The organism is Flagellimonas meishanensis, assembly GCF_019880545.1.
In the GTDB taxonomy this organism is placed as follows: domain Bacteria; phylum Bacteroidota; class Bacteroidia; order Flavobacteriales; family Flavobacteriaceae; genus Flagellimonas; species Flagellimonas meishanensis.
Genome location: NZ_JAINVW010000002.1, coordinates 57,672 through 115,342 on the forward strand (window position 1 = coordinate 57,672; position 57,671 = coordinate 115,342).

Here is a 57,671-nt window from a genome sequence, read left to right on the forward strand (position 1 = left end):
TTGTGCTCATGGGGAGGCGACATCGGCCTGGTATTCCCAGTCTTTATTTCTTTTGATCCAATATAGAGAGGGACCTCAACGTTTCCATTGTAGTAGGTATTATATTGATTGAGGACTTCTTCCCGCTCTGGAGAGCCGGGAGCATAACTCTTTACGGGTTCGTTATATGCTGTTGGAACTTGAAAAAAACCGTTTCCCATGATGCTTTTTTTAGGGTGTTAAAAATTCCATCAAAGGTAATGAATCGCAAAAGGAATAGAAAAAGATCTTTGATCAGTTTATTGCAAAAGGTGCGGCAAACTTAAAAGTGGGTATGTCCACTTCAAACTCTTCGGATGTTGTGAAGTTTACCATATGGTAATGGCCCTGCATGGCCCCAATTGGTGACGCCAACAGGCAACCCGAACTATAGGTGTGCGACTTACCTGGTTTGATCACGGGTTTTTTACCGATGACACCCTCGCCGTCTATGGTCTCCATTTCCTTGAGGGCATCAAAAATATCCCAATGTCTGGCAATCAACTGAACGGTATCCTTGCTCAGGTTTTCTATGGTGATGTTGTACCCAAAGGCATAGTGCATCTTATAGTTTTTGAAAAAAGTGCCTTCAAAAGTGGTTTGGACCGATACTTTGATTCCTTTGGTGACTTGTGTGAACATAGATCAATAGGTAAAAATGCTCCCAGTGAACAAAGCGATTACGGCAAACAGTGCCAAAACGCTGAACATTGTGTTCAAAAAGAGGTATTTCAAAATTGTTTTAAATCTTCCCTGTCCATAAAATTTCCGCATGGCCTTATACAGATATATCCCAAAAATAATTAAAAAAATACCTGCACTTGACTTATCGAAAATAGTGTCTATGATTAGGCTAAGGATGAGCAAGATAAATAATAATGACTGGTTGTGGAAACTAAATATAAGATGATCGGTGTAGGTATATTTTTTTCTGATGTAGACCAGCCAAATGAACACCGCAAAGACCGGTAAAAAGAAAAATATAACAAAAGGCAGCTTGGAAATTGTTGAATTGATGAATGAACCGGGCTCCCGGACCACCTTGACTATACTGCTGGCCAAATTGAAGGCCATTTTGTCGTTCTGGTTATCGGGAACGCCATATTTTGTATTGGCCTGCCCAAAGTCTTCAAGGTTGTCGTGCCTGATCATGTTGGTGAAGAATTCAATCTTATTGCCAAGGCCCGCAAATCCTTTTTCGTCCTTTATGGACTCATAATAGGACTTGGGCTCGGCAAGCATAATGGAATCCTTGTTGGGATCATCGCTTCCAAAATTCAGCAGGCCCAAAGAATCCAGTTCATGAATTCCTTCGTTTATTTCCGCGGTGTTCACATGGGCTGAATCCAATTTGGCCAAAACCTTATCGGTTCCTTGCTTTATCTTGGCACTGTCCGCAAGTATTTTGTTGTTCCAAAGATCGACGCGGATACGATCATTCCCTGTTTTTTGGTCATATTCCTTGGCCAATCGGTCCAGATTATCAAATTGGTTGTTATAAGTGACCATCAAAAAATATAGAAAGGCCAGACTCAACAGGAATCGGAAAGGGTTGGTATAGGAAATACGCTTTCCCTCAATATAGTCCTTGGTTATCCTGCCCGGCCTCAGAAGGAGGGCGTACAGAGTTTTCAAAAGCTTGGAGTCGTAATTGATCAAGCTGGATAGGAATTCATCAAAAAAAACCTTAAGTGTAAGTTTTTTGGTGCTATTGGCTTGTGAACAATTGGGACAATACTTGTCGCTCATATCCAAAATATGCCCACAATTGAGGCATTCGGTCCCCCGGAACTTGAGTTCATACCTTCCTTTGGATATCAAACCAGTTTTTTTGGCCACCGGGATAAGATTTTCCTTAAATATAGTTAATTGCTGATGTTTCTGGAATTCACCGATCCAATTCCGATGATACTGTCGTACAATTCACCAAAATCCCGATAATAGACCAAAATCAGGTAATTGTTTTCGGTGAAATGGAAATTCCCGCTCACATAATTCATGTCCACAGTGCCATCGGAACGCTCCACTACGTACTTATAATTGTAAAAACCTTGCTTTATGGGAAGGCTGAGTTCAAAGTTTCCGCTTTCGGGATTAAATGCCATTTTGTTTTCCTCGCCCAAATCATAGTTGTTGAATTTTCCGATGACGTACACATTGTCCAGACCAATTTCGTTGGAATAAGGTAGGCCAAAATGCACCTGGGAATATTCGGCCTCCCGCGAAACATCCTCTCCTTGCAAGGTCCGCACTACAAAATCGCCATTTATATCGGGAAAATAGGTATAGGGCTGGTCGTATCGGTATTGGTTTGGAAACAGATAATGATGGTACAAGTCCTTGAACTCAATTTTGGAAATTGCGAATGTAGGGGACCGCAGGTCCTTGGTGTCAAAGTTCAAAAATTCGTTCCCGCCATAAAAACTTGTCTCCTGGTCGTAGCGGTAAACCAATTCTGTGCCAATGGTAAACTGTGGCTGAATGTCGTAAAGGGCGGTGGGCCAAAAATGGTTTTGTAAGATGGCCACCTTGATTTCCTTTTTTGGATTTATGACCGGAAATGCTGCAGTATTTATATTGAACTGTACCACCTGTTTCTCATTCAAGAAATCAAAATCACGTGATCTTCTGACCGCACCACCGACCGTGACCAAATTTCGATAGACCACAAAACGCCGTGAGAACTGAAGTTCTCCGTAATAATTGTAAATCTCCAGCACATAGTTCCCGCTCACTTTCAACCTGATATTTTCATTGGGGATGGTCAACCTATAATTGGAATAGGGCTGTAGGGTATTGTAACTGTTTTCGTAGTTGATGATCCGTTGGTTGTCCATGCCAACCAAATATTGCGACTTCAAAAGCTGAGATGGCGTCCAATCATAATCGCAATGAACAATTTTGTAGTAGTAGTCCTGTTCACTGGCGGTCAGGTCATCGAACTCTAGGGTAATGGCCTCCCTCAACTCTACGACCGGGAACTGGTCCTCCGTCGGTCCTTTAAAGATAACCGTCTTTATGTGGGTAGGGGGATTGACCTCTTCCTGTACCTGGGCAAAAATGCCGGAAACAAAAAAGAACAACCACATTTGTTTGATCAAAAAACGCATTTAGGGCCAAATTTGGAGGTAAAGGTAAACAAAAAGTGTGCCCTTAAAATTTGACTCGATGTAATTCCAATTTTAATGGACAATAATTATGAAAACAATCCTTTAAGTGCTAAATTTGCGGCAATTTCGATAACAAAAGGTCTACAACAATATGTCCAAAGACATCCGGATTAAAAAGGGGTTGAACATCAATCTCGTAGGGGCAGCAGAACAGACTACTTCCAAAGCCGTTTCTAGCAACACATACGCCCTAAACCTAAACGATTTTCACGGGATTACACCTAAAATGTTGGTCAAGGAGGGAGAAGAGGTAAAAGCAGGGGAACCCTTGTTTTATGATAAGACAAAGCAGGATATGCATTTTGTTTCTCCCGTTAGTGGAGAGCTGGTTGAGATTGTACGTGGTGCCAGAAGGCGCATCCTTACATTGAAGATCTTGGCGGACAAAGAGCAGGATTACATGATCCACAAAGTGCCCGACCTGGATACCGCCGATGCAGAGGAGTTGAAGACCTATCTGTTGCAAACTGGTGGATGGCCCTTTATAAAGCAGCGTCCTTACGATGTTATTGCCGATCCCGATGCAACACCCAAAGCCATATTCATCTCCGGTTACACCACGGCTCCTTTGGCAGCGGAATTGGATTATGTATTGGATGGCAAACGACAGGAATTGCAGGCTGCTGTAACAGCTCTTTCTCGGTTCACACCGGGAAAAATTCACGTTTCGGTGGGCAAAAAGGGTGATTCTGTATTGGAACGAATGAAGGGCGTAGAGCTTCACAAAGTTTCTGGACCCCATCCGGCCGGATTGGTGGGCACCCAGATCAATAAAATAGATCCCATCAACAAAGGTGAGGTCGTTTGGACCATCACACCACAGGATTTGGTCATCTTGGGCGAGCTATTGTTGACAGGTAAATTCAATGCGGAGCGCATTGTGGCCTTGGCTGGATCTGTGATCAAGAATCCGAAATACTACATCACCAAAATTGGAGCTGAGATATCCACATTTCTTTATGCCAGTGGCGTAAAAGAAGAAAAATTCAGGTTGATAAACGGTGATGTGCTTACAGGTTCACGCACGAACACAGAAGGGTTCCTTGGATTTTACAACAACACGGTGACAGCAATCCCGGAAGGGGACGATTATGAGTTTTTCGGATGGAACAAACCTGTTTTTGACAAGATATCCCCGACAAGGGCATTGACCTTTTCATGGTTACAGCCCAAAAAGAAGTACGATTTGGATACCAATACCAATGGCGAGCATAGGGCATTTGTGGTCACTGGTCTATACGAAGAGGTGTTTCCAATGGATATTTATCCCTTACAATTGTTAAAGGCATGTATGGTAAAAGACTTGGATGAAATGGAACAATTGGGGCTGTACGAAGTGGCACCCGAGGATTTCTCGCTTACCGAGTTCGTCTGTATCTCAAAACAACCGCACCAACAGATAATCAGGGAAGGATTGGATCTAATGCAAAAAGAATTAGGATAATATGGGCATGAAAGACAAATTACATCAGCTTAAAGTAAAGTATCAGGGCAAAAAAATGGCCCCTGCATTCAATGCACTCCATACTTTTCTCTTTACACCCAACGAAACAACACATTCCGGGTCACATGTTAGGGCGGCGGACGATTTGAAAAGGACCATGAACACAGTGATCCTTGCCCTTGTTCCTTGCTTGTTGTTTGGTATGTTCAATACAGGATATCAGCATTATTCCGCCATAAACGGCTTTCCGGAGAGCTTTTCTGTGCTTGAGCACTTTTTGACCTGGGAAAACTTTTGGTTGGGCTTTATCACCGTGATTCCGTTGGTAGTGGTATCCTATGGAGTGGGTCTTGCCATTGAGTTTTTGTTCGCGGTCATCAAGGGCCACGAGGTGGAAGAAGGCTACTTGGTCACAGGAATGTTGGTCCCACTAATTGTTCCGGTGGACACGCCGCTTTGGATGTTGGCCGTAGCGGTCGCTTTCGGCGTTGTCATTGGCAAAGAAGTCTTTGGTGGAACTGGAATGAATATTTTAAATCCAGCCTTGACCATCCGCGCCTTTTTGTTCTTCGCCTATCCAACCTGGATGAGTGGGGACAAGGTATGGGTACACGGAGCTGTTGAAAGGGCAGGAACCGCGGATGCCATTTCTGGTGAGACCGTATTGGGGTATTTGGCCCAGGGGAACACAGGAGAACTTTACCAAAAATATGATTTGGCCGAAATGTTCTACGGATTCATTCCCGGCTCGGTAGGGGAAACATCTACATTCTTGATTCTCTTGGGAGGCCTGTTCTTGATTTTTTCCAAAATAGCCTCCTGGCGAATCATGGTCAGTGCCGTAATCGGTTCTTTGGTCATGGGATTGATTTTCAATGGCATAGTGGATGCCGGATGGATTCCAGAGTATAGCAAGTTTTACACCCTTATGAGCTTTGATTTCTGGCAACATTTGATAGTGGGAGGATTGGCTTTCGGTATCGTTTTCATGGCGACGGACCCGGTTACCGGTTCCCAGACCAATAGGGGAAAGTGGATCTACGGTTTCTTGATCGGATTCCTTTCTGTTATGATTCGTGTATTCAATCCAGGCTACCCAGAGGGTGTGTTCCTTGCCATCCTATTGATGAACGTTTTCGCACCTACCATTGACCACTACGTGGTTCGAGGAAATGTCAACAGAAGAATGAAACGATTGAAAACAGCGACCATCTATCCAAGTGCTTCGGATGAGGTTGATACATTAAAAACGGAAACAGCACAATAATGGCACTAAACACAGATAAAAATAGCTACACCGTAATCTTTGCAGCAATAATGGTAATTGTTGTAGGGTCACTTTTGGCCTATCTGGCTACCGGACTCAAGGCCCGCATCGACGAAAATGAACGTTTTGAAAAACAGCAGAACATTCTTTATGCCATGGGGATCAACCGCAATGAAGGCGATGGAGACGTGAGTTTTGTTCCCACCACGGAAGTGGAAAGTGTGTTCTCCGATTACATTACCAAACAATTATTGGTAGATCCCAGTGGAAATACTGCTGAGGACAACGAGGCATACCTTGTTGACATGAAAAAGCAGTTGAATGCACTGAAAAGTGGGCAAAATGCCAAACTACCCTTGTTCATAGGGGAGAAAGAAGGCGAAAAGTTCTATATCATACCCATGTACGGTAAGGGACTTTGGGATGCCATTTGGGGATTCATATCTGTGGATGACAATATGGTGGTGCAGGGCGTCTACTTTGACCACAAGAGTGAAACACCCGGATTGGGCGCCAACATCAAACAACGTTTTTTCATGGACGATTTTGTAGGGGAGTCGATTTTGGATGGTAACAGCTATGCTGGAGTGGATGTTGCAAAAGGAAACAACGACCCCCTCAACCAAAACAAAGAGGACAATGAAGTGGATGCCCTCGCAGGGGCCACCATTACAGGAAATGGAGTGTCCGCCATGATCAAGGAAAGCCTGAAGCTTTATAGACCTTATTTAGAAACCATTAGAACAAAATAATATGGCGCTGCTATCAAAAAAGGATGCAAATCTGATTTTAGACCCATTGGCGGACAATAACCCCATAACCATTCAAGTGTTGGGAATATGTTCTGCCCTGGCAATCACCGCGGAACTAAAAGCTTCCGTGGTCATGGCCATTTCCGTGATTTTTGTGTTGGGCGTAGGTAACGTTGTCATCTCCTTGATGCGAAACATCATCCCATCAAAAATTAGGATCATCGTACAATTGGTGGTCGTGGCGACCTTGGTGATTATTGTGGACCAAGTGCTGAAAGCCTTTGCCTATGAATTGAGCAAGACCCTTTCCGTTTTTGTGGGACTGATTATTACCAACTGTATCATCATGGGGCGTTTTGAGGCCTTTGCCCTTGGCAACGGGCCTTGGAAATCCTTTTTGGATGGTATCGGGAACGCACTGGGTTATGGTGTGATACTTATCATAGTAGGATTTTTCAGGGAACTATTGGGTTCCGGGACCCTTTTCGGTATTCAGGTGTTGGGCGACCCAGTGGCCAAGACCGGACTTTATGCCTTGGGCTATGAAAATAACGGATTCATGATCATTCCTCCTGCGGCCTTGATTGTAGTGGGAATTATTATTTGGGTACAACGGTCCAGGAACAGGGCCTTAATCGAAGAAGCATAAATAGGAAGCTATGTTAGAGCATTTAGAACTTTTTTTCAAGTCGATTTTTATAGACAACATGGTTTTTGCTGTCTTTTTGGGCATGTGTTCCTATTTGGCGGTTTCCAAGAAGGTCTCCACTGCGGTGGGTCTGGGTGCCGCGGTAATCTTTGTCCTGGGTGTTACGGTGCCATTGAACTGGTTGTTGGACCAATATCTTTTGCAAGACGGGGCACTGGCTTGGTTGGGACCGGAATATGCTGAGTATGACCTTGGTTTCCTTTCCTTCATCCTGTTCATTGCTACCATAGCGACCATGGTTCAATTGGTTGAAATCGTGGTGGAGAAGTTTTCACCCGCACTCTATAATTCACTGGGTATCTTTTTGCCGTTGATTGCGGTTAACTGTGCCATTTTAGGGGGATCCCTTTTCATGCAGACCCGTGAGATTCCTAACCTGGGATTGGCCTTCAACTACGGAATTAGCTCTGGGATTGGATGGTTCCTGGCCATTCTGGCAATAGCCGCCATCCGGGAAAAAATCAGGTATTCCAACGTACCCGCACCACTTAGGGGACTTGGAATCACTTTCATCATCACAGGGTTGATGGGGATTGGGTTCCAAAGCTTTGGGGGCATGTTGACCGGGGACAACGAACCACCGGAACCAACACAGACCACCACGGCCAAAACCGAAGAGGAAAAAGAAATCAAAAAAGAGATTGTTGAGGAAGAAAACACGGTCTCATATAACGAAGTTGTAAATAAGTAATGATGATATTAGCAAGTACTGGAGGTACCATTTTAATTACCATTGTAGCGTTTCTCATCTTGTTGCTGATGTTGGTGGCCTTGTTGTTGTTCACCAAGGAGAAATTGTCCCCATCGGGACCGGTTACCATCACCATAAATGGTGAAAAACAAGTGGAAGTGGCATCGGGCAGTTCACTTTTGTCCACTTTGGGGAACCAGAAAATATTTTTGCCATCAGCTTGTGGTGGTGGCGGAACCTGTATTCAGTGCGAGTGCCATGTACTTTCCGGTGGAGGGGAGGCCCTGCCGACGGAAACACCGCACTTTTCCAAAAAAGAGCTTCAAGAAGGGGCACGATTGGCTTGCCAGGTGAAGGTGAAACAGAACATGGAAATTACCATCCCTGAAGAGGTTTTCGGTATCAAGAAATGGGAAGGGACCGTGGTACGTAACTTCAATGTGGCCTCTTTCATTAAGGAATTTGTGGTGGAAATCCCAGAGGATATGAACTACAAGGCTGGGGGCTATATCCAGATTGAAATTCCACCCTGCGAGATAAAATACGCTGATATCGACATTACAGCGCACCCGGAAGAACATGAGACGCCGGATAAGTTCCAGGCCGAATGGGATAAGTTTAATCTGTGGCCGTTGGTCATGAAAAATCCTGAAACGGTGGAGCGCGCCTATTCTATGGCCTCATACCCGGCTGAGGGAAGGGAAATCATGTTGAATGTACGTATTGCCACACCACCATGGGATCGTTCCAAAAATGGATGGATGGATGTAAATCCCGGTATTGCTTCCTCGTACATTTTCTCCCTAAAACCTGGCGATAAGGTAACGATATCAGGACCTTTTGGTGAATTCTTCATCAATGAGTCCGATTCTGAAATGCTTTATGTAGGTGGGGGAGCTGGAATGGCACCAATGCGTTCGCACCTGTATCACTTGTTCAAGACCTTGAAAACGAACAGAAAAGTGACCTACTGGTACGGGGGACGTTCCAAGAGGGAATTGTTCTACATCGACCATTTTAAACAGTTGGAGAATGACTTTCCAAATTTCAAGTTCTATATGGCACTTTCAGAGCCTCTGGAAGAGGATAATTGGAAAGTAAAGAAAGATATAAATGATGAGGAAGGTGATGGCTTTGTTGGATTCATCCACAATTGTGTCATCGACAATTACCTTAATCACCATGAATCACCGGAGGACATCGAACTTTATTTCTGTGGCCCACCCTTGATGAACAAGGCAGTTCAGAAAATGGGTGAGGATTTTGGTATTCCCGATGAGAATATCAGATTCGATGATTTTGGAGGGTAATTAGTTTAAAAATTTATCACCTCGAGCGCCTGCCGTTGGACAGGAGGGCAGTCCAGAGGTCATTAAAAAACCAAACCGATGTAATAGCACTGCATCGGTTTTTTTATCATTGTGGTATGGGAAGGGAACTATCTGAACAGGAATTACATAATCTGGCCATGAATATCGTGGGGAGGGAACTGGAATCCGATGGTTTTGAATTTATGGCCATCAACAGCAAACTAAAAAAGAACCCGCAATACGTCTGCCTCAAGGAAAAAGTGCTCCACTTCATCGTTGTTCGGAATGTGGAATTTCCCAATGATCCCAGGGAGTACGACGAATCCTTGATGCAAAAGGTAAAGGACCATGCCCTGAAATTTGAGGCCAGGACCTACTTCGTAGGGGTTGGACTTTCCAATGCAGCCGACCAAAACCTGCCCGTCTACTTGAATGAAGAGTATATTGTTGACTATCAAGGACTAATTGAGATTTAGATGAAAACGAAGCTGGCCATTCTTGCTTGCACAATTTTGTTTTTGGGCTGTACTACCTCATGGGTTAAAAACCAAAATCGGGGCAATGCCCTGGGTACCACATATTCCATTATCTATATGGCTGACGGCCCTTTGGATTTTCAACGGGAGATTGACTCTGTACTCCAGGTGTTGAACCAATCCCTTTCCACGTACATCCCCACTTCCGATATTTCCCGGATAAATGATGGGGATTCAACAGTGGTCGTTGATCATATGTTCCAAGAGGTATTTGAGGTTTCCACCCAGGTGCATGGAGCTTCCAATGGCTATTTTGACCCTACAGTAGGTGTTTTGGCCAATGCTTGGGGCTTTGGACCAGGGGAACCAATGAATTTGGACAGCCTTAAAGTGGACAGTCTTTTAAAATATGTGGGTTGGGAGAAGGTTAGGTTGATGGGTGACAGAACCATCCAAAAGAACCATCCGGGCATCCGTTTTGACTTCAATGCAGTTGCCAAAGGCTATGCCATAGATCGTTTGGGCGCCCTGTTGGACACCAAAGGAATCAAAAACTATCTGGTGGAAGTTGGGGGGGAAATCCTGGCCAAGGGCACCAACGTGGTTTCGGATAAGAAATGGACCGTTGGCATAGATGATCCACAGGTGGAAACGGGTCGGCAGCTAAAATTGATTGTTTCCTTGGAGGATAGGGCCATGGCTTCTTCAGGGAACTACAGAAAATTTAGGATAGACACAGAAACGGGTGAAAAGTTTGTGCACACCATTGATCCCAAAACTGGGTACACAAAAAATTCCCATGTGCTGGCAACCAGTGTTGTAGCGCCAAATTGTGCACAGGCAGATGCATTTGCCACGGCATTCATGGCAATGGATTTGGAGGATTCCAAAATGGTTTTGAAGGAGCAGGGCCAACTGGAGGCCTACATTATTTATTTGGATGATGAGGGAAATACCCAAGAATTTATGACCCAGGGATTTGCCGAACTGATCGTGCAATGACTATTTTTTTACGAGCGGAATGATTTCTCTCTGCGCCAATCGGTACCTCTCGATATCATTTTGTGATAGTTTTTCTGTGTACAGCACCTCTTCTACCGTGAATCCGGCCGACCTCAATTTGTCAAAATAATCCCTCCCATAAATACGTACATGGTCGTATTGGCCAAAAATACGGGCACGTTCCTTTTTGTCGGTAATGGAATCATCCTCAAAGGTTTCTTTTCTATCCAAGTCTTGAGGAATCTGAAAAATACCCCATCCTGCAGGTTTCATGACCCGATATAGCTCCCGCATGGCACGACCATCATCAGGAATATGTTCCAGGACATGGTTGCACAGGATTACATCGAAGGTATCATCAGGGAAGGGAAGATTGCAGATATCCGCCTTCACGTCTGCCAAGGGCGAATTAAGATCTGTAGTGATATAGTCGATGTTCTTCAACTTTTTAAATCTGGAATAAAAGGCCTGCTCGGGTGCAAAATGAAGCACTTTCAGTTTCTTGTTGAAAAAATCCGTTTCATTTTTCAGATATAACCATAAAAGACGATGCCTTTCCAACGACAGGGTGGAGGGAGAAAGTACATTTTCCCGTGGGTTTTCATACCCGTAGGGCAAAAATTTTCTGAAGCTTTTTCCATCGATAGGATCCGTAAATCGATTCCCTTTTAACCAAAAAGCGATTATCGGTCGTACCCAATAGCTCAATCGAATGAGTAAGGGTCTTGGAATTAAATTCAGGAAGTACCTAAAAAGTTTTGACACGAATGGCTCTAATTATCACAAATTTTAAAGCAATACTCTTTTATAGCTAAGACTATCCTCCCCAAAATTAATTATTATACCTAGTTGTATTTTGGATGCTGCCAAATAGTTCAAGGTTTGTTTTACATGACTACTATTAAGTTTCTCTACGGCTTTAAGCTCCAGGATGATTTTGTTGTCCACCAAAAAATCAGCATAGTAATGATGCTTTAGCGTTTTTTCTTTGTAGACGATTTCGAACTTGACTTCCTTTTGGTATGGAACCCCATTCTCTTTTAACTCAATTTCCAACGCTTCGCTATAAACCGCCTCACTGAAACCTTTTCCTAACTCATTATGGATATCCATGCATAAACCTATAACAAAGTAGGACTCATTTTTAAAAATGATTTGGGACATTTATTAGTGTAATTAGTGAAATATGTGTCATAGAAGAATCTTATCATCTACAACACGAATTTTTTAATTCTAAACTCATCTTCTTCATGGCTTGTAATCCCAAGGGCATCATAGATATATTGGAACGTGGACAAAAGTTCAGGCTTTCCATCAATCAGGGCAACATCATGTTCGAAATGCGCACTGGGTTTACCGTCGGCAGTCAAAATGGTCCATCCGTCCTTGAGTTGTTTGATTCGCCGAGTTCCCATATTTATCATAGGTTCTATGGCCACTACCATTCCATTGACAAATTTCTTACCGCGCCCACGCTTTCCGTAGTTGGGCATTTGGGGATCTTCGTGCAATTCCCTTCCAAGGCCATGTCCCACTAACTCCCGCACCACACCATACCCATGGTCCTCACAATGTTTTTGGATGGCATAGCCTACATCGCCTACACGATTTCCTTCTTTAAACTGGCGAATTCCAACATAAAGCGATTCCTTGGTCACCCGAAGCAGTTTTTTAGTTTCTTCAGCTACTTCGCCCACTTCAAACGTATAGGCATGGTCCCCATAGAATCCATTTTTCACCGCTCCACAGTCCACAGAAACAATATCCCCTTCCTGCAACGGCTCATTGTTCGGTATACCATGCACCACTTGGGCATTTGGGCTCCAATTGAGTGTATTTGGAAAATCGTACATGCCCAAAAAGCCTGGTTCGGCGCCCTGTTCCCTAATGAACTCCTCGGCCATTTTATCCAGTTTCAATGGATTGGCTCCCGGTTTAATTTCAGTTGCCAACATACCCAAGGTACGGGAGACTACCAATGCACTCTCGCGCATCAGTTCAAGTTCTTCCGATGTCTTTATTTTTATCATGGACGCAAAGATACATTGATTTCATAAAAACAGAGGGCACTTCATGGTGTCGTCATAACCGCTTTAGGCCTTTTGCCCCTTTTTTGTCGGCTTCCATGATGCTGATAGCATATCCTCCACCCGGAGCACAATACTGGCTTAACTTTGATTTGTTGTTGACCCGGAATTTTTTGATTTGATATGCCTTGGGATTATTTTTATAATGTGCATCCTTGGCATCACCATACAAGGTCATCACGTATTCTTTCCCAGCATCCAGAAAATCAAAAGAAATGTTTGAGGTTCTAGGTTGCTCATCATTGGTCCTCCCCACAAACCAATTGCTGGTCCCTTTTTCCTTGCGGGCGTAGGTGACAAAATCCCCAGGTTCGGCTTCCAGTACCAAACTTTTTTCCCAGTCAATACCAACATCCTTAATGAATTGAAAAGCATCCATATGTTTTTCATAATGTTTAGGTAAATCTGCGGCCATTTGCAAGGGGCTGTACATGGTAACATATAGGGCCAATTGCCTTGCGATGGTGGTATTGACCCAAGATTTGTTATTTGAACTGAGTTTGCTCATATCCTGTTCAAAAATACCCGGCGTATAATCCATGGGGCCTCCAATAAGTCTGGTAAAAGGGAGAATCGTGGTATGGTCCGGATTGCTTCCACCAAAGGCTTCATATTCCGTTCCTCTTGCGGACTCATTTCCGATAAGGTTGGGATAAGTGCGGGACAGTCCTGTGGGTCTTACCGCCTCATGGGCGTTTACCATGATCTTATACTCTGCTGCTTTCTTAACGGCGTACAGATAGTGGTTTACCAGCCATTGCCCATAATGGTACTCACCTCGGGGAATAATATCCCCCACGTATCCACTCTTTACCGAATTATAGTTGTTATCCACCATAAATTGGTAAGCGGCATCCATATGGCGTTCGTAATTTCTAACAGCGCCTGAAGTTTCATGGTGCATCATCAGACGTACACCTTTTTCGGCAGCATAATCTCGAAGTCCCTCAACATCAAAATCGGGATATGGGGTCAGGAAATCGAACACATAATCCTTGGATTTTCCAAACCAGTCCTCCCATCCTACGTTCCAGCCTTCCACCAACACTTGGGAAAATCCATGGGCGGCAGCAAAATCAATGTAGCGTTGTACCTTTTCCGTATTGGCTGCATGTTTGCCATTGGGTGTCAAGCTGTTGAAATCGGTATGCTCTAATTTCACACTTGGGACATCTGCATAGGACCAGTTGCTTTTTCCCGTAATCATTTCCCACCAAACACCGATGTATTTAACAGGCGTAATCCAAGAAGTATCTTCATAAGCGCAGGGTTCGTTTAAATTCAAAGTAATGGTAGACGTCAGAATATCCCCTGCATTTTTACTGGCCATTATGGTACGCCAAGGCGTATTTCGAGGGGCTTGCATGTACCCTTTGTTCCCAACAGCATCAGGGGTTAAATGGGATTCAAACACGAAATTTTCCTCATCCAGCTCCAAATGCATGCACGAATACTCCACCAAGGCAGCTTCATGAATGTTGATATAGGTGCCATCATCGGTCTTCATCATCAGGGCGGTTTGGACCCCTGTTTTTGAAAATGGGGTTTGCGAGGCATTCGGAGTGATGGCCCCTGCCATCAAACTGGAAATCTCCGAGAGCTTGGATGTGATGTAATCGTATTCCTGGGTATCATAATCGCCCGGAATCCAGAAGGCTTTATGGTCACCGGTCATCGCAAATTGGGTTCTTTCTTCGGTAATGACGAAATAAATCAGGTTTTCCTGTTCCGGAAATTCGTACCTAAAGCCCAGCCCTTCATCAAAAAGCCTAAAACGAAGGTTGACGTAGCGCTCTGTCGCATCTTGTTTCAATTGGACGAAAAGCTCGTTGTAGTGATTCCTGATTTCGGCCTGTTCCCCCCAAACCGGGTTCCAGGTTTCATCATAAGTGCTCTTTTCCGTGTCGACTATGGAAAAGCCATCCAAAAGATTTTCCATTTCCTTTAGTTCGAGACCCAACGTGCTTGGTTTTACAACTTCTTTGCCATCCAAGGATAATTGATAAGTGGGTACCCCAGCTTCAAGGGTGAATGTCATTTGCAGTTTGCCATTGGGCGAAGCCAATTCTTGACCTACGATCAAATAGGGCAATATGAATAGAAAATATAGGATCAATTTTTTCATTGGTGGAAATTAAACAAGAGAATTTTGTGTCATTACCTTGGGTTGCGGTACGCCCATTAGCTTTAAAATGGTGGGTGCAATATCGCCGAGAATGCCATCTTTTATTTTTTTGATGTCCCTGTCCACCAAAATAAGTGGAACGGGATTGGTGGTATGGGCCGTGTTTGGGCTTCCATCAGGGTTTATCATGGTGTCACAGTTACCATGGTCGGCAATTACAATGGTGGAATAGCCATGTTCCAATCCGGCAGTGATAACGGCCTTGGCACATTCATCCACCGTTTCGCAGGCTTTGATGGCCGCTTCCATTACCCCGGTGTGTCCAACCATATCTGGATTTGCAAAGTTGAGGCAAACGAAGTCCACCTCTTCTTTTTCCAGTTCGGGGATAATGGCGTCCCTTACTTCATAGGCGCTCATTTCTGGCTGCAAATCGTAGGTGGCCACTTTGGGAGAGGGGCATAGAATGCGCTTTTCTCCCTCAAAGGGTTCTTCCCGACCGCCATTGAAGAAAAAGGTAACGTGCGGATACTTTTCGGTTTCGGCTATCCGTATTTGCTTTTTATGGTGCTTGGAAAGTATTTCGCCCAAGGTATCTTTTATATTTTCTTTGTCGTATACCACCTTCACATTTTTGAAGGTGTCATCATAATTGGTCATGGTAACGTAGTAGAGGTCCATCTTGTGCATGTTCTGCTCATGGAAATCTTGCTGACTAAGGACCTGGGTGAGTTCCCTTCCGCGATCGGTCCTGAAATTGAAGAAGATGACCACATCTCCCTCCTTGATCTTTGTCAACGGTTCTCCCTGGCCATCGGTCATGACCAGTGGTTTTATGAATTCGTCCGTGATGCCTTCGTCGTAGCTTTCTTGGAAGGCTTTTTCCACATCCTTGGATTTTTTTCCGATGGCGTTCACCATCACATCATAGGCCAATTTAACCCGTTCCCAGCGTTTGTCGCGGTCCATAGCATAATAACGACCGACCACCGTGGCCAGTTTGGTATTCTTATCGGTACAGAAGTCCACAATGTCCTTTAAAAAACCTTTTCCACTTTTTGGGTCAACGTCACGGCCATCGGTAAAGGCATGCACAAAGGATTTTTCGACTTCGTTGTCCTGAGCGGCTTGAATCAGCGCTTTTAGGTGATCAATATGACTATGAACCCCGCCATCACTAATAAGTCCCAAAAAATGAACAGCTTTGTTATTGGACTTGGCATGTGAAAAAGCCTCTTTGAGGACTGGCTCTTTTTTGAGCGTGTCTTCTTGCACTGCCTTGTTGATTTTAGCCAGATCTTGGTACACGATTCGTCCCGCACCCAGATTCATGTGACCGACCTCGCTGTTGCCCATTTGTCCTTCGGGCAATCCCACGTTCATGCCATCTGTGAGCAATGTGGCATTTGGATACTGGCCATAAAGTGAATCAATAAAAGGGGTATTGGCCTGTTCAATGGCTGAAACCTTGGGGTCCGGGGATTTGCCCCAACCGTCCAAGATCATGAGGATTACTTTTTTGTCCATCTTTTAAAGTTGTAGTCCAAAAATAGGACGATTTGTCTCAAACCCCTAGTCTTTTGGCGGTTTTCTGATTGAAGATTTGTTAATAATCCGTAAGGAAAAATGTGAAGTTGTTAAAGTTTGGTTATTTAACTGTTAATGCTGTAACACTTGGCTATAATGGCAGTCTATCTTTATATAAACGAAATCTATAATCAAAAATCATTCATCATGAGAAAAACAATGTTATCCTTGGCAGCCATCTGTATTTTGGTTGTCACTGGCGTTAATGCCGCCGAAATCGAATTATTTGAGACCAATGAAATTGCTACTCTTTCCGTTGAGCCCAATGCATTGTGCAAAGCGGTCATGCAGGGAGATGTAGAGGCCGTTAAAAAGCTTATTGAAGCTGGAGAAGATGTAAACCGCAGATCTTTGGGCATGGCTCCAATCCACTTTGCCGCACGCTATAACCAGGCAGAAGTTCTTGAATTGCTCATAGAAAATGGGGCTAAATTAAATAAGCGTTGTAGCAAGGGATATTTGGCAAAACAGCATGCCGAAATGTCCAACGCAACCGAAGCCTTGCAAGTCATCAATCAAGCTATGAAGAAATAAAAAAGGAGTTTATTCATTCAAAAACAAAAGGCCCATCCAATCGGATGGGCCTTTTGGCTCATTTACGTAAGTGTTCTTGCAAAAGAGTGTTTCAAAGCGGTTCAAAAAATGAAACCGGTAAATGCCCTATAAAAGAAGGCATACAAAGCCAACAAAAGCATAACGGCGCAAAAAATGGAGTAGCCCTTTAGGACCAGGCCCAACCAGCTTGGATTGCAATCGTCAAATGCTTCCGTATACAGATTTTTAAAGTGTAATAGTGTTCCCATAAGTTCTCGTGTTGCACAGCACAAATGGGAAAAAGGGAATGGTAAGGATTTGAGGTTTCCCAAAGTTAGTCAAATCTGACGAATTATGGGTTTTAATCGATAAACGTGCCGAATCTATCGACCTGAATATTTTTGGATGGCCTCCTTAATTTTTTCAATACGGTTTTCAGGGTCTGGATGGGTGCTTTGAAATTCTGGGACGCGATTTGGTCCCGCAGCCGTTTTTAGTATTTCCATTACCCTGATCATTTCATAGGGATCGTACCCAGACTGGATCATAAAGAGTACACCGAGTTCATCACTTTCCAACTCGTCGCCCCTACCATTCTTGAGCAACGTGTTTTGGCCTATACCACTTACAAGACTACCCATGTCGCCTCCCACGGACGCTCCGGTGGCCAAGGTCTGCCAAAAATTGCTCTCGGCAATGCGTTCCGCCGAATGTCGTCCGATGACATGCCCAATTTCGTGCCCCAGCACTCCGGCCAATTGGGCCTCGTTCAATTGTGAGAATAGGGCGTAGGTAATAAAGCACTGCCCTCCCGGCAAGGCAAAAGCGTTGATGGTTCTATCGTCTGCCAAAAGGTGGAAGTCATATTGGTACGGCGTTTCCCTGGCTATGCTGTTCTTGACCAATTTTTGCCCAACGGCATCCACAAAGGCCTGCAAACGCTCATCTGGATATAGCCCACCATGCTGCTGTGCCATTTGCGGTGCACTCTGCAACCCAATGGCAATCTCCTGTTCCGTGGTCATGTTGATATTCTGCACCCTTCCCGTATAGGGGTTTTCCTCCTGATTGTTGCAGCGCTGGACGAATGCAAAAGCGACTATGGCAAGTCCTATCAGAATACGGATTTTCCAACTTCCTCTTCTCATGGCGATAATTGTTCTAGGCTAATCCAAGATACAAAAAAGGGCTATAATAGTGCCGGGTTGATGTCCAAAATATTGTCCTGGATATAGGTTTTCATAAACCCAGTGGTGAAGTGTTCACAACCTAAAAAATCCTCTTTTTGCATCAATTTTAAGACGTTGAGCTTGCGATATGCCGTTAGCATGGGAATGGAAAGTGGTGCATAACTGTAGTGCCAGGGCTCATATTTAAATCCCCTACGCCGGGGTTCGTCCGTATAGACCAAATAAAATCCAAAGGCTTCGGAATGTTCATCCAACCACTGTTTGAAACCTTCAAAGGGTCCTCCGCTTTCAAATTTCTCGGGGACCAACACATCCCCAGAAACTTTGGGATTGCCGTCCACGATATCGATATCCGTACCCCAATGGTGTCTACTGGTCCCTGGAATGGTGGAGTATTCTATTATTTTATCAATGGCTTCCATGGGAGCCATGCCCTGCTCATCGGTAAATCGAAGGTATTTGCGTTCCCAAATGCCCTCCTGCCTATAAAAATTGCGATAACTGGATATCATCTTAATATCAAAACCATCGGAATAGGCCGCTTTTTTCATTTCCAAAAAAGATTCGTAGGCCTCTTTACGAAGGTTGATGCCCTCTCCATACAATTCAATATCAGCCTTGCCCATCAATTCCTCTACGGAAAAGTCCGATGGATCTGTTAGGGATAAAAAGGGAGGTAAGGAACAGGCCAATCCCGATAGGGAGGTTTTTTGGAGGAACATCCTTCTTTTCATGGAATTGATTTTAGGCCCAAGTTAAGAAGTATTTTTTAGTAAATAGGGTTTGGAGCTATGGGTTGGATGGAAATCATCGGTCCAAAAAGACGAAGCCCGTGTACTGTAGTTCCAAGTCAATTAAGTTTACCAGATAGTAGTAAACTCCCTCAGGAAGGCCAATATCTTGGCTCATGATAAAACTTCCCGTGTTGGTGACGCCTGAAAATTCATCCACATAGTTGTCCCTTTCATATACCTTTTGCCCAAATCGGTTATAGATCTGGATGTTGTTGTTAGGGGAATCCAACATACCGTCAATGACCAAAAAATCGTTGATGCCATCGCCATTGGGACTTAAAAAATAATTGCCGAGTGTGGGATTGTTCACGGCAAAGGTATCGGTGGGAAGGGGCACCGTGGCAAAGGTTATGGCGGCAAAATCGTTGGGAGTAAAGGTCTGCGTGGTCAAAAAACCTTGGTTTACGTCGCCACTTTGAGCAAAATTTCCAATGACCTCCCATCTGTTGGACGCTTTGCTCCATCCAACGGCAATAATGGACTCGAAGGTAACATTGGGGATGCCCCCCAGCGCACTTCGCCCATTCCAACTGATGGTGGCCCTTGCAGGCACATCGCCTTCCACGACCCAAAATTCTCGACTGGTGACCGTACCGATTTCACGGGCCTTTTCAAAAACATTGAATGCCTGGTTCAGTGAAGGAGGGTCGGAAGGATCTTCAAAAAAATAGGCACACAATGCCATGGATGGGGCACCTTCGGATTCCAACAGCAAGGGGCGCAGTTGGTCTATGTCGCCCACCGGGAACGAAAAGAAATCTTGATTCATTATCGCCGCAAAGCCCGTAACCTTGGAAGCGTTGTTCTCTCCGGTAAAAAAACCAGTGTCGCCAAAGTTTAGAAAAATGGCCCGATTTCCTTTGAAACTTATGATGTCCCCATCGATAAAGTTCATGTTGTTCTGGATCCTTAGGGAGTTTTGCAGGATTACACTTCCGGGAGCCATCACCTCAACATCGTTGAACGAGGCCACGGTACCGCCCAATACCTGCAATACACTGCTACCATAAAAACCGACCAAGCCCTGGTTTTGGTCAAAAGCCGCCTCATTGATCAAGTTGGTATGAAACCCCATAGTGCCATTGGCATGGATACGGATGGCACCACTGCCATTATAAAGGCCGTTTTGGGCATGGACGACCAAGACAAGGAAAAGGAATGGTATGGAAAGGAGGTTTTTCAATCTAAAAGGAGATTACCGTATAGTACCAATCTGAGTCCGCAGTAGCACCAGTGCCATCGTAAATCTGAATATCAAATGATGATGCCAATTGACTGGTAACCTGAATGGTCCTTACATTTCCAGCTGCACTATTAATGGTCAACTGAACCACATAGTTAGTAGGGGCTGGAACCGTGGTGATATTTACAGTATATGATCCACCAGTATTATCCACAACGTTTGAGCCTACCGATGAGCCGATTCCACCTATCACCCTACCCATTGCAATTACGGGATTTGTAACTGCTACTGTAAAATCCTGTCCCGTTTGTGCCACGTTTATTCCTGTTCCCGCGGATACGGTCTGGTTCTCGTTTGCGGGGTCGGAGTCTTCATCGCGTATGTCGACTAGTGCACTGGTACCCCCCGAGATGGCGACCTCGACGCTTTGGTTCGCCGTTCCCCCCGGACCTATGCTCAGGTTCTGGCTGTCGGTGTTGTTTGGGATATCTATGGTGAAGTTGGGATAGGTCCCGCCGACTGTAACATTTCCTCCTCCGCCATCCGCAAGAGTCACGATCTGGTCAGGTGCCGCGTTGGTCACTTGGAAATCCTGTCCCGTTTGTGCCACGTTTATTCCTGTTCCCGCGGATACGGTCTGGTTCTCGTTTGCGGGGTCGGAGTCTTCATCGCGTATGTCGACTAGTGCACTGGTACCCCCCGAGATGGCGACCTCGACGCTTTGGTTCGCCGTTCCCCCCGGACCTATGTTGAGGTTTTGAATTTCATTATTTGGGTCTCCGTCATTCTCGGTAATATTCAGTGCTGTTTCATTAACCAAAACCCAATTGGTTCCATCCCATCGCATTAGGTCTCCTACATTTACTCCGTTTTCCAGTTTGATCCGTGTCACCGCATCATCAACAATTTGATTGGTTCCTACGGAACCAACCCCCATTTTAATGATGGTTATGGCCTGGTCCGCAATATCCTGGGTATCCACTTCACCATCCAATATTTTTTCCGAAGTAATGGCGTTATCCGCAATATCCTCATTGATGATCGTTCCATTGAAGATTTTATCTGTGGTCACGGCATCGGCTGCCAAATCATTATTTTCAATACCGCCTACCCTGACGTCCAAGGTAAAGGGATTGCCTTCGACCCCCATACCAAATCGTTCCAAAGCCCCTCCAGGTCTTGCATCCAAAACTTCGTTCCCAATAACACTGTCCTTTTCGGTGATGTTTATGACCCCTTCATTTTCCAATACCCACTGAGCGCCGTTCCATCGCAATAGGTCCCCGGTATTGCCGCCGTCGGCCAGCTTATTAAAAGTAATCGTTGCATTTGAGATCTGGAGTCCGGTAATGGACCCCTGTTGTATTTCGTTCGCCCCGTTTATGGAAGTGTCCACGATGTTATCTCCCGTAATCTGGTTCACCTCAAAATTATAGTTGGTGTCCGTTTGTGTTACTACCACGGTGCTGTCCCGTGAAAATGCATTGAAAACGGCATTGGTGCTCACCGTAAAGGAGTTGTCGAATGCTTCGCAAATGTTGATCCATTCGCTTCCATCATAATAATGGACACAATCCTCATCGGTGTTGTATACCAATGCACCACGTAAAGGGGTAATTGTGTTCATTTGTGCGCTGGTGACCCTGGTGATCACCAATACCCTCGAGGGACTTTCCAACTCCAGCACGGAGGCCGGATGGATGTTTTGTGGATTGTCTCCAATCTTAATCTGTGCGGTAAGGGTGTTGATCACAAGTAGGGCAATGATCAAAAAGCTGAGTCGGGTTTTCACGGTGTTTGTTATTTGAGGTTTTACAAACGTAGGGGCAAAACTAAGATTATGATGGGATAATTTGAACAATTACCGTCCAAATACGCAGTTCACGGGTGAATGGCAGGAGGCCATTTGGACGCAATTGGCGATAATTAACAAAAAATTAGAATAGGTTTATTTTTTTATCTGCGCTTCAAGGGTTTTCTTTAACTTGTTGCAAACGACATGTTCATGAAAAAACTAATGCTTATCGCGCTTCTTTTCAATATTTCAACATTGTTGACCGCCCAGGATAATCGACAAGTGTTGCGGGGTAGGGTACTGTACAAGGGGGGCAATGTTCCCAACGAACATGTTGTCAATTCTACTTCGGAAGCGGCCACCATTACGGATGACAATGGCGAGTTCCTCATTTTGGTGAAGGCAGGGGACCAGTTGGTCTTCACAGCGGTAAATTATCAATTGGAGGTAGTGACCATTACGGAAGAAATACTACGGAATAATAGGCTGGTGGTGGAAGTGGACGAGAAAATCAGGGAATTGGACGAGGTGGTCGTCACGCCAGAGAACCAGGAAAGATTCTTACGGGTCCAAAATGAGGATTTCAAGCAGTACGACTACGAGATTGACCGGGGAACCGAGGTAGAAAATATCGCGGAATCCCGAACCGTGCGGGGCATGCGCGACGGTATCAACTTCGTGAACATATTCAAGGCACTTTTCAAGCCCCAGAAAGCCAATGGAGAGGAACGCCCACCCCTAAAGGTAAGTGAAGCGCTCCGTTATGTTTATGATGATGAGTTTTTTGTGGTGGACCTAAAGCTTCCACAGGACAAGATTGATGCTTTTCTACTGTATTGCGATGACAAGGTGCCTTCCCAATCCCTGCTCCGCAAGGAAAACGAATTTCAATTGATCGATTTTTTGGTGACCCAGAGCAAGGCATATCTGGATACGTTGAATGAAGAGTAGGTTACTTTTTCCATTATGTATTTTGACGGGGATCTCTGCCATGGGGCAAAACCCCCAGACCAAGGAACTGCGAGGGCAAGTTGTTGCTTCGGACGGTGACGTGGTGGGTGTAGTGGTCCAGAACATAGTATCGGAGCGGGCCGTTATTACGGATGTCGACGGTTTTTTCTCCATCACCGCCCAGTTGAACGATACGCTGGTCTTTTCGGCTGTCCAATACAAAAGAAAAGTATTGCCCGTGAACGAAGTGTTGTGGAACACTAATTTTTTCACCATCCGGTTGGAGGAATTTGTAAATGAATTGCGGGAAGTAGTGGTCAAACCCTACGACCTTTCCGGCGATTTGAGTCAGGACCTTACAAAGCTAACCCTGGAGAAGGATGTTAGTGCCGAAGCCCTAAACTTGCCAAATGCACATAGATCCATTCCCTCCCAAAGTGAACGTAAACTGATGCAGGCCACTTATGGAAAATTCAATCCAATGATGATCCTGTCGCCACCGTTAGATCCCATAATCAATGCCATTACTGGACGCACCAAAATGCTAAAGAACAGGGTAAAAGTAGATGGCGAGTATGCCAGAACACAACGGGTACAGGATTTTTATGCGGATTCACTTTTTTTGACCGCACTGAAGATCCCTATGGAAAAGATTGACGACTTCATGTATTTCTGTGAGGTGGATGAGGCCTTCCAAACCATCGTAGATTCTCATGACAAATTGAAAATTTGGGATTTTATGGTAGAAAAAAGCCGTTTGTATCGAAGGGAAAATGAACTGGATTGAACAGTTTTCCTTGGCATGCCTTTTGCATCTTTCCGGTGATGGCATCAAATACAGGCAATCAAAAAAAATGATAAAATGAGGTGTAACAAAATAGTTAAAATGGGGTCTACTATGCAAATGAACTTGAAAAAAGCCAAGACCATAGCGTTATCGCTTTCCGTTTTTCTATTTCTTTCATTTTCCGTGGCGCACAAATTCTACGTGAGCGTCACCAATTTGGTCTATTCCGATGACACAGATGCATTTCAGATAACAAGCCGGGTTTTCATTGACGATTTGGAGAATGTGCTCGAACAGCGCTATGACATCAAAACGAGATTGGCCACCTCCGAGGAGTCAAAGGTGAGCGACTTTTACATTGAAAAGTATGTAAGGACCAAGTTTTTGGTAGAGTTGGATGGGGAACTGGCCCCGTACACCTTCTTGGGGAAAAAATATGACAATGACGTGGTCATCTTCTACATGGAAGTTGAAAATGTGGAGTTGGACAAAATCAAAACAATATCCGTCCAGAACGAAGTCCTTACGGATCTATTCGAAGAGCAGCAGAACATTGTACATATAAAATGGAAGGACAATAAAAAGAGTTTTGTGCTTTTTAGAGAGAATAATAAAGGAATGTTAAACTTGTAACATCATCTTAACAATTGGTTAAAAAAAACTAATTTAAGCCGCTTTAAAATCAATAGAATATGAACAAAATCAAGTATTGTTTTGCCTCTGTCTTATTTCTTATCGGAGCAGTGGCCATGGCCCAGGAAGAGGGGGATGCCAAGCCGGAAAGACAACCGGGTCATTACAACCAGAGTAAATTCAAGCAAATGTATGAGGAGTTTGCCACTCCCAACACCTATAGATCGGCCTCCGGGGCCCCAGGTCCCGATTATTACCAGCAACAGGCAGATTATGTAATGGACATAGAACTGGATGACAAGAATGCTCGAATCTATGGAGAGGAAACCATTACCTATCATAATAATTCACCGGACGATTTGGAGTTTCTTTGGGTGCAGTTGGACCAGAATGTTAGGGCAAAGGATTCAAAATCGCCCCTAAGGAATGGTGATGGCGTGAACATTGCTTACACTGCGGATAATTTTGCAGAGACCTTTGTCAATGAGCCTTTTGACGGAGGATTCAATATTGAATTTGTTAAGGATGCCAATGGCAAGCCCTTGTCCCATACCATCAACCAGACCATGATGCGCGTGAATATTCCGCAACCGCTTAAAAGCGGGGAGAAGATTTCCTTTTCCATCAAATGGTGGTACAATATTCCAGATCATACGGTAAACCGTGCCCGTTCCGGATACGAATATTTCCCGAAAGACGGTAACCGAGCGTACGTTATCGCACAATTTTTCCCCAGAATGGCCGTATACAGCGATGTGGAGGGATGGCAGAACCATCAATTTTGGGGGAGTGGTGAGTTTGCATTGCCTTTTGGAAACTACGATGTGAACATCACGGTTCCGGCCGATCATGTTTTGGATGCGACCGGGGTACTTTTGAACAGGGACGAGGTCTTTTCCAAAGAAATGATGAAACGGTACAAGGAGGCACAAAAGTCGTATGACAAGCCTGTCATCATCGTTACCCAAGAAGAAGCAGAAGCAGCGGAAAAAGGATTTTCAGAGAAAAAGAAGACCTGGAAATTCAAGGCGAACAATGTTCGTGATTATGGCTTTGCCACTTCGCGCAAGTTCATTTGGGATATGCAGGCCGTTAAGATCGGTGGCAAGGACGTAATGGCCGTGTCACTTTATCCAAAGGAAGGAAACCCGCTGTGGGAAGAACAATCAACAAAGGCTGTGGTACAGACCTTAATAACGTACTCCAAGCACACGTTTGATTACCCATACCATAAGGCGATTTCCGTACACGCCAAAAACCAAGGGATGGAATATCCCATGATTTGTTGGAACTACGGGCGCCCCAATGAGGATGGCACCTATTCCGATAGGATCAAGTTTGGGATGATCAGTGTGATCATCCACGAAGTGGGACACAATTTCTTCCCTATGATCGTCAATTCGGATGAACGCCAGTGGGGATGGATGGACGAAGGACTCGATACCTTCATGCAGTACCTCGCTGAACAGGAATTTGGGAAAAACTACCCAGAGGTTATTGCCCCAAATGAAAAATACCCTTCCAGAAGGGGAGAGCCCGCCAAAATAGTTCCCTACATGAGCGGTGACCAAAATTTCATCTCGCCGATCATGTCCAACCCAGAAAATGTGCATCAGTTGGGGCCCAATGCCTATGGCAAGCCTGCCACCGCCTTAAACATTTTAAGGGAAACCGTCATGGGCCAAGAATTGTTCGACCATGCTTTCAAGACCTACGCCCAGCGTTGGAAGTTCAAGCATCCAACCCCTGAGGATTTCTTTAGGACTATGGAAGATGCCTCTGCCGTGGATCTGGACTGGTTCTGGAGAAGTTGGTTCTATACCACTGATTATGTGGATATTGGTGTAAAGGGAGTGAAGAAATATTATGTGAGCAATAAGCCCACCAAGGAGATGGAGAAATATATGGCAGACAGAAACCTTACGGAGGCCGATTTGCCACCCTTGGTATATTTGGCCGAGGAGGACAGCGAGGATTTTGTTCCTGAGCTTAAAGGAAAGTCGCCCACCGAAACTTCACAAAACCTGAAGGAATTTATGATGGACAATATGACCGAAGCCGAAAGGACCCAGGTCAAGGAGCCAAAGTATTTTTATGAGATTACCTTTGAAAAACCTGGAGGTATTCCAATGCCATTGATTGTGGAATACACCTATGCCGATGGAACCAAGGAGAGCATAACCTATCCGCCTCAAATTTGGAGAAAGAACGATGCTGAAGTGAGCCGTGTCATGGCTTCGCAAAAAGAGTTGGTGGGCATTGTGGTCGACCCCAAATTGGAGACAGCGGATATAGACACCACAAACAACGCTTGGCCTTCAAAGGATGAGAAATCCGACTTTGAAAAATTCAAGGAGAACATCAAAGGTTAAAAAAAACGCACAACTGTTAAAGGCCCCATGATTTCATGGGGCTTTTTTATTTTCAACCCAACTTCTGATTATATTTGTGGCATGATGGCTCTATTTATCAGCGGTGCTGAAATCTTTTTTATCCTCTTCATAGTGGTCATGGTTTTCGGTGCCGATAAGATACCGGGAATAGCAAAGGGACTTGGCAAAGGCATGCGCCAATTGCGCGATGCCACGGACGATATTAAACGCGAAATTCAAAAGAGCGCCGAAAAGCAAGGTATCGATACCGACTTCACAAAAGATATCCGAAATGAGCTGAACGAGGTCAAGAAAAATGTGGATGAGGTAACCGGGGCGGTCAAAAGGGGCACCAAATAAACATGTGGCAAAAACTGCTCGAATGGGACCGGGATGCGTTCATCTACCTCAATAGTTTAGGCATTGAATCCTATGATTCCTTTTGGTCCATAGTTACCCATATCGGTACTTGGATTCCACTTTTCATGCTGTTCATTATCATTCTTTTCCAAAAATTTCCAAATCGGGAGGCAACACTTAGGGTATGGACCGCCTTGGGGCTACTGATTTTTGTGCTCTCCCTGACTTATATTACCAAAATATCCGTGGCACGCCTGCGGCCTAACAATACGGAGGAAATAAACACCTTGATCCGTATTCTGCACTCTCCAACGGATTACAGTTTTTTTTCAGGACACGCGTCCAGTTCGTTTTCGCTTACAATTTTGATGTACCTCTTCCTGCGCAAAAAGACCATTTGGGCATTGCTCTTCTTTGTTTGGCCCGTGCTTTTTGCCCTCAGCAGGATTTATGTAGGCGTTCATTATCCCTCGGACATTATTGTGGGGGCCATGGTGGGGATTTGCTGCGGGGTTTTGTTCTATAAACTGTACAATAAATTTATTTCACCCTACTCAAGGTCAGGCCATCCCGAATAGGAAGAATCACGGTTTCTACCCTAGAGTCATTGCTCAGTTTTTTATTGAACTCGATCAAGGCCATTGTCGCCTTATCAGATTCCGGAACCTGCTCCACCACCTTGCCGGACCATAGCACGTTATCAGAAAGTATGATGCTGCCAGATTTGGTCTTTTGCATCACGGCCTCAAAATAGGCATCGTAGTCCACTTTATGCGCATCAATAAAAACCAGGTCGAAACACAGTTCAAGTTGCGGCACTATATGGAGTGCGTCACCCGTGTGCTGCACAATTTGTGTTCCGAAACCACTACGGTCAAAATAGGTTCTTTGAATCCTGTGGAGTTCTTCATTGACCTCAATGGTATGTAATTTTCCGTCCGACTGAAGACCTTCTGCCAAGCAGAGCGCGGAATAGCCAGTATAGGTGCCAATCTCAAGAATATATTTTGGCCGAATGATCTTTGACAGCAAACTGAGCACCCTGCCCTGATAATGCCCAGTGATCATTCTGGGCTGCACTACTTTCAAATGTGTCTCGCGGGTCAATTCAGTAAGTAACCCTGGTTCTGCCTGGGAGTGGTCCGAAATGTACTTTTCCAATACAGGAGACAAGAAATGCATGCCCTATTTTTTCGCAAAAATAGGGAAAAGAACTACATTGGTTTTACTTTTAATCCGGGCCTATGACTACCAAAAAAGCAACAGTACGGGAAGCAACTGCCAAAGATTTGCCAATATTGCTTTCTTTTGAACAGGAACTCATCAGGGCAGAACGCCCCTTTGACCCAACCATTCGGGAAGACCCGGTAAGCTATTATGATCTGGGCAAACTTCTTGAAGATAATGAAGCCTTAGTGGTTGTGGCAGAGGTTGATGGAAGAATAGTTTCCTCCGGGTATGCCGTTAAAAGAAGTGCCAGGCACTATCTCGACCATGAATACTATTCCTACTTGGGATTTATGTATACACATCCCGAATTTAGGGGAGAGGGAATCAATGGATTGATCATGGAACGATTGCTCGAGTGGTCCAAACAGCGAGGTTTGGAGGAAGTAAGGCTAACTGTATACGAAGACAACATTCCCGCAATCAAGGCTTACGAAAAAGTAGGGTTTAAAAAACACATCGTGGAAATGCGATTGGTATAGGAGATTTCAAGCCCAATACCCATACAAGTTGTATTTTTGATCAAACCAAAAGCAGCATGACTTTCCAAAATACATTGGAATGCGCCAAAGAGCTTGATGCATCCGATCCACTTTCAAAATACAGAGAAGAATTTCACTATCCCCAGGTCAATGGGAAGGACGTAATCTATTTTACGGGAAATTCTCTGGGCCTGCAACCCAAGCGCACACAAAAATTTGTGGACGACGTGATGAAAGATTGGCGGGAACTGGCCGTGGAGGGGCATTTTTATGCTGAAAAACCTTGGTGGGACTACCACGAACGATTGGCGGAAGGCTTGGGCAAAGTAGTAGGTGCGCATCCACAGGAAATTTCAGTCATGAACACACTTACAGTAAACCTGCATCTATTGATGGTTTCCTTCTACAGTCCAACGGAAAAGCGCTTCAAGATACTCTGTGAGGAAAAGGCTTTTCCATCCGACCAATACATGCTGCAAAGTCAAACCAGATTCCACGGACTAAAGGCTGAGGATACAATTGTAGAGGTTAAGAAGCGGCCCGGGGAACATCATTGGAGAACGGAGGACTTTATCCAAAAAATCAAGGAAATTGGGGATGAATTGGCTTTGGTTCTGATTGGCGGAGTGAATTACTACAATGGACAAGTATTGGATATGAAAGCAATCACAGAGGCGGGGAAATCCGTTGGAGCCTTTGTGGGATGGGATTTGGCCCATGCGGTGGGCAATGTGGAATTAAAACTGCACGACTGGAATGCGGATTTTGCTGCTTGGTGCAGTTACAAGTACATGAACAGCGGTCCAGGAAATGCTTCGGGAATTTTTGTGCATGAAAGATATCTGGACAAAAAGGATATTCCTCGGTTTGAAGGCTGGTGGGGCACCAAAAAAGAAACCCGGTTTTTAATGCAGCCCGAGTTCGACCCCATTGAAACCGCCGATGCGTGGCAGTTGAGCAACCCACCCATTTTGTCTTTGGCACCTTATTTGGCATCGTTGGAACTTTTTGATGAGGTAGGCATGGATGCCCTTATTGCGAAACAAAAAAAGCTTACTGCATTTCTTGAGTTTGTATTGCATGAAGTGGACAAAGAGGTGGATAGCACTTTTGAAATCATTACTCCCAAAGAACGAGGTTGCCAACTTTCAGTTTTCTTGCATGGTGAAGGTCGACCTCTGTTCGATTATTTGATGAAAGAAGGGGTGATTGTGGACTGGCGTGAGCCCAATGTCATCCGACTGGCCCCAGCACCTTTTTACTGCTCATTTGCCGATATGTATAATTTTGGACAGGTCCTAAAAACCGGAATTCTATCCAAATCCGGCTAAGCGTAGCGGCTTCGAATATATTCTGACGGACTTGTACCCTGATACTTTTTGAACTGTTTCGAAAAATAGGAAGGATCGTTAAAACCACATTGGTACATCACTTCCGAAATGCCGGAGGGTCCTGAATTGAAAAACTCAACTGCTTTGCTGGTTCGGAATTCATTTACAAAATCCAGAAATCGCCTACCGGTGATCTTTCGGAAAAAACGGCTGAAAGAGTTAGGTGTTAGTCCCAAGCTTGAAGAAATCTCCTCCACGGATATTTTACTGTCATGGTTTTTGTTCACATATTCAAAAATCTCTTCCAACCGCAGTATTTCCTCTTTTCTGAAATTGTCCATGGGAAGGGTATCAAAAAGTGGACGGTAAACTCCATGCTTGGATAGTTTGCACAAAATGGAAAGTAGGTTGATGAGCCTTTGCTGCGAATCCAGAAACTTAAAACTTAGAAAGTCACTACCGACCATGTTGTGGGTGGTACCATCAAAGATGAGAACCTGCTTCGATTTTTTTGCCAATAGCTGGACTTCCGAGAACTCGGGAAACACCTTTAATTTTTCTTCCAGAAAGTCCTTACTGAATTGGATCACCACCTCTTGGTTATCCCCGTGGTCCTTGTTGCCAAAATCCCCATGCGGAATGTTTCCCGCCAAAAACAAAAGAACCCCATTGTAATAGGGTACTTTTTTCGGGCCAATGTTCAACTGCCCCGAACCGCTCTTTACATACACCAGCTCATATTCCGGGTGGATGTGCCAACCAGCCGATTCACAGTAATCACCATTGCCATAGGTTTCAACCTTCAAAGAAGTGTTCACCTTTAAGTTGATGGACTCAAACATGGGTTTCATAGGTCAAAAATAACACATAGAGGTATTTTTTTTATTCCTTATGAATAAAATGTTTTATAATCGGCATATTATATGCTAAACTATTTGGAAGGAGTGGAGTTAATTTGCCTTCATATTTTTGCGTATGAAATCATTGCTGCTAATTTTTTCCAAGTCACGTTACTTTGCACCGGCATGGGTGTTCACCAGCCTTAATATTTGGTTCGGTACCTGGGCCATCTATATTCCAAGCGTCAAGGAAAAACTGGGAATAGACAAGGCTGATTTGGGCATTGCACTATTTTGTCTGTCACTCGGTGTTTTTGTCATCTTTCCCCTTGCCCCAAAGATCGTCAATAGGTTGGGTGTAGGTAGGGCCACATGGCTGGGAGTACTTTTTTGTAGCGTTACGGCACTTTTTCCACTTATGGTCCCCAGCTATCATTTGCTTATGATAAGTCTTTTCTTTTTTGGCATGGCCAATGGCATAACGGACATTTCCATGAATACCTTGGTAACAGAAATTGAAAAAGAGGACAAGAAGAACTTCATGTCTGCGGCCCATGGATTTTTCAGTTTGGGTGGTATTTTAGTGGGACTGGGCAGTTTTTTAATTCCCATCATCGGCAGTCCTCTGCTCCATATGGCAGGCACCGTGACCCTGGTTCTTATTATCAATCTATTTTTTTATAAAAAATACATCCATATTGTAGCTGCTCCTGTGGAGAAAGAACCTTTCAGTTTTGGACTCTTCAAACCGCTGTTGCTCCTTGGAATCATAGGATTTATTGCTATGGCCAGTGAAGGGGCCATTGTAGATTGGAGTGGGCTTTATCTCCAGGAGATAACCTTGGCGCCAGAAGCTTTTATAGGGTCGGGATTTTTGGCCTTTTCTTCGGCAATGACACTTGGGCGTTTTTTGGGTGATGGCATCAGCGAGCGTTTTGGTTCGGTCAAATTGGTGACCTTGGGAGCCCTGGTGGCCATCATAGGTTACGGACTGGTGCTTTCGGAACAGACTTTTTTGGCGATTATCGGCTTTGCGCTTAATGGACTGGGCTTTTCGGTCATGGTCCCAGAATTGTTCCGAATTGGGGGTAATGTGAGGGGGGTCGATTCTTCCCAGGGGGTTTCGTTCATAGCGGGAACTGGATATACTGGCTTTTTGGTGGGCCCCGTAATTCTTGGGTTGTTGGCTGAGAGTTCTTCGTTACGGCTTAGCTTTTATACCCTTTTGGGTGCTGCTTTTTTTGTGTTGATGGTCACTTTTTTTCTTCGCCGTCGCCGTTAGGACTCATTCTTTTTCAATAGCAATATTGGTAAAATTTAAGCTAAAGCCAGGCTCGGCCTTTACATGGTCCTGGGGAAGTATAAGTCCTCCAAAATCTCCATATTTTTCCCAGGTTGTGGACATCGAAGGTTCCGCTTGATTGGATTTTCTGAACGTCCATTCCTGGATCAAAAAATCATCCTTAAAATAGAAATCGTAGGCATCGCCCGGTGTATACCCACCTTCATTCTCATAAACTATGGTCAATTTTTGCATGGGTTCCCCACTGATCGGTGCAATTTGGTTCGCGACATGTTCAAATGCATAGCTGTTTGCATCCCAAACTAGGTTAAAAGGGGCCAACAGCCAATATCTGTCATTGATGAAGCCAGCATTGGTCTGGTGCGCTATGCTATCCATGGATTTTCTATGGTAGGTCAGGGTATCGTTTTGCGTAATTGCGGTCACTTCATTGGTTTTCGGTTTCCATATCCACGTTCTTTCAAAGTGTGTCGTATCCCTGTCCACATTAAAGGTGAACGCGATTGAGCCAACGGAACCCCAATGCCCATACCCATGGGCATACGCAATTTTTTCAGGAATGCTAAGCGCTGGCTTTTCTTTCTTTTCTGATTTGTTTGGGCCCTCTTTGCAGCCAAGAACAAGGCCTGTGGCAAAAACAAGTATGGCGAAAATGTATTTCATAACCTTTTTTTGAGAAACGTTTGATTTGACTCTTGTTTTCCAAAATTAAATGATTCCGCCGTATGTTTTTAATTGATTATTTTTGAAGCCGTTCAACAAATAAAAAAATGAGTTCAAAAAAAGGAAAAGTACAAGAGTTGATTCAAGAGAAATTACTGGAAGAGCGCAAAGTGTTTTTGTGGGGAATGGTTGATGATGATTCCGCAAAGCACGTCATAGACCGATTGCTCTATCTAGATCTTATCAATAATAAAGAGATTCAACTGATCATAAATAGTCCTGGGGGTTATGTTACCTCCGGTTTTGCCATTTATGATACCATCAAACAGATAAATAGCCCGGTTTCGACCGTATGTTCGGGCCTGGCGGCTTCCATGGGTTCCATTTTGCTCTCCGTGGGAGAAAAGGGCAGACGTTTTATACAACCCCATGCCCGGGTCATGATCCACCAACCCAGTGGAGGTGCCCAGGGACAAGCTTCCAATATTGAAATACAGGCCAAGGAAATCATAAAGACCAAAGAGTTGGGGGCCAAGATATTGGCGGATAACTGTGGTCAATCTTTTGAAAAGATCATGAAGGATTTTGACCGCGATTTTTGGATGGGGGCCGAGGAATCTTTGGAATATGGGATTGTGGACGAAATCTTGAAGTAAACATCGCCTATCAAGATAAAAGGAAAAGTCCTTCGCAATATATTGTGAAGGACTTTTTAATATATATGGACGCCGAAGCGGAATGTTTATGGTATTTACGTCAAAAGCAATACCATAAGATTCTAACAAAAAGTTAAAATTTATCCGGGTTTTTGATAACCTCTTGGGCGCGTTTGCGTAAGGCCGCCATTTCCTCTGAATCTTTTTTGTCCAAAAGGCTCATCATCATTGACATACGGTGGTTGTTTTCAAAGAATTCTCTTTTTTCATCCAAAAAATTCCAGTACAACGCATTGAACGGACAGGCATCCTCTTCGGTTTTTTTTGAAATTTTATACGTACACCCCTTGCAGTAATTGCCCATTTTGTTGATGTAGTTGGCACTGCTCACGTAAGGCTTGGTCGCAATGATTCCCCCATCGGCATATTGGCTCATGCCCCGTGTGTTGGTGATTTCCACCCATTCTATGGCATCAATGTACACTCCCAGATACCATGCATCGACTTCATCGGGGTCGGTTTGTGTCAACAGCGCAAAGTTTCCTATGATCATAAGCCGTTGAATGTGGTGTGCATAGGCTTCCTCCAGACTTTGGGATATGGAATGCCTTAGGCAGTTCATCTTTGTCTCTCCTGTCCAAAAGAACTCTGGAAGGGAATTTTTGTTTTTGAGTTCGTTCAATTGGGCATATTTTGGCATTTCTTTCCAATACACCCCGCGCATATATTCCCGCCATCCCAAAATTTGCCTCACAAACCCCTCGACCTGGGAAATATCGATGGCATCCTTGTTTTCATAATAATGGTCCAAAACCCTATTGATAACTTCCTGTGGGGATACCATCTTGCTGTTCATGGCAAAGGAAAGTCTAGAGTGGAACAAGAATTTTTCGTCTGTGTGAAAGGCATCTTGATAATCCCCGAAATAGGGGAGCAATTTTGAGCAGAAGTAATCCAAAACTTCCAGGCATTCTTCCCGACTGGTCGGCCATGGATATTTTTTTGCATCGATACTGCCAAAAGTGTCAATATCGGCATCTTCAATTTCTGAAAGTAATAAGGATATGTCTTTGTTAAAGCTTCGCTCTTTGGGAATGTCTGGTGAACCATTCCACTTTTTGCGATTGCTTTGGTCAAAGTTCCATTTGCCCCCTTCAGGTTCTTCACCAGCCATCAAGATTTCGTGTTTTTCCCGCATCATGCGATAAAAACTTTCCATCAGGAGTTGTTTTTTGCCCTCAAAAAAATCCTTGAGTTCTTCACGTGAGGTATAAAAATGTTCGGTGTCCACGGATTCCGAAGCAATTTCCAGGGATTCGGAAATTTCTTTCAATTGTTGGTCCAGTCGGTACTCATCTGGCAGCTGATATTCGAATTTCTCAATATCGTTCTGATCAATATGCCATTTGATGATTTCTTCCAATCCATGTGGGTTGTCAGAGTCCGAAATTTTCAAATAATGGACTTGGTGTCCTTGTTCCTTCAGGCTCTGGGCAAAATTCCGCATAGCGCAAAAGAAGCCCACTACCTTTTGAATATGATGTTTGACGTAGTCGGTTTCCTGCCTCATTTCGGCCATTAGGTAATGGATATCATCATCCACATCAACAAACCAGCTGTGGTTGCTGTTCAGTTGGTCACCAAGAATCAATCGAAGCGTCTTCATGATTTTAGAACAAGGTAGGTTGAAGCCATAGATTCTGGTATTTTGCGCTGGGATCATACATTTCGGCCTGTCTTTGAATGTTGAACTTTCGGTCTCTTGGATCGTTGCCCACGTCGCTGTTGTACATCCAATTGCCCCAATTGCTGTGCACGTCATAGTCCAATAACATGGACTCAAAATAGGCCGCTCCGATTCGCCAATCCTGTTCCAAATGCTTGGCCCAATAGCTGGCAACATTTTGCCTTCCCCGATTGCTCATCCAGCCTGTTTCTTTTATTTCCTTCATATTGGCATTGACAAAGGATTCTTGTGTTGTTCCGCTGATCCAGGCATTTTTCAACTTTTCATCCGCTCCCCAGTCATATTCTTTTTTGAGAATTCCACCAATTTTGAATATCTCATTCCCATGCTTTAGTGAAACATACTTGAAATAATCCCTCCAAATCAGCTCAAAGATTAGCCAATATGTATCTTGATTTTTCTTGACCTCCTTTTCAAACTTCTTCACTTCCCAGTAGATTTTTCTTGCTGAAATGCTTCCGTTGGCAAGCCAAGGGGAGAATTTGGAGCTGTAATCCTTTCCCAACAGCCCGTTTCTGGTTTTTTTATAGAAAGCCAACTTTTTTGTCTGCCAAAAATAATGGTCAAGTCTTTTTAGTGCTTCATTTTCGCCTCCGTGAAAAGGAAAAGCAGCATTTGGATGGGTTTCGAAGGTGTCCAACCCCAATTCGGCCAAGGATGGAATTTCTGTCGGATTATCGATTAGGTTGTCCTTGGGCTGTGGCTGTGGTGATGGGACCAAGGGACGAACCGATACGTGTTTTTCACACCTTTTTCTGAACTGTGTAAACACCTCGGGTATATTTTGAAAGGATGTATAGGGAATATCCTCCGGATGGAACAAAAATTGGTCAAAAGTCTCAACAAATGAAACATTGGTTCCCAAAAGCTTTCGTGCACCCTGAAGGACCTTTGCCTCCTCACTGGTCCATTCCTTTTGGAGATGTATTCGGCTTATTTCATATTCCCGTACCAAACCGGGCAATATGCTTTCTGGTTTGGCATGGTAGGTAAGCAAGGTAATGTTGAGTTCTTGGAGGTTTTGCTTTAGCTCCGCCACCGTTTCCAAAAGAAACCTGGCCCTGAATTTCTCTGTCTTTTTAAATCCGTAGGAACCCTGTTCATAATGGCGTGGGTCAAAAAAATAGACGGCCAACACCTTGTCACTGTCAAGGGCATTCGCTAAGCTGTGATTGTCGGACACCCGCAGGTCATTCCTGAACCAAACCAGGCTGTTTTGCATTTTGTCTTGATTTTCTACAACGTTCACTGCAATATTTTACCTCATCCCATACCTTTTCCCATTTTTTCCGCCATGTGAAAGGCCTTTTGCACATAGGACATACCTTGGTTGGCAGGTTAATTTTCTTGTGGGCCATCAAGAATGGAGTTTTGGGTTTGATTGGGACGGGCATAGCCCAAGCGGTCCTCCAAATGGGGAAGGGCATAACCATCCAATCCTATGACGGACATAATGTTAGCCCGATCCAGTTGCGCCCAATGGTCATGGTGCAGCAGGCTGGGAACAACGTAGATGTTTTCGACGGCACCCACAACGAGGATACACCCATTCTCCACAATGGGATATTCATTCACATACCTGCACCCGATTTGAACGGGACTTTGTTTCACAAAAGGAGCGGGAAAACCATTTTTAAAACTTTCTTCCAGGGATGTTGCCGAAAACTCCGATACATTTTCAGGATATTTTGCCGAGGTGTGATGGGCATCGCGGTACATATCCTGCGTTATGGCATTTATGGTATAGCTTGAAATTGCCTTAAGATTGTTGTAAGTATGCCTTTCCTCACTTAGCGGGCGTAATATAAAACCCAAAAGGGGCGGGTTACTGCCAAGATGGAAAACCGAATTAAAAATGGCAAGATTGGTGGTGCCCTCAGGAGAGATGGTGCCAATCAAGTTGGCCGATTTGTATCCTGATATGGAGTTGACCAAATTTGCCCGTTGGCGGGAGGGCAGGTTTTCAAGGTCAGCTTTTGAGATTTGTTTCATATTTTGTTTAACAAATTTAATAAAAAAGATAAACAAAAATGATAAAATCATTTGGTTTTATCCTTTGGGCCGTCGTTCGGTAATACGCAAAATCCGTATTTTTGAAGCTTAACCAGAAGAGGCCCTCGGGGCGTTTATGACACAGACCTCTAAAAATATAGCCATCATCGGTTCTGGATTGGTGGGTTCCCTCTTAGCCATTTATTTACGAAGAAGAGGTCATTCCGTAACGGTTTTTGACCGTAGACCCGATATTAGGACCATCGAGTTCTCGGGAAGGTCCATCAACCTGGCCATGAGCAATAGGGGGTGGAGGACCTTGCAAGAAGTGGGATTGGAGGAACGCATCAAAAAAATAGCCATTCCCCTGGATAAAAGGGCAATGCACGTGAACGACAAACCGGTCTATTTTCAAAAATATGGTAAGGAAGGAGAGGCCATTTGGTCCATTTCCAGAGGAATCCTTAACAAACGGATGATTGATTTTGCCGAAGAAGCGGGCACGGTTTTCCGTTTTAATGAAAAGGTATGGGACGTGAGTCTTCCAGAAGCTAAGGTATACACTGGCGAATCGGAGAAAAGTGAATGGCAGGAGTACCAATTTGATATAATTTTTGGCTGTGATGGAGCCTTTTCCAGGGTAAGGCACAAAATGCAGCGAAGGAGCAGGTTCGATTATTCCCAGGACTTTTTGGATGTGGGTTATAAAGAGCTGACCATTCCCGCCAATGAGGATGGGAGCCACAAACTGGACAAGAATTCCTTTCATATTTGGCCCAGGGGTAGGTTCATGCTCATTGCAATGCCCAATATTGACGGAAGTTTTACATGTACCCTTTTCCTGCCGTTTGAAGGGGAGGTTTCCTTTGAGAAGATAACGAACAAGGGGGAGGCCACGGAATTCTTTAAAAAATATTTCCCCAATGTGCGAAAGGAGATTGAAAACTTAACCAGTGACTTTTTCAAGAACCCCACGAGTGCCATGGTCACCATGAAGTGTTATCCCTGGACCTATTGGGACAAGGTGGCCTTGGTGGGTGACTCGGCCCATGCCATTGTGCCCTTTTACGGACAAGGTATGAATGCTGGTTTCGAGGATATTTTTGTGCTTGACGGGTTGATGAAAGCCCACGGGGACGATTGGGAGACCATTTTTGAGCTGTATCAAAAGGAACGCAAGCCCAACGCGGATGCCATTGCGGAACTGAGCTACCGCAACTTTGTTGAAATGAGCAGCAAGACAGCGGACCCCAAATTTTTACTTCAAAAGAAAATTGAAAAACATTTTGCATCAAAACATCCGGACAAATGGATACCTGTGTACAGCAGGGTCACTTTTTCAGAAAGACCCTATGCCGAGGCTTTGGCGATAGGGGATGGACAAGAGGCCATAATGCGGGAAATAATGCGAATGCCCGAAATTGAATCAAAATGGGACAGTAAAGAGGTTGAGGATAGGATGCTGGAGCTTTTGTCCCTTTGATTCAGGATTTGACTTGGGAATTAATAAAAAAGCCACCTAAAAGGTGGCTTTTGTTCTGTGTGATATCCTCGCTTAAAGCTTGGAGAACATGGATTGCATTTTTTCCTGTTCTTCTTCTGCCAGCAAAGGGTCTACCAAAATTCTACCGCTATGTTCGTCGGTAATGATTTTTTTGCGTGAAGCTATCTCAACCTGCACCTGAGGTGGAATGGTAAAGAAGGAACCTCCAGAAGCACCACGTTCCACGGGAACCACGGCAAGGCCATTTTTCACATTATGGCGAATACGCTTGTATGCATTGACCAAACGCTCGTCTATTTGTTCTTCAAATTCCTCAGATTTCTTGAGCAGTGCCTTTTCCTCTTTCTCGGTCTCGGCCAAAATGGCATCGAGTTCGCCTTTCTTGTGCTTAAGGTGTCCTTCCCTTTCGGTAAGTTTTTCCTTGGTTTCGGCAATCACCTCTTTTTTCTGCTCAATCTGGGCCTTGAATTCCTTGATATTTTTTTCTGCCAATTGGATTTCCAGTTCTTGGAACTCCACTTCCTTGCTCAAGGAATTGAATTCACGGCTGTTTCTTACATTCTTCTGTTGCTCGGAGTACTTTTTTATCAGCGCCTTGGATTCTTCAATAAGGTTTTTCTTCGCCGCAATTTCAAAGTTGATGGTCTCGACATCAGTTTTTAACTTGTCAACCCGGGTTTTGAGCCCTTGTACATCATCTTCCAGATCCTGTACCTCCAAGGGAAGCTCTCCCCGCACATTTCGTATTTCGTCAACCCTGGAATCTATAAGTTGTAGGTCGTACAATGCTCTCAACTTTTCTTCTACAGTGCTATCCTTTTTTTTCGCCATATGATTTATAAATACTTGATGGGATTTGTATTGCTCTCCGATAAAGAGATTGCAAAATTAGGAATTTTTTCTGTAAGATAATCAACCAATAAATCTTTAGTAAACTGCTCAGTTTCAAAATGCCCGATATCGGCAATGATGATTTTATCCTCGGCCTCAAAAAACTGGTGATATTTGACATCTGCAGTGATGAAAACGTCTGCATTTGCTTGTTTTGCCGCTGATATGGCAAATGCCCCACTTCCGCCCAAAACGGCAACGCGTTCCACTTTTTTCCCAAGTAATTTGGAGTGCCTTATGACCTTGGCATTCATTTTTTTCTTAACGTGCTCCAAAAAAGACTTTTCTTCCATTGCACCATCGAGGGTGCCCACCATGCCCATGCCCAATTCCTGATTGGTGTTTTGAAGGACAATTATTTCATAGGCGACCTCCTCATAAGGATGTGCATTAAAAAGCGCATTCAAGATGTCGGGTTCTTTTTCAAAGGAAAAAATCACGTGCAACTGCACCTCTGCTTCTTTATGTACTTCGCCCACTTTTCCAACACTGGGTTTGGCTTCCTCGCCCGCCTTAAAAGTTCCCCATCCGTCCACACTAAAACTGCAGTTGCTGTATTTTCCAATTTCTCCCGCACCTGCATCGAAGAGAGCCGATTTCACCTTTTCAACATCGGCCAGTGGCACATAAGTGATCAATTTCTTGATGGTCTGTGTTTTTGGGATGAGTATCTCAGTGTTTCCTATACCCAAAACCTGACAAATTTTTGCATTCACCCCCATTTTACTGTTATCCAAGGCCGTGTGCATGCTGTAAATGGCAATATTGTTCGCAATCGCCTTGATCACCACACGTTCCACATAATTCCTACCTGTCACTTTTTTGAGCCCCCTAAAGATTATGGGATGAAAACTCACAATGAGATTGCATTTTTTCGCAATGGCCTCGTCTACCACATTTTCCAGGGTATCCAGTGTTACAAGCACGCCACTTACTGACATTTCGGGGTCACCTACCAACAATCCAACATTGTCAAAATCCTCTGCATGGGCCAGTGGCGCTAGTTGTTCCAATATTTTACTAATTTCCTTTACAGTCATTTAGGGTTTATTATGAGGCTTAAAGATAAAATATTATAATTTCGCCCCATGCTGCGATTGCTCCGTTTACTGGCATTTCCCATTTCCGTGATCTATGGGGTAGTGGTCCACGCCAGAAATCTCCTTTTTGATGTGGGTGTGTTCCGTTCCCGGTCTTTTGATACACCTGTGGTCTGCGTGGGCAATCTGAGCGTTGGTGGTACCGGAAAAACCCCAATGATTGAGTTTTTGGTCCGTTTGTTGGGGAACCATAAAATAGCCATTTTGAGCAGGGGATACAAGCGCAAATCCGAGGGATTTGTACTGGCCGGACCCGAGCATACCGTCCATGATTTGGGTGATGAACCGTTCCAATTGCATAGAAAATTTATGGAGGTAGCGGTGGCCGTTGATGCGGACAGGCAACATGGCATTGCACAGTTGGCTAAAACTGTAAATCCTGATCTTATTTTGTTGGATGATGCATTTCAACATAGAAAGGTTCGCCCACACTTTTCCATTTTGCTAACGGCCTATTATACTCTTTATGTGGATGATTGGTACCTCCCGACGGGCAATCTAAGGGACAGTAAAAGGGAGGCCAGGAGAGCCGATGTAATTATTGTTACCAAGTGCCCTGAGCACATGACAGAGGAAAAACGGGAAGAAATCTTGAATAAATTGGGTCCAATGCCCAATCAAAAGGTGCTTTTTGCCCATTTGGGATATGATAATGCAGTGAAGTCATCGGGCCCTGAACAGCACTTGCTCGAGCAATTGAGGGGCAAAAATATTGCCTTGGTTACTGGAATTGCACGCCCGGAACCTTTAGTGCGGTTTCTGCAATCAAAAGGAATCGATTTTCAGCATTTCAAATTCAGAGACCACCATGATTTTTCGGATAAAGATATCGCATCCTTTAAAGATTTTGATATGATCCTGACGACGGAAAAAGACTATGTTCGCTTGATGGGCAGGTTGGATAATCTTTTTTATCTGGAAGTTGCGCACCGTTTTGCTGAGCGGGACAAAAGGATAATGGAAGAGCGTTTAAAAGCCTTGTTCTAAACAGAACCCTGCATTTTTTTCTTGAAAATATTCTCCCCTATCTTTTGATAAAAAACCTCGGGTTTGAAGGGTTTCGTGACCACATCATTGCATCCAGCATCGTAGAAACTGTCCAGACTGTCATCCAACGAAATAGCGGTCAATGCTATGATTGGTATTTCTTGGTTGAACTTACGGATTTGTCGCGTGGCTTCCTCTCCGCTAATGCCGGGCATGTGGATATCCATTAAAATGGCATCGTAATTATTGGCCTTTGCCAGATCTATGGCTTCGTTCCCGTTATTGGCAATATCACAGGTGATCTCTTTTTTGGTGAGCATCTTTTTGGTGATGACCTGGTTAATCTTGTTATCCTCGACCACCAGCACATGCAAGCCTTTAAAATCGAATTCCTCTGGATTCAGCTCAAATGCCACGTCCTCATCCGTTATGGTCTTGGTATCGCATTTAAGATCTAATTCAAAGAAAAACGAACTTCCCTCTCCCAGTTCGCTTTCCAAGTGGATGGTGCTGCCGAAAAGCCCGAGCAAGCTTTTTACAATGGTGAGTCCCAGTCCGGTACCACCATATTCCCGATTGATTTGTACGGAGCCTTGCTCAAAACTATCAAAGATGTTCTTTTGCTTGTCCTCGGATATTCCGATACCGGTATCCTTAACCTCAAAGTATAATTTTACTTGATCTTCCTTCTTATCCAGCATTTTGGCAATTACATCCACCTTACCATTTTTGGTAAACTTGAGGGCGTTCCCGACAAGGTTCATGAAGATTTGGGAGATTTTTATCGGATCCCCGAGCAATTGTTGCGGAATATTGGGGTCATAGTCCAAAACGAGCTTGGTCTTGTTCTCGTTGGCGTTTTGTTGTAGGGAATCCACAACGTCAGTGAGCACTTTGTGCAATTTGAACTCAACGATCAGCGGTTCCAATTTGTCCGCATCAATTTTATTGATTTGAAGGATATCATTGATGAAGTTCAGTAAATACTCCCCCGAAAACTTCAAGGATTTTAGATGTTCCTTTTGATGCTCCGCCGGATCTTCTTCCAACAACAGGTGTGTGAGTCCCGTTACCGCATACAATGGGGTCCTTAGTTCGTGGGTAACCGTTGACAGGAAGTTGGTCTTGGCTTCCATCGCAGAGACTGCCGAATCCCTGGCGAGCTCCAACTCCTTGTTTTTGGTATAAAGGAGGTCGTTGGTCTTCAGTTTTATTTGGTTGTTCCTGAACAGCGAAACGGCCAAAAGCGATATGATAGTAAGGAAGGCTGAGGTGAGTATTGCGGTAATCTCCGAACGGTTTTTGGACTCGCTCAATTCCTCGTTTCTTGCTGTAAGCTTGTTGATTTCATTCATTTGGTGCTCGAACCTTATCTTGTCGGCGGTCTTGGCATCAATCTTTGCTTTTTCTATGTTGAAAATGGAATCCTTTATTTTTTCAAGGGCTTTTATATAATGTAAGGACTGGTCGTAACTTCCCGTTCTCTCATAAATGACGGCCAGCCGTTCATTGGCCGTTTTGATTTCCTTGGCAAAGCCATGTTTTTGTGCCAGTTCCAAAGCGGCCTTGGAATGTATGATACCTTCTTCCAGATCACCAAGATCGAGGCTGATCTTGGCCAGTTGCAGATTGGCCTTGGTCGCCAAATAGGCCCTTTCCTTGTCATCAGAATTTACGATGAGCGCATGTAGGTTTTTTATGGCGGCCTCGTACTTTTCTATATTGGTAAAGATATAGGCCTCCAAGAGCAGGATATTGTTGCTCAGATTCCTATTGTTGCTCAACAATCTTGATTCTTCAAGGGATTTGAGGGATTGAAAGTTGTTGCCCTCGTCAAAGCGCAGTGCAGCATCCACGTACAGATGAAAGGCCTGCCCGTAGGAATAGGAGATATCCTTTAACAGAATGCTTGCCCGGTCCCAATAAAAAACGGCGGTTTCCCGGTCGCCTTCCTCCAAAAAAAGTCTGGCGTACTGGTGATAGGTATCCAACAAGAGTTTGGCATCTTCATTCTTTTCGGCAATTTTGGCGGCCTCATCGAGCTTTTCCAGTGCCTTGTCCATCCTGTTTTGATGCCGGTACTCTAAAAATGTGTCAAAAATAGACTGTGTGGAGGTTTCGGAATTTACTTCTTTTTGACCAAAAAAGGACTGTGTGCATAGGAGCATGCACAGCAGAAACAGTGCCATGGCACCAATTCGTTTGTGTGGTAAATTTGAGGTCAAATATATTTTTTCTTTATAAGCAACGCTATTAAATCGATGATCCTGGAACAATATCCAGTCTCATTGTCGTACCAACCTATGACTTTTACCATTTTTCCGATTACGGAAGTCATCAAAGAATCAAACGTACAAGAATGACAACTATTGTTTATATCAATGGAAACAATGGGGTCCTCTGTATAATGAATAATGGTTTTGAGCTCATTTTCAGCATACTTTTTAAAGGTAGCGTTTATTTCGGCAATAGAGGTTTCTTTTTTGACATTGAAGGTTATGTCTGTCAATGAGCCGTTGGGCACGGGCACACGAATACCGCAACCGCCTATAACATGGGATAGTTCAGGGAAAATCTTGGTCAATGCCTTTGCCGCTCCGGTGGTCGTGGGAATGATGGACTGCGAGGCTGCCCTGGCCCTTCTAAGGTCACGATGTGGGGCATCGTGCAAGTGCTGGTCCGAGGTATAGGAATGAATGGTGGTGATATAGGCCTGCTCAATCCCGCACAGCTCGTTGATGACCTTTATCATGGGAGCTGCGTTGTTGGTAGTGCAGGAGGCATTGGATATGATGCTGTCGGTGGCTTCAATGGTTTCATGGTTTACGCCCAATACCACCATTTTTATGGAGTCATCCTCCGGAGGAACGGAAAGGATCACTTTTTTGCCCCCATTTTTGATATGGTGCTCCAAGTCCTCACTTTTCTTGAATTTTCCAGTGGCTTCCACCACAATGTCCACCCCATAATCTTTCCAATTGATGTGTTTTGGATGGTTTTGGTTGGTCACCTGTATTTTTTGCCCATCAACCAAAATGGTATCCGTATCCACCTTTATTGATGCACCAAAAGGGCCGTGTATACTATCATATTTTAAAAGATGCGCCAAGGTTTTGGCATCAGCCAGGTCGTTGATCACGGTAACCAAGATGTCCGGATGTCCATGGAGCAGTCTAAAGAGGGTCCTTCCTATACGCCCGAAGCCGTTTATGCCAATGTTGATTTTTTTCATGTCACAGGGCAGTGTGTGCCTATTGGATATGCTTATGGGCCTTATAGGATGAGCGGACCAGAGCACCGCTCTCCACATGTCTAAAGCCCATTTTCAAGCCAATTTCCTCGTATTTTTTGAATTGTTCCGGCAAAATGAACTGTTTTACGGGAAGGTGCTTCTTGGAGGGTTGTAGGTATTGACCAATGGTTACCACATCCACATTTACGCTTCTCAGGTCTTCCATGGTTTCGATGACTTCTTCTTCTTTTTCACCCAAGCCCAACATAATCCCTGACTTCGTCCTGTTGGCTCCATTTTTCTTCAAATAGTCCAGAACACCCAAGCTGCGATCATACTTGGCTTGTATGCGCACTTCGCGCGTAAGCCTTCTAACGGTTTCCATATTGTGGGATATTACCTCTGGTGCAACCTGTAAAATTCGGTCCAAATGCTGTTCTATTCCTTGAAAATCTGGAATTAGGGTTTCCAACGTGGTTTCTGGGTTCATTCGCCTCACGGCTTTTACGGTCTCGGCCCAAATAATGGAACCCATGTCCTTGAGGTCATCACGGTCTACGGAAGTGAGGACTGCGTGCTTAATGTTCATTATTTTAATGGAGCGGGCCACTTTTTCGGGTTCTGCCCAGTCCACGCTTTCCGGTCTTCCGGTCTTTACCCCACAAAAACCACACGAACGCGTACAGATGTTACCGAGAATCATAAAGGTCGCCGTTCCCTCTCCCCAGCATTCGCCCATATTTGGACAGCTCCCGGAGGTGCAAATGGTATGCAGGTCATACTTGTCCACCAGCCCCCTGAGCTGCGTGTATTTTTTTCCTGTTGGAAGCTTTACACGTAACCATTTTGGTTTTCCCTTTGGTGGGATAACGTTTTCTGCTACACTGGTACTCATAAACTCAAAATTGGTGTGTAAAGATACGAAACTGACAAGGAAAGTCTGGGCTTGAAAAAGGGTCACTTTTTCTTGATGATCTCTGCCAAAAGTTTTTTGGCCCTGAGCAATTTCACCTTAATGTTGTTGACAGGCTCGTCAAGCTCCTTGGCCATATCGGCGTAGGTCATTTCATTGAAATAGCGCAGGTTTATGACCTTTTGGTAGTGGGGTTTCAGTTTTTTTATGTCCTGTAGCAAATCTGCTAGGTTTTGCTCAGTGATCAACCGGTCTTCAACTGAAGGTGTTTCATCCAACACCTTTTGAACCTCATCATCCTTGGCATCCAATCCATCTATGGGGCTTCTTTTTCTCTTGCGGATAAGGTCCACATGCAGGTTTTTTGAGATTGCAATGAGCCATGTCTTAAATTCGTAGGCTTCATCGTAGGTCTGGATTTTGTCAAAAGCCTTGGAAAAGGTCCTAATGGTGATGTCCTCCGCATCGTTCTCATTCTTGGTGCGCAGTAACTGAAAGCCGTAAACCTCGTTCCAAAAGGTGTCCAGAAGATTGCTGAAGGCAATCTGGTTTCCCTGTTTTGCCTTTACAATGGTCTCTTTTACGGAATTATCGGTTTTTTCCAAAAAATGCTATTTTCTTTGCTGGCGGCAGTAATTCATTGAAGCTCGGGAACAGAATCCTTTTTGCATTCCTGCTCATCGGGAAGTTTTCCACAAAAACCACAGGCCTCACCCTCTTTGTTAAGGTATGGATTTTGGCTCGCGCAGGTCCCAGCGAATTTACCATCTTTTTTGGACCATATTTTTATGGCAATCCCGGCAAAGGCGAGTGCCAATATACCAATGGTCAACAATGCTAGCTTCATGTTCCAACTTTTGTGCAAAGGTACAAAATGAACCTTGAAACGGGAACGGCTTTATGGATACTTTAAAAGAATGATATTAGTAGGTGATGTTGGCCACAATGTTCTCCACCGATGGTGATGTGTTACCACCTTCGGGCTCTATTGTGATATAGCCTATGGCGTTGTCGGCATAGGGAAGGGCCAATAGTTTGTCCTTGTCATCAAACTGTTTGATGACCCCCAAGTTGACCAATTCGCCGTTGACCTCGGCCCACATTTGAAAACACTTGTTTTCAGGTAGATTGGGCACATTGCTCACATTGATGTATGAAAGCTTTTTTACGGGATTTATATAGGCGATTGCCTTAAGCTCTTTTCCCTCTCTTTTTCCGTTCAAGTTGTATTTACGGGTATCGGGATTGTTGAGGACTATGAACTGGTTTCTCATATCTTCCAATTGGTCCTTCATGTTGTCCTCTAAATACTTTATTTTGTTGGTGACCAAAGTATTCTCTTGTTGCAAGGATTTGTTCTGGTTCCAGAAGAAATAGGAAGATCCGGCAAACAACATAATGGCAACACTGGCCGCTACTGCGTAGCGCCATAGCTTTTTGGTGGCCGCCCTTTCTTTTCTGGCGCCGTGCAAAATGATTTCCTTGAGGCCTTCCGGGGTTTTTCTGGCATACATTTTGGCAAATGCCTCGAGGTTGTCCTGTAGTTCGTTATAGGTTTCCCTCACCTCAGGATACATGGCGATATATCGTTCAGCCTTTGCGGTTTCCTCCTTGTTGGTATCTTCCACAAGATATTTCTCCAAGATGTCCGATTCTAAAAACTGTCTTACTTTTTCTTTCATGACGATATCAATATTATAAGAAGCAGTGCCAATGCCGTGCCGTAAATCTTTCCAAGCTCCCTCAACCCAATTTTCAATCTGGATTTGATGGTTCCCAAAGGGATGTCCAATTCTTCACTCGCCTCCTGCTGCGTCATCCCCTCAAAAAACAGCGCTTCCAAAACTATTCTGTACTTCGGGTCTATCTTATCCAGGTTCTCTTGGATATCAAGATGTTCCGGCTTTATGCTGTCCACTCCAATTTTATATACGTTGGAAACCTCCATTTGGACTTCCTTGTCGGCTTTATTGTTTATGCTTCTGAGTTTGTCTATGGCCGTGTTCCTGGTGATTCGGAACAGCCATGTGAACAATTTGGCCTTGGAGGCGTCGTAGGTGTCAGCCTTTTTCCAGATTTTTATGAAGCTTTCCTGCAGCACGTCCTGGGCCAGTTCCTCGTCTTTCAACACTTTAAAGGCCACCCCGAACAGCGTATCCCCGTAGTTTTCATATAACAGCGAAATTGCCTTATCGTCTTTTTCAGCGAGGAGCGAAACGATATGTCTCTCAATCAGTGTGCTCATTCAAGGTTGCTTTGGATAAAATTCTAGGGGGCAAAATCTAAAATAATGTTTATATCGTATATACTACAACGTTACGGCTTAAAAAGCAGTATGAAAACGTTCAATTGATTTAGAATCGGAGTGCTTCGGCACATGATATTTATAAGTTTGGTTAGTTTGGTTTGGTATGACCCCCGTTATTGGTACAATGCGGGGGTTATCTTATTATATTGACCTCAGGCTCGATCTTAACATCAAACTTTTTTAGCACTTCCTGTTGTATTTGCGTTGCCAAATCCAAAATCTCCTTTCCCGTGGCATTTCCATAGTTTACCAAGACCAAGGCCTGTTTTTCATGAACGCCCGCATCCCCAATGCGTTTTCCCTTAAAACCACATTGCTCGATCAACCAACCTGCTGGAATTTTGAACTGATCTTCGTCCACCTCATAATGGGGTATTTTCGGATGATTTTTTAGTATTCTATCAAATTTTTTCCTGCCAATCACCGGATTCTTAAAGAAACTGCCACTGTTGCCCAACTCCTTTGGGTCTGGTAATTTGCTTTGCCTTATGGCTATCACGGCGTTGGAAATGTCTCTTATTGTGGGATAAACAATGCCCTTTTTTCTGAGTTCATCCTCTATGGCCCCATAGCCCGTGTTCAAAACATGGTCTTTCTTCGTCAACCCAAAGTTGGCCGAGGTGATGATGTATTTATTTTTTGCTTCCCTTTTAAAAATGGAGTCCCTATATCCAAATTCGCAGGCTTCCAGGTCGAAAGAGATCAACTCTCCGGTGGCAATTTCCATGGCAGCGCAGCTAACGAACACATCTTTGAGCTCCACCCCATAAGCACCAATGTTTTGAATGGGTGCCGTCCCTGTATTACCTGGTATCAAGGAAAGATTCTCCAATCCCCCATACCCATTATCCAAACACCACATAACAAACCCGTGCCAGTTTTCCCCTGCCATCACCTTGACTTCAACGGCTTCAGTATCTTCTTCCACCACGGTCTTGCCCTTTATGTTGATGTGGAGTACCAGGGCATCTATATCCTTGGTGAGCAAAAGGTTGCTTCCGCCACTGATGATGAATTTATTGGGATAGGCCTTGAGCTCAAGTACTTTTTGCAGTTGTGCCAATCCTGTTATTTCCACAAAATACCTTGCCTTTGCATCAATACCAAAGGTATTGTATGGCTTTAGGGATATATTCTCTTGAATGTTCACTGGGCTGCGTACTTTTTAAGGGCTTCCCCTAACAAATGCACAGCCTTCACCAGTCGGTCCTTTTCAAGAACATATGCAATACGGATTTGATTTTTTCCTAGGCCAGGAGTGGCATAGAATCCTGCGGCAGGGGCTACCATTACCGTACTATTGTCCATTTCAAACTTTTCGAGCATCCATTGCGCAAAGGCATCCGCGTCTGGTATGGGAAGTTCAACTACACAATAAAAGGCACCTTGGGGCACGGCTACTTTTACATTGTCCAGCTTGCGCAGTTCAGAGATTAGGATATTTCGTCGAGCGACGTATTCCTCAATGACCTCATTAAAATAGTGCTGCGGTGTTTCCAGGGCCGCTTCACTGGCAATCTGGGCAAAAGTAGGGGGCGACAACCGGGCTTGGGCAAACTTCAGAGCCGTTTTTATAACCTCTCGGTTTTTAGAGACCAGGCATCCTATACGTGCCCCGCACATGCTGTATCTTTTGGAAACGGAGTCCACCATTATGGCATGTTGCTCCAGCCCATTTTCTTGCAAAATGGAGTAATGTTGTCTTCCATCATAGGTGAATTCGCGATATACCTCATCCGCAATAAGGAAAAGATCGTGCTTTTTCACCAACGCCGCCAATTGTTGTATCTCTTCTTTGCTGTACAGGTAACCGGTGGGATTTCCTGGATTACAAATCAATATGGCCTTGGTCCTTGGTCCGATAAGTTTTTCAAAATTTGCGATAGGGGGAAGGGCAAAATTATCCTCCAACTTAGATTCAATGGGAACCACATTGATACCCATGGCCGTGGCAAAACCATTGTAGTTGGCATAAAATGGTTCAGGAATGATGATTTCATCGTCCTTGTCCATAAGTGTTCCCATGGCAAACGATAGGGCCTCGGACCCCCCAGTGGTTACAATGATTTCATCCGCGGAAACATGGATGTCATTTTTGGCATAGTACTCCGCAATTTTGGCTCGGTACACTTCCGATCCTTCTGTCATGCTATAGGCAAGCACCTCAATGGTATGGTTCCTTACCGCATCCAAAGCAATTTTGGGAGTCTTTATGTCAGGCTGGCCAATATTGAGATGGATCACATGTACCCCTCTTTTTTTAGCTGCCTCGGCATAGGGGACCAATTTTCTAATGGGTGAGGCGGGCATGCGCCTTCCTTTTTCTGAGATACTTGGCATATGGGAAATTTAGGCAAAAATGGGAAAACCTACACTCGAAAACAACACATACGAGCATTATTTGACAGGTTAGTGGAATGTTAAATTAAACCATCATCCTCGATTATTTTGTATATTTAGAATAGACAACCCGTTAGAAGTAAGCAAATTGAAGAAAATCCTACTAAATATTGCACTTCTTTTGATGCTGATGCCCATCTCTATTTCAGCACAGGGGTTTCGTTTGCCGCCGGACCAAGAATTCCAGAAAATAAATTTCGAACTGATCAGTAACCTGATTGTGATTCCTGTGGAAATCAATGGGGCAAAATTGACCTTCGTACTGGACTCGGGAGTCAGTAGACCTTTGCTTTTCAATCTTTCTGACAAGGATTCATTGCAGATAAACAATGTGTCCGAAGTGACCATTCGCGGTTTGGGAGATGGTGAACCCATGAAGGCGCTGAGCTCCACTGGCAATAAATTTACCCTGGGCAAGGCCAAGAACTATGATCAAGATCTTTATGTGGTTTTGGATAAAGGAATAAATTTTTCCACGTCATTGGGCATTCCCGTACATGGAATTTTGGGATATGAACTGTTCCGCGATTTTGTAGTGGAAATCAACTATGGTTCGCAGTACATCAAGCTTTACAACCCCGAACTGTATGATCACACACCCCACAAACGCTCACAAACGCTCCCATTGTCCATTGAAAATAGAAAGGCCTATGTGGAGGGAACCGTGCTGATAAAGGATTCGGAGAACATACCTGTCAAACTTTTGGTGGATACCGGTAGTGGCGATGCACTCTGGTTGTTCCATGAACCCAAAAAGGGACTGGAGATTCCAGAAAAGAATTATGAGGACTATTTGGGCCGTGGTTTAAGTGGCGATATTTTTGGCAAGCGCACCAAAGTGAGCGGTGTCCGAATTGGGGATTTTGAGCTAAAAGATGCCAAAGCTGCCTTTCCTTACCAAGAATCCTTCGGATTTATAAAAAATCTGGGAGACCGCAATGGCAGTGTGGGGGGCGAGATTTTAAAACGGTTCAACATGGTAATTGATTACTCAAGAGGCCAGGTCACACTAAAGAAAAATGGAAATTTCAGGGATTCCTTCCACTATAATTTGGCGGGGATTGATCTACAGCATAACGGATTGCGCTATATCGCTGAAAGCATTGCGGATTCCAGGGGTGTAGTGCGAGACGATGAATCCACATTTGGGAATGTACAGATCCTTTTGGAAAATAAGACACGACTTAGCTTGGTGCCGGAGATCATTGTTTCAGGTATCCGGGCCGGAAGCCCTGCCGCGGAGGCGGGTTTACAGGAGGGCGACGTGATTCTTGCCGTAAATGGGAAAAGAATTCACCGTTACAAGCTGCAGGAGGTCTTGAAAATGCTGAACGAAAAGGAGGGTAAACGCATCAAGGTCTTGATTGAACGTTATAACAAGGACATGCTCTTCACCTTTGTCCTCAAAAAAGTATTCGATGACGATTAAAAAAAGCCCCAACTTACATTGGGGCTTTTTTCTTTGCAATAATTGACTTTTGTTATTTGGCGCCTTCGGCTTTCACATTTCCCTTAATTTTCAACACTTTGGTAGGTGTGTCAGCATTTGAGGTAACAGTAATGGCCTTTCTGATGGGGCCAACCCTGTTGGTATCATATTTAACCTCAATTTGACCAGTTTTACCTGGCAAAATGGGTTGTTCTGGCTTTTTTGGGATGGTACATCCACAACTGGACCTAACATCGCTGATTACCAACGGTGCGCTTCCCGTATTTGTAAACTCAAATACTCGGACGCCATCGCTTCCTTTAGAAATTTCGCCGTAGTCGATAGTTTCACTTGTAAACTCGATTTTCGCTGTCGCATCTTGGGCATAAACCCCCAGAGAGAGCAGCCCTACAAATAACATGAGTACAGTTTTTTTCATCATTTATAGTTTTGGGTGAATTTCAAATGTAAATGTTTTCCCACCTACATCCAAAATTCTTTTGTTATGTAATAACGTTACTTATTTTTGTTTCGTATTTCTGGATTGGCCCTCAAGTGAAGAATAATGCAAAATTAACAACTCTTCCCATCAAAAACCAATTCGGTTCCAAATAACAAAAACTGTACCGAAACATGGATATTCCATCAAAATATGAACCCAATAGGGTAGAGGAACACTGGTATTCGTACTGGATGAAACATGGCTATTTCAGCTCCAAACCTGATGGCCGGGAGCCCTATACCATTGTAATCCCTCCTCCGAACGTAACTGGGGTACTCCATATGGGGCACATGCTCAACAACACTATTCAAGATGTTTTGGTGCGACGGGCAAGGCTCTTGGGCAAGAATGCCTGCTGGGTACCTGGAATGGACCATGCGTCGATAGCCACGGAAGCAAAGGTAGTGGCAAGATTAAAGGAAAAAGGAATCAACAAGGCTGATCTGGGCAGGGATGAATTCCTGAATCATGCCTGGGAATGGACCAACACTTATGGGGGCATTATCCTTGAGCAATTAAAAAAGCTTGGCTGCTCTTGCGATTGGGACCGCACCAAATTCACCATGGACGACGATATGTCGGCTTCTGTAATCAAGGTTTTTGTGGATTTATATGAAAAAGGGTTGATCTACCGCGGATTTCGCATGGTAAATTGGGATCCCGAGGCGAAGACGACCTTGTCGGATGAAGAGGTCATCTATGAAGAAAGACAGGGAGAACTATACTATTTGGCTTATCCCATTGAGGATTCCAACGACAAAGTAATCATCGCCACCACCCGGCCAGAGACCATCTTGGGTGATACCGCCATCTGTATCAACCCAAACGATGAAAGATATCAACACTTAAAAGGAAAAAAGGCAATTGTTCCCCTATGTAATAGGGCAGTTCCCATTATTGAGGATGATTATGTGGACGTTGAATTTGGAACGGGATGTCTTAAGGTTACCCCTGCGCATGATGAAAATGACAAAAACTTGGGGGACAAACACAACCTTGAAATCGTTGATATCTTCAATGACGATGCCAGTTTGAATTCCAATGGGCTTCACTATGAGGGAAAAGATCGCTTTGTGGTGCGCAAGGAAATTGTGCGGGAACTTAATGAAAAAGGCTTTCTGGTGAAGCGGGAACCGTATACCAACAAAGTTGGAACTTCGGAGCGTACCAAGGCCGTCATAGAGCCCAGATTGTCAGATCAGTGGTTCCTAAAAATGGATATGTTGGCAAAACCGGCCCTTGATGGAGTTTTGAAGACAGACGACATTAAGTTTTATCCCAAAAAATTTGCGAATACATACCGTCACTGGATGGAGGGAATACGAGATTGGAACATTTCCCGCCAATTGTGGTGGGGACAGCAAATCCCAGCGTATTATTATGGTGATGGGACGGAGGATTATGTTGTGGCGGAGACACCTGAAAAAGCGCTCGAACTGGCTAGGACCAAATCCAAAAATGCCAATCTTCAACTTGCGGATTTAAAACAGGACCAAGATGTATTGGACACTTGGTTTTCCTCTTGGCTATGGCCCATTAGCGTTTTCGGGGGTATTTTGGAACCGGACAACAAAGAGGTCAATTACTATTACCCAACCAACGATTTGGTAACCGCCCCGGACATTATTTTCTTTTGGGTGGCCCGTATGATCATGGCCGGTTACGAATATCGGGGGCAACGACCTTTCGAAAATGTTTATTTCACAGGATTGGTTCGCGACAAGCAACGCCGAAAAATGTCCAAACAATTGGGAAATTCCCCCGATGCCCTAAAACTCATCGAGGATTTTGGTGCCGATGGCGTTCGTGTGGGGTTATTGTTGAGTTCATCAGCGGGCAACGACATTATGTTTGATGAATCGCTTTGTCAACAAGGGGCCAACTTTGCCAACAAAATATGGAATGCCTTCCGATTGATAAAGGGTTGGGAGGTGGCCGATTTGCCTCAGCCCGAAGCGGCAAGCGTCGGACTCGATTGGTACACCGCCAAATTGAATCAAACATTGGCTGAAATCGAAGACCATTTCTCAAAATATCGCATTTCGGATGCCCTTATGGCCATTTATAAACTGGTTTGGGACGATTTTTGTTCCTGGTTGCTCGAAATCGTAAAGCCAAGCTATCAACATCCCATTGACAAGACCACTTTGGACAGGGTCATACAGTTGTTCGAGGCAAATTTGAAGTTACTGCACCCTTTTATGCCATTTTTGACAGAGGAAGTATGGCAGCATATGGCCGAGCGAACCCCGGAACAGGCCTTGATCGTAGCGGATTGGCCCAAAGGTTCAGAAGCTGATACCACACTGATTTCGGACTTTGATTTTGCTGCAGAAGTCATTGCGGGAATCCGTACTATTCGCAAGGAAAAGAACATCGCCCAAAAAGAAGCTTTGGAACTGTTCCTGCTGAACACGGAAAATATCGGCTCAAAAATGGACACCATCATCACCAAGTTGGGTAATCTTTCCAAGCTTGAAACAGTGGACAGTGGAAAGGACGGTGCGTTGAGCTTCCGCGTGAAGAGCAATGAATACTTCATCCCAATGAGCGGTTCCATAGATGTGGAGGCGGAAATAAAGAAAATCACGGAAGAATTGGATTATACCCGCGGATTTTTGAAATCTGTTCAGAAAAAGTTGAGCAACGAACGCTTTGTGAGCAATGCACCAGAACAAGTGGTGGCCATGGAAAAGAAAAAAGCCGCAGATGCCGAGGCCAAAATTGAGACCTTGGAAAAAAGTTTGGCAGGTTTGGAGTAGATACAGCCGTTGTTTACAGGTTATGGGAAAAGATTCCTTCTTTGCACTTTAAAAATGATTAAACCCAAGGGTTGCCAACAATAACCTTTTATTATATGAAATACCTGAACAGACGCAGTTTCATCAAAAAAACTTCCTTATCTGCCGCGGCAATATCCATGGTCCCAAACCACTTAATGGCAGATTCCGAGAGACCTCTTCAATCCAAATATATGGGTGGATTTGCTGCGCCAAAATTGGAAAAAGTAAGAGCAGCTTTCATCGGAGTCGGCGCTAGGGGAGGAACGCATGCCAAGTTCTTTGCAGCTTTGGAAGGTACTGAAGTTGTGGCCATTTGTGATCTTTATGAAGACTTGGTAAGAGAAAAGACGCAATGGGTAAAAGAAGCTGCCGGTGAACATAGGCATAAAAACATCGCACAGTACTGGGGAGATGAACATAAGTGGAAAACCATGCTTGAAGAGGTCCGTCCCGATGTGGTATTCATTTCCACCAACTGGATTAACCATGCTCCCATGGCCATTGGAGCAATGGAGAATGGTGCCCATGCGTTTGTTGAAGTTCCCATTGCCGTCACTATCCAAGAAATGTGGGATATTGTGGATGCCAGTGAACGTACCCAAAAGCACTGTATGATGTTGGAAAATGTCAATTATGGTCGGGATGAGCTTATGTTTCTTAACATGTGCAGACAGGGAGTAATTGGCGAAATAATACATGCCGAAGCCGCTTACATCCATGAGCTCCGTTGGCAAATGGAGGAACAGCAACGAGGTACGGGGTCTTGGCGCACCTACCATTATGCAAAACGCAACGGAAACGTATACCCAACACATGGCCTTGGGCCAGTGGCACAATATATGGATTTGGCCCGGGGTGAGGATACCTTTGGAAGCCTGGTTTCATTTTCAACCCCGGCCAGAGGTCGGGCAGCCTATGCAGAAAAAAACTATCCAAGCGACCATAAATGGAATCAATTGGATTATAAAGGAGGAGATATGAATACCTCCATCATCAAAACATATATGGGCAAGACCATCATGGTGCAATGGGACGAGACCAGCCCAAGACCCTATTCAAGATTGAACCTAGTGCAGGGGACCCAAGGTGTTTTGGCAGGGTTTCCTACCCGAGTAGCTTTGGAAGGTGGGTTTGAGGGAATCACCCAGGACCATCATTCTTGGGTGCAGGGAGAACAATTGCAAAAAGTATATGAAAAGTACGACCACCCGCTCTATAAAAGATTGAACAAAGCTTCCGAAGGTAGCGGACATGGGGGAATGGACGGAATTATGGTATACCGAATTGTGGAATGCCTAAAACAAGGGCTTCCTTTAGATCAAAACGTATATGAGGGGTGTTTGTGGAGTGCAGTATCCCCTTTGAGCGAACGTTCAGTGGCCAGTGGAGGGACGCCGCAGCCTTTCCCAGATTTTACAAGGGGCAACTGGAAGGAAACCACGCCTCTAGAAATCATTAACTGATTAGCAAAATGATTCAAATACAAGTTCCCGCACGAATCTGTTTTTACGGTGACCATCAAGATTATTTGGGACTTCCCGTTATTGCCTGCACCATAGATCGCTATATAAATTTAAGGGCAACCCCTAACACCGCCCGAAAGTTTGTACTCAAATTGTTGGATTTGGAGCAAGACCGAGTAATAGAACTGGATGATACACTTGAAAACATCCAATCGGGAGATTATTTCCGTTCCGGAATGCTGGTGGCTAAACAGCATGGATTACATTTCAATCAGGGGTATACCATTGAAATATCTGGCAATATTCCAGTGAATGCCGGACTTTCAAGTTCCTCTGCGCTTGTGGTGGCCTGGATACGCTTTTTGGTGGCAGCTCAAAACAAGGCAAAGAAAATTGATGATGTTCAGATCGGTCGTTGGGCCTATGAGTCCGAAGTGCTTTTTTTTGGACAACCTGGTGGCTTAATGGATCAGTATAGCATAGCACAGGGAGGGATGTTGTACATTGATACCAAGAGTGGTAAAAGTACCCTTCTCAACAAAAATCTGGGAAAATTGCTCGTCGCAGAGTCCGGCTTGGCAAAAAAAACCTTGGATGTACTCAAAAATGCACGCAGCTATGCACAAAATGCCGTTGAGGCAGTACAAAGGGCAGATACCACCTTTAGCTTGGAAAATACGAA

At 44.4% G+C, this 57,671-nt stretch carries 58 protein-coding genes (2 of these 58 cut by a window edge); 25 read left to right on the forward strand and 33 right to left on the reverse strand.

Features of this window, described 5'->3' with window-relative positions:
* The 4 genes from pruA to K7G75_RS06840 form a co-directional block, all read right to left on the reverse strand.
* A protein-coding gene (gene pruA / locus K7G75_RS06825) for an L-glutamate gamma-semialdehyde dehydrogenase (RefSeq protein ID WP_222983512.1) crosses the window boundary here: on the reverse strand, positions 1–200 show its beginning. It extends 1,429 nt beyond the left edge of the window; only the first 200 of its 1,629 coding nucleotides appear in the window; its start codon is at positions 198–200; the stop codon falls past the left edge of the window.
* 73 nt (positions 201–273) lie between these two features.
* Positions 274–660 (reverse strand): Co2+/Mg2+ efflux protein ApaG, encoded by a 387-nt coding sequence (apaG, locus tag K7G75_RS06830; RefSeq protein ID WP_222983513.1) that lies wholly within the window; start codon positions 658–660, stop codon positions 274–276.
* A gap of 3 nt (positions 661–663) precedes the next feature.
* Entirely contained in the window at positions 664–1,839 is a 1,176-nt protein-coding gene (locus K7G75_RS06835; RefSeq protein WP_262420274.1) for a DUF3667 domain-containing protein, read from the reverse strand.
* Between the two features lie 44 nt (positions 1,840–1,883).
* Positions 1,884–3,128: a type IX secretion system plug protein gene (locus K7G75_RS06840; protein ID WP_262420275.1), complete on the reverse strand. Its 1,245-nt coding sequence runs from the start codon at positions 3,126–3,128 to the stop codon at positions 1,884–1,886.
* A 151-nt stretch (positions 3,129–3,279) separates the two neighbouring features.
* Between K7G75_RS06840 and K7G75_RS06845 the strand changes: the two genes are divergently transcribed.
* The 8 genes from K7G75_RS06845 to K7G75_RS06880 all read left to right on the forward strand — a co-directional run bounded on the left by K7G75_RS06845 (position 3,280) and on the right by K7G75_RS06880 (position 10,839).
* Positions 3,280–4,632: a Na(+)-translocating NADH-quinone reductase subunit A gene (locus K7G75_RS06845; protein ID WP_222983514.1), complete on the forward strand. Its 1,353-nt coding sequence runs from the start codon at positions 3,280–3,282 to the stop codon at positions 4,630–4,632.
* A 1-nt stretch (position 4,633) separates the two neighbouring features.
* Entirely contained in the window at positions 4,634–5,899 is a 1,266-nt protein-coding gene (locus K7G75_RS06850) for an NADH:ubiquinone reductase (Na(+)-transporting) subunit B (RefSeq protein ID WP_222983515.1), read from the forward strand.
* Positions 5,899–6,651 (forward strand): Na(+)-translocating NADH-quinone reductase subunit C, encoded by a 753-nt coding sequence (locus K7G75_RS06855; protein ID WP_222983516.1) that lies wholly within the window; start codon positions 5,899–5,901, stop codon positions 6,649–6,651. The genes K7G75_RS06850 and K7G75_RS06855 overlap by 1 nt, the downstream gene beginning before the upstream one ends.
* Before the next feature lies 1 nt (position 6,652).
* Positions 6,653–7,300: an NADH:ubiquinone reductase (Na(+)-transporting) subunit D gene (locus K7G75_RS06860; RefSeq protein WP_222983517.1), complete on the forward strand. Its 648-nt coding sequence runs from the start codon at positions 6,653–6,655 to the stop codon at positions 7,298–7,300.
* A 10-nt stretch (positions 7,301–7,310) separates the two neighbouring features.
* Complete coding sequence (gene nqrE / locus K7G75_RS06865; protein WP_222983518.1) at positions 7,311–8,051, forward strand: NADH:ubiquinone reductase (Na(+)-transporting) subunit E; 741 nt, start codon at positions 7,311–7,313, stop codon at positions 8,049–8,051.
* A gap of 2 nt (positions 8,052–8,053) precedes the next feature.
* Positions 8,054–9,361, forward strand: a complete 1,308-nt coding sequence (nqrF, locus tag K7G75_RS06870) for an NADH:ubiquinone reductase (Na(+)-transporting) subunit F (protein ID WP_417950403.1) — start codon at positions 8,054–8,056, stop codon at positions 9,359–9,361.
* A 116-nt stretch (positions 9,362–9,477) separates the two neighbouring features.
* Complete coding sequence (locus K7G75_RS06875) at positions 9,478–9,837, forward strand: Na(+)-translocating NADH-quinone reductase subunit F (RefSeq protein WP_222983520.1); 360 nt, start codon at positions 9,478–9,480, stop codon at positions 9,835–9,837.
* On the forward strand, positions 9,838–10,839 hold the full coding sequence (locus K7G75_RS06880; protein ID WP_222983521.1) for an FAD:protein FMN transferase: 1,002 nt from the start codon (positions 9,838–9,840) through the stop codon (positions 10,837–10,839).
* On the opposite strand, the gene K7G75_RS06885 is transcribed toward K7G75_RS06880, so the two are convergent.
* The 5 genes from K7G75_RS06885 to gpmI are packed head-to-tail and all read right to left on the reverse strand — an operon-like array spanning position 10,840 to position 16,578.
* The gene (locus K7G75_RS06885) at positions 10,840–11,604 is read right to left on the reverse strand and encodes a class I SAM-dependent methyltransferase (protein WP_222983522.1); all 765 of its coding nucleotides are present in this window, start codon (positions 11,602–11,604) and stop codon (positions 10,840–10,842) included.
* Positions 11,605–11,628: 24 nt separating this feature from the next.
* Positions 11,629–12,003 carry a GxxExxY protein gene (locus tag K7G75_RS06890; RefSeq protein WP_222983523.1) on the reverse strand — a complete coding sequence of 125 codons (375 nt, stop codon included), beginning with the start codon at positions 12,001–12,003 and terminating at the stop codon, positions 11,629–11,631.
* 47 nt (positions 12,004–12,050) lie between these two features.
* The gene (gene map, locus K7G75_RS06895; RefSeq protein WP_222983524.1) at positions 12,051–12,869 is read right to left on the reverse strand and encodes a type I methionyl aminopeptidase; all 819 of its coding nucleotides are present in this window, start codon (positions 12,867–12,869) and stop codon (positions 12,051–12,053) included.
* Between the two features lie 52 nt (positions 12,870–12,921).
* A complete protein-coding gene (locus K7G75_RS06900) occupies positions 12,922–15,051 on the reverse strand; it encodes a glycoside hydrolase family 97 protein (protein WP_222983525.1) in 2,130 nt (709 codons plus the stop codon).
* A gap of 9 nt (positions 15,052–15,060) precedes the next feature.
* A complete protein-coding gene (gene gpmI / locus K7G75_RS06905) occupies positions 15,061–16,578 on the reverse strand; it encodes a 2,3-bisphosphoglycerate-independent phosphoglycerate mutase (RefSeq protein WP_222983526.1) in 1,518 nt (505 codons plus the stop codon).
* Between the two features lie 207 nt (positions 16,579–16,785).
* Here gpmI and K7G75_RS06910 point away from each other — a divergent pair, with 207 nt between their 5' ends.
* A complete protein-coding gene (locus tag K7G75_RS06910) occupies positions 16,786–17,172 on the forward strand; it encodes an ankyrin repeat domain-containing protein (RefSeq protein WP_222983527.1) in 387 nt (128 codons plus the stop codon).
* A gap of 101 nt (positions 17,173–17,273) precedes the next feature.
* Here K7G75_RS06910 and K7G75_RS06915 read toward each other — a convergent pair whose 3' ends face one another.
* From K7G75_RS06915 to K7G75_RS06935, 5 genes are all read right to left on the reverse strand, one after another.
* Positions 17,274–17,441, reverse strand: coding sequence for a DUF6747 family protein (locus tag K7G75_RS06915; protein WP_222983528.1), 168 nt, complete (start codon positions 17,439–17,441; stop codon positions 17,274–17,276).
* Between the two features lie 114 nt (positions 17,442–17,555).
* Positions 17,556–18,320, reverse strand: a complete 765-nt coding sequence (locus K7G75_RS06920) for a M48 family metalloprotease (protein ID WP_222983529.1) — start codon at positions 18,318–18,320, stop codon at positions 17,556–17,558.
* A gap of 41 nt (positions 18,321–18,361) precedes the next feature.
* On the reverse strand, positions 18,362–19,096 hold the full coding sequence (locus K7G75_RS06925) for a M15 family metallopeptidase (protein ID WP_222983530.1): 735 nt from the start codon (positions 19,094–19,096) through the stop codon (positions 18,362–18,364).
* 73 nt (positions 19,097–19,169) lie between these two features.
* Positions 19,170–20,339, reverse strand: a complete 1,170-nt coding sequence (locus tag K7G75_RS06930) for a gliding motility-associated C-terminal domain-containing protein (RefSeq protein ID WP_262420276.1) — start codon at positions 20,337–20,339, stop codon at positions 19,170–19,172.
* 1 nt (position 20,340) lies between these two features.
* A complete protein-coding gene (locus tag K7G75_RS06935) occupies positions 20,341–22,131 on the reverse strand; it encodes a hypothetical protein (RefSeq protein WP_222983531.1) in 1,791 nt (596 codons plus the stop codon).
* 213 nt (positions 22,132–22,344) lie between these two features.
* On the opposite strand from K7G75_RS06935, the gene K7G75_RS06940 reads away from it, so the two are divergent.
* The 6 genes from K7G75_RS06940 to K7G75_RS06965 all read left to right on the forward strand — a co-directional run bounded on the left by K7G75_RS06940 (position 22,345) and on the right by K7G75_RS06965 (position 27,815).
* Positions 22,345–23,085 carry a carboxypeptidase-like regulatory domain-containing protein gene (locus K7G75_RS06940; RefSeq protein WP_222983532.1) on the forward strand — a complete coding sequence of 247 codons (741 nt, stop codon included), beginning with the start codon at positions 22,345–22,347 and terminating at the stop codon, positions 23,083–23,085.
* Positions 23,075–23,872 carry a carboxypeptidase-like regulatory domain-containing protein gene (locus K7G75_RS06945; RefSeq protein WP_262420277.1) on the forward strand — a complete coding sequence of 266 codons (798 nt, stop codon included), beginning with the start codon at positions 23,075–23,077 and terminating at the stop codon, positions 23,870–23,872. The genes K7G75_RS06940 and K7G75_RS06945 overlap by 11 nt, the downstream gene beginning before the upstream one ends.
* Positions 23,873–23,983: 111 nt before the next feature.
* Positions 23,984–24,505, forward strand: coding sequence for a DUF6702 family protein (locus tag K7G75_RS06950; protein WP_262420278.1), 522 nt, complete (start codon positions 23,984–23,986; stop codon positions 24,503–24,505).
* Between the two features lie 59 nt (positions 24,506–24,564).
* Complete coding sequence (locus K7G75_RS06955; RefSeq protein WP_222983533.1) at positions 24,565–26,877, forward strand: M1 family metallopeptidase; 2,313 nt, start codon at positions 24,565–24,567, stop codon at positions 26,875–26,877.
* Between the two features lie 81 nt (positions 26,878–26,958).
* Positions 26,959–27,237, forward strand: coding sequence for a Sec-independent protein translocase subunit TatA/TatB (locus K7G75_RS06960; RefSeq protein ID WP_222983534.1), 279 nt, complete (start codon positions 26,959–26,961; stop codon positions 27,235–27,237).
* Between the two features lie 2 nt (positions 27,238–27,239).
* Positions 27,240–27,815, forward strand: a complete 576-nt coding sequence (locus K7G75_RS06965; protein ID WP_222983535.1) for a phosphatase PAP2 family protein — start codon at positions 27,240–27,242, stop codon at positions 27,813–27,815.
* On the opposite strand, the gene K7G75_RS06970 is transcribed toward K7G75_RS06965, so the two are convergent.
* Positions 27,778–28,419 (reverse strand): O-methyltransferase, encoded by a 642-nt coding sequence (locus tag K7G75_RS06970; RefSeq protein ID WP_222983536.1) that lies wholly within the window; start codon positions 28,417–28,419, stop codon positions 27,778–27,780. The genes K7G75_RS06965 and K7G75_RS06970 overlap by 38 nt on opposite strands.
* Positions 28,420–28,481: 62 nt before the next feature.
* Between K7G75_RS06970 and K7G75_RS06975 the strand changes: the two genes are divergently transcribed.
* Positions 28,482–28,946, forward strand: coding sequence for a GNAT family N-acetyltransferase (locus tag K7G75_RS06975; RefSeq protein WP_222983537.1), 465 nt, complete (start codon positions 28,482–28,484; stop codon positions 28,944–28,946).
* A 56-nt stretch (positions 28,947–29,002) separates the two neighbouring features.
* Entirely contained in the window at positions 29,003–30,277 is a 1,275-nt protein-coding gene (gene kynU / locus K7G75_RS06980) for a kynureninase (RefSeq protein WP_222983538.1), read from the forward strand.
* Here the strand turns inward: kynU and K7G75_RS06985 are convergent.
* The gene (locus K7G75_RS06985) at positions 30,274–31,119 is read right to left on the reverse strand and encodes an AraC family transcriptional regulator (protein WP_222983539.1); all 846 of its coding nucleotides are present in this window, start codon (positions 31,117–31,119) and stop codon (positions 30,274–30,276) included. The genes kynU and K7G75_RS06985 overlap by 4 nt on opposite strands.
* A 133-nt stretch (positions 31,120–31,252) precedes the next feature.
* Here K7G75_RS06985 and K7G75_RS06990 point away from each other — a divergent pair, with 133 nt between their 5' ends.
* Positions 31,253–32,398 (forward strand): MFS transporter, encoded by a 1,146-nt coding sequence (locus K7G75_RS06990; RefSeq protein ID WP_222983540.1) that lies wholly within the window; start codon positions 31,253–31,255, stop codon positions 32,396–32,398.
* A 3-nt stretch (positions 32,399–32,401) separates the two neighbouring features.
* Here the strand turns inward: K7G75_RS06990 and K7G75_RS06995 are convergent, their stop codons facing one another.
* A complete protein-coding gene (locus tag K7G75_RS06995; RefSeq protein WP_222983541.1) occupies positions 32,402–33,082 on the reverse strand; it encodes a hypothetical protein in 681 nt (226 codons plus the stop codon).
* A 107-nt stretch (positions 33,083–33,189) separates the two neighbouring features.
* On the opposite strand from K7G75_RS06995, the gene K7G75_RS07000 reads away from it, so the two are divergent.
* A complete protein-coding gene (locus K7G75_RS07000) occupies positions 33,190–33,738 on the forward strand; it encodes a ClpP family protease (RefSeq protein WP_222983542.1) in 549 nt (182 codons plus the stop codon).
* Positions 33,739–33,871: 133 nt separating this feature from the next.
* Here the strand turns inward: K7G75_RS07000 and K7G75_RS07005 are convergent, their stop codons facing one another.
* The 4 genes from K7G75_RS07005 to K7G75_RS07020 are packed head-to-tail and all read right to left on the reverse strand — an operon-like array spanning position 33,872 to position 37,477.
* Positions 33,872–35,404 carry a cryptochrome/photolyase family protein gene (locus K7G75_RS07005; RefSeq protein ID WP_222983543.1) on the reverse strand — a complete coding sequence of 511 codons (1,533 nt, stop codon included), beginning with the start codon at positions 35,402–35,404 and terminating at the stop codon, positions 33,872–33,874.
* 4 nt (positions 35,405–35,408) lie between these two features.
* Positions 35,409–36,707, reverse strand: a complete 1,299-nt coding sequence (locus tag K7G75_RS07010) for a DASH family cryptochrome (RefSeq protein ID WP_222983544.1) — start codon at positions 36,705–36,707, stop codon at positions 35,409–35,411.
* Positions 36,676–36,843, reverse strand: a complete 168-nt coding sequence (locus K7G75_RS07015) for a DUF2256 domain-containing protein (RefSeq protein ID WP_222983545.1) — start codon at positions 36,841–36,843, stop codon at positions 36,676–36,678. Before K7G75_RS07015 ends, K7G75_RS07010 begins: the two co-directional genes overlap by 32 nt.
* Entirely contained in the window at positions 36,824–37,477 is a 654-nt protein-coding gene (locus tag K7G75_RS07020) for a flavin reductase family protein (protein WP_222983546.1), read from the reverse strand. Before K7G75_RS07020 ends, K7G75_RS07015 begins: the two co-directional genes overlap by 20 nt.
* Before the next feature lie 136 nt (positions 37,478–37,613).
* On the opposite strand from K7G75_RS07020, the gene K7G75_RS07025 reads away from it, so the two are divergent.
* On the forward strand, positions 37,614–38,960 hold the full coding sequence (locus K7G75_RS07025) for an FAD-dependent oxidoreductase (protein ID WP_222983547.1): 1,347 nt from the start codon (positions 37,614–37,616) through the stop codon (positions 38,958–38,960).
* Between the two features lie 72 nt (positions 38,961–39,032).
* Here K7G75_RS07025 and K7G75_RS07030 read toward each other — a convergent pair whose 3' ends face one another.
* On the reverse strand, positions 39,033–39,812 hold the full coding sequence (locus K7G75_RS07030; RefSeq protein ID WP_222983548.1) for a zinc ribbon domain-containing protein: 780 nt from the start codon (positions 39,810–39,812) through the stop codon (positions 39,033–39,035).
* A gap of 5 nt (positions 39,813–39,817) precedes the next feature.
* The gene (locus K7G75_RS07035) at positions 39,818–40,912 is read right to left on the reverse strand and encodes a Nif3-like dinuclear metal center hexameric protein (RefSeq protein ID WP_222983549.1); all 1,095 of its coding nucleotides are present in this window, start codon (positions 40,910–40,912) and stop codon (positions 39,818–39,820) included.
* A 48-nt stretch (positions 40,913–40,960) separates the two neighbouring features.
* Here K7G75_RS07035 and lpxK point away from each other — a divergent pair, with 48 nt between their 5' ends.
* Positions 40,961–41,959 (forward strand): tetraacyldisaccharide 4'-kinase, encoded by a 999-nt coding sequence (lpxK, locus tag K7G75_RS07040; protein WP_222983550.1) that lies wholly within the window; start codon positions 40,961–40,963, stop codon positions 41,957–41,959.
* Here the strand turns inward: lpxK and K7G75_RS07045 are convergent.
* From K7G75_RS07045 to K7G75_RS07085, 9 genes are all read right to left on the reverse strand, one after another.
* Entirely contained in the window at positions 41,956–44,148 is a 2,193-nt protein-coding gene (locus tag K7G75_RS07045) for a hybrid sensor histidine kinase/response regulator (protein ID WP_262420279.1), read from the reverse strand. The genes lpxK and K7G75_RS07045 overlap by 4 nt on opposite strands.
* Positions 44,149–44,180: 32 nt before the next feature.
* The gene (gap, locus tag K7G75_RS07050; RefSeq protein ID WP_222983551.1) at positions 44,181–45,191 is read right to left on the reverse strand and encodes a type I glyceraldehyde-3-phosphate dehydrogenase; all 1,011 of its coding nucleotides are present in this window, start codon (positions 45,189–45,191) and stop codon (positions 44,181–44,183) included.
* 19 nt (positions 45,192–45,210) lie between these two features.
* Complete coding sequence (gene lipA / locus K7G75_RS07055; protein WP_222983552.1) at positions 45,211–46,086, reverse strand: lipoyl synthase; 876 nt, start codon at positions 46,084–46,086, stop codon at positions 45,211–45,213.
* Positions 46,087–46,148: 62 nt separating this feature from the next.
* The gene (locus K7G75_RS07060) at positions 46,149–46,709 is read right to left on the reverse strand and encodes an RNA polymerase sigma factor (protein ID WP_222983553.1); all 561 of its coding nucleotides are present in this window, start codon (positions 46,707–46,709) and stop codon (positions 46,149–46,151) included.
* A gap of 32 nt (positions 46,710–46,741) precedes the next feature.
* Positions 46,742–46,951: a membrane or secreted protein gene (locus K7G75_RS07065; protein WP_222983554.1), complete on the reverse strand. Its 210-nt coding sequence runs from the start codon at positions 46,949–46,951 to the stop codon at positions 46,742–46,744.
* 76 nt (positions 46,952–47,027) lie between these two features.
* On the reverse strand, positions 47,028–47,786 hold the full coding sequence (locus K7G75_RS07070) for an anti-sigma factor (protein WP_222983555.1): 759 nt from the start codon (positions 47,784–47,786) through the stop codon (positions 47,028–47,030).
* On the reverse strand, positions 47,783–48,349 hold the full coding sequence (locus K7G75_RS07075; protein ID WP_222983556.1) for an RNA polymerase sigma factor: 567 nt from the start codon (positions 48,347–48,349) through the stop codon (positions 47,783–47,785). Before K7G75_RS07075 ends, K7G75_RS07070 begins: the two co-directional genes overlap by 4 nt.
* A 196-nt stretch (positions 48,350–48,545) precedes the next feature.
* Complete coding sequence (gene murB, locus K7G75_RS07080) at positions 48,546–49,562, reverse strand: UDP-N-acetylmuramate dehydrogenase (RefSeq protein WP_222983557.1); 1,017 nt, start codon at positions 49,560–49,562, stop codon at positions 48,546–48,548.
* On the reverse strand, positions 49,559–50,752 hold the full coding sequence (locus K7G75_RS07085) for a pyridoxal phosphate-dependent aminotransferase (protein ID WP_222983558.1): 1,194 nt from the start codon (positions 50,750–50,752) through the stop codon (positions 49,559–49,561). Before K7G75_RS07085 ends, murB begins: the two co-directional genes overlap by 4 nt.
* A 148-nt stretch (positions 50,753–50,900) precedes the next feature.
* On the opposite strand from K7G75_RS07085, the gene K7G75_RS07090 reads away from it, so the two are divergent.
* Positions 50,901–52,241, forward strand: coding sequence for an aspartyl protease family protein (locus K7G75_RS07090; RefSeq protein WP_262420280.1), 1,341 nt, complete (start codon positions 50,901–50,903; stop codon positions 52,239–52,241).
* Positions 52,242–52,293: 52 nt separating this feature from the next.
* Here K7G75_RS07090 and K7G75_RS07095 read toward each other — a convergent pair whose 3' ends face one another.
* Positions 52,294–52,683 carry a DUF1573 domain-containing protein gene (locus K7G75_RS07095; protein WP_222983559.1) on the reverse strand — a complete coding sequence of 130 codons (390 nt, stop codon included), beginning with the start codon at positions 52,681–52,683 and terminating at the stop codon, positions 52,294–52,296.
* Positions 52,684–52,874: 191 nt separating this feature from the next.
* Here K7G75_RS07095 and K7G75_RS07100 point away from each other — a divergent pair, with 191 nt between their 5' ends.
* The 3 genes from K7G75_RS07100 to K7G75_RS07110 form a co-directional block, all read left to right on the forward strand.
* Complete coding sequence (locus K7G75_RS07100) at positions 52,875–55,505, forward strand: valine--tRNA ligase (RefSeq protein WP_222983560.1); 2,631 nt, start codon at positions 52,875–52,877, stop codon at positions 55,503–55,505.
* 95 nt (positions 55,506–55,600) lie between these two features.
* Positions 55,601–56,989: a Gfo/Idh/MocA family protein gene (locus K7G75_RS07105; RefSeq protein WP_222983561.1), complete on the forward strand. Its 1,389-nt coding sequence runs from the start codon at positions 55,601–55,603 to the stop codon at positions 56,987–56,989.
* Positions 56,990–56,997: 8 nt separating this feature from the next.
* Positions 56,998–57,671, forward strand: the 5' portion of a protein-coding gene (locus K7G75_RS07110; RefSeq protein ID WP_222983562.1) for a mevalonate kinase family protein. 379 nt of this gene lie beyond the right edge of the window; the window shows 674 of its 1,053 coding nt (coding positions 1–674); it begins with the start codon at positions 56,998–57,000; its stop codon lies beyond the right edge, outside the window.

Bases quoted from the DNA above. Each gene is read 5' to 3' on its own strand.
- apaG (WP_222983513.1), bottom strand. From the start codon at position 660: ATGTTCACACAAGTCACCAAAGGAATCAAAGTATCGGTCCAAACCACT.
- K7G75_RS06840 (WP_262420275.1), bottom strand. From the start codon at position 3,128: ATGCGTTTTTTGATCAAACAAATGTGGTTGTTCTTTTTTGTTTCCGGC.
- K7G75_RS06845 (WP_222983514.1), top strand. From the start codon at position 3,280: ATGTCCAAAGACATCCGGATTAAAAAGGGGTTGAACATCAATCTCGTA.
- K7G75_RS06850 (WP_222983515.1), top strand. From the start codon at position 4,634: ATGGGCATGAAAGACAAATTACATCAGCTTAAAGTAAAGTATCAGGGC.
- K7G75_RS06855 (WP_222983516.1), top strand. From the start codon at position 5,899: ATGGCACTAAACACAGATAAAAATAGCTACACCGTAATCTTTGCAGCA.
- K7G75_RS06860 (WP_222983517.1), top strand. From the start codon at position 6,653: ATGGCGCTGCTATCAAAAAAGGATGCAAATCTGATTTTAGACCCATTG.
- nqrE (WP_222983518.1), top strand. From the start codon at position 7,311: ATGTTAGAGCATTTAGAACTTTTTTTCAAGTCGATTTTTATAGACAAC.
- nqrF (WP_417950403.1), top strand. From the start codon at position 8,054: ATGATATTAGCAAGTACTGGAGGTACCATTTTAATTACCATTGTAGCG.
- K7G75_RS06875 (WP_222983520.1), top strand. From the start codon at position 9,478: ATGGGAAGGGAACTATCTGAACAGGAATTACATAATCTGGCCATGAAT.
- K7G75_RS06880 (WP_222983521.1), top strand. From the start codon at position 9,838: ATGAAAACGAAGCTGGCCATTCTTGCTTGCACAATTTTGTTTTTGGGC.
- K7G75_RS06890 (WP_222983523.1), bottom strand. From the start codon at position 12,003: ATGTCCCAAATCATTTTTAAAAATGAGTCCTACTTTGTTATAGGTTTA.
- map (WP_222983524.1), bottom strand. From the start codon at position 12,869: ATGATAAAAATAAAGACATCGGAAGAACTTGAACTGATGCGCGAGAGT.
- K7G75_RS06900 (WP_222983525.1), bottom strand. From the start codon at position 15,051: ATGAAAAAATTGATCCTATATTTTCTATTCATATTGCCCTATTTGATC.
- gpmI (WP_222983526.1), bottom strand. From the start codon at position 16,578: ATGGACAAAAAAGTAATCCTCATGATCTTGGACGGTTGGGGCAAATCC.
- K7G75_RS06910 (WP_222983527.1), top strand. From the start codon at position 16,786: ATGAGAAAAACAATGTTATCCTTGGCAGCCATCTGTATTTTGGTTGTC.
- K7G75_RS06915 (WP_222983528.1), bottom strand. From the start codon at position 17,441: ATGGGAACACTATTACACTTTAAAAATCTGTATACGGAAGCATTTGAC.
- K7G75_RS06920 (WP_222983529.1), bottom strand. From the start codon at position 18,320: ATGAGAAGAGGAAGTTGGAAAATCCGTATTCTGATAGGACTTGCCATA.
- K7G75_RS06925 (WP_222983530.1), bottom strand. From the start codon at position 19,096: ATGAAAAGAAGGATGTTCCTCCAAAAAACCTCCCTATCGGGATTGGCC.
- K7G75_RS06940 (WP_222983532.1), top strand. From the start codon at position 22,345: ATGAAAAAACTAATGCTTATCGCGCTTCTTTTCAATATTTCAACATTG.
- K7G75_RS06945 (WP_262420277.1), top strand. From the start codon at position 23,075: ATGAAGAGTAGGTTACTTTTTCCATTATGTATTTTGACGGGGATCTCT.
- K7G75_RS06950 (WP_262420278.1), top strand. From the start codon at position 23,984: ATGCAAATGAACTTGAAAAAAGCCAAGACCATAGCGTTATCGCTTTCC.
- K7G75_RS06955 (WP_222983533.1), top strand. From the start codon at position 24,565: ATGAACAAAATCAAGTATTGTTTTGCCTCTGTCTTATTTCTTATCGGA.
- K7G75_RS06960 (WP_222983534.1), top strand. From the start codon at position 26,959: ATGATGGCTCTATTTATCAGCGGTGCTGAAATCTTTTTTATCCTCTTC.
- K7G75_RS06965 (WP_222983535.1), top strand. From the start codon at position 27,240: ATGTGGCAAAAACTGCTCGAATGGGACCGGGATGCGTTCATCTACCTC.
- K7G75_RS06970 (WP_222983536.1), bottom strand. From the start codon at position 28,419: ATGCATTTCTTGTCTCCTGTATTGGAAAAGTACATTTCGGACCACTCC.
- K7G75_RS06975 (WP_222983537.1), top strand. From the start codon at position 28,482: ATGACTACCAAAAAAGCAACAGTACGGGAAGCAACTGCCAAAGATTTG.
- kynU (WP_222983538.1), top strand. From the start codon at position 29,003: ATGACTTTCCAAAATACATTGGAATGCGCCAAAGAGCTTGATGCATCC.
- K7G75_RS06985 (WP_222983539.1), bottom strand. From the start codon at position 31,119: ATGTTTGAGTCCATCAACTTAAAGGTGAACACTTCTTTGAAGGTTGAA.
- K7G75_RS06990 (WP_222983540.1), top strand. From the start codon at position 31,253: ATGAAATCATTGCTGCTAATTTTTTCCAAGTCACGTTACTTTGCACCG.
- K7G75_RS06995 (WP_222983541.1), bottom strand. From the start codon at position 33,082: ATGAAATACATTTTCGCCATACTTGTTTTTGCCACAGGCCTTGTTCTT.
- K7G75_RS07000 (WP_222983542.1), top strand. From the start codon at position 33,190: ATGAGTTCAAAAAAAGGAAAAGTACAAGAGTTGATTCAAGAGAAATTA.
- K7G75_RS07005 (WP_222983543.1), bottom strand. From the start codon at position 35,404: ATGAAGACGCTTCGATTGATTCTTGGTGACCAACTGAACAGCAACCAC.
- K7G75_RS07010 (WP_222983544.1), bottom strand. From the start codon at position 36,707: ATGCAAAACAGCCTGGTTTGGTTCAGGAATGACCTGCGGGTGTCCGAC.
- K7G75_RS07015 (WP_222983545.1), bottom strand. From the start codon at position 36,843: ATGGCCCACAAGAAAATTAACCTGCCAACCAAGGTATGTCCTATGTGC.
- K7G75_RS07020 (WP_222983546.1), bottom strand. From the start codon at position 37,477: ATGAAACAAATCTCAAAAGCTGACCTTGAAAACCTGCCCTCCCGCCAA.
- K7G75_RS07025 (WP_222983547.1), top strand. From the start codon at position 37,614: ATGACACAGACCTCTAAAAATATAGCCATCATCGGTTCTGGATTGGTG.
- K7G75_RS07030 (WP_222983548.1), bottom strand. From the start codon at position 39,812: ATGGCGAAAAAAAAGGATAGCACTGTAGAAGAAAAGTTGAGAGCATTG.
- K7G75_RS07035 (WP_222983549.1), bottom strand. From the start codon at position 40,912: ATGACTGTAAAGGAAATTAGTAAAATATTGGAACAACTAGCGCCACTG.
- lpxK (WP_222983550.1), top strand. From the start codon at position 40,961: ATGCTGCGATTGCTCCGTTTACTGGCATTTCCCATTTCCGTGATCTAT.
- K7G75_RS07045 (WP_262420279.1), bottom strand. From the start codon at position 44,148: ATGGCACTGTTTCTGCTGTGCATGCTCCTATGCACACAGTCCTTTTTT.
- gap (WP_222983551.1), bottom strand. From the start codon at position 45,191: ATGAAAAAAATCAACATTGGCATAAACGGCTTCGGGCGTATAGGAAGG.
- lipA (WP_222983552.1), bottom strand. From the start codon at position 46,086: ATGAGTACCAGTGTAGCAGAAAACGTTATCCCACCAAAGGGAAAACCA.
- K7G75_RS07065 (WP_222983554.1), bottom strand. From the start codon at position 46,951: ATGAAGCTAGCATTGTTGACCATTGGTATATTGGCACTCGCCTTTGCC.
- K7G75_RS07070 (WP_222983555.1), bottom strand. From the start codon at position 47,786: ATGAAAGAAAAAGTAAGACAGTTTTTAGAATCGGACATCTTGGAGAAA.
- K7G75_RS07075 (WP_222983556.1), bottom strand. From the start codon at position 48,349: ATGAGCACACTGATTGAGAGACATATCGTTTCGCTCCTCGCTGAAAAA.
- K7G75_RS07085 (WP_222983558.1), bottom strand. From the start codon at position 50,752: ATGCCAAGTATCTCAGAAAAAGGAAGGCGCATGCCCGCCTCACCCATT.
- K7G75_RS07095 (WP_222983559.1), bottom strand. From the start codon at position 52,683: ATGATGAAAAAAACTGTACTCATGTTATTTGTAGGGCTGCTCTCTCTG.
- K7G75_RS07100 (WP_222983560.1), top strand. From the start codon at position 52,875: ATGGATATTCCATCAAAATATGAACCCAATAGGGTAGAGGAACACTGG.
- K7G75_RS07105 (WP_222983561.1), top strand. From the start codon at position 55,601: ATGAAATACCTGAACAGACGCAGTTTCATCAAAAAAACTTCCTTATCT.